Origin of the sequence: Cupriavidus gilardii (genome assembly GCF_013314895.1) — a bacterium.
GTDB classification, from domain to species: Bacteria; Pseudomonadota; Gammaproteobacteria; order Burkholderiales; family Burkholderiaceae; genus Cupriavidus; species Cupriavidus gilardii_C.
Map to the genome: position 1 here is coordinate 112,790 of NZ_JABTYE010000012.1, position 51,363 is coordinate 164,152.

Consider the following 51,363-nt stretch of genomic DNA (forward strand, 5'->3'; position numbering starts at 1 on the left):
TGTCCGGCTCCAAGCTGGTGGCGGGGCAGAGCCTGGTGCTGAACGTGCCGGTCAAGCGTGCGCGGGCCATCGCCGAGCGCGACGACGAGGTGCGGGTGATCCGCGTGTCGGGCAAGGGCGGTCGCGCCGTCAGCGCCCGCCAGCGCGTGGTGGTCGAACCGCACGGCAAGGCGGTACGGGCATCATCCCGGGCGTCGGCCAAGCCCAGCGCGAAGGCGTCCGCCGGACGCGCCAGCGTCAAGGCGAGCACGAAGGCCAGCGCTGCACCCAAGGCCAAGGCGAAGGCCAAGGCCCGCTGAAGGGCGGCACCATCGGTAACAACGGGAAAGGGCATGCCGAGGGGCGTGCCCTTTTTCTTTGGTGCGGTCGGCCCGGCCGGCCCGGCGCGTGACCTTGTGGACATTGCGGATGGCGAAGCCGGTGCCGGTGGTGGCAAACTGGCGGTCCAACGATAACCGCCGCCCCAGCGGAGGAGACAGCAATGACCACCACCCGCGCCGTGCACGCGCGCTCCCTCGTCGATCCCGACGCCTTCTGGGCCGAGCAGGCCCGCCGCATCGACTGGCAGACCCCCTGCGAGCAGGTACTCGACTACAGCCGGCCGCCGTTCGCGCGCTGGTTCGTCGGCGGCCGCACCAATCTCTGCCATAACGCGGTCGACCGGCATCTGGCCAAACGGGCCGAGCAGCCGGCACTGGTCCATGTCTCGACCGAAACCGACCAGCGCCGCAGCTACAGCTATCGCGAGCTGCACGCCGAGGTCAACCGGATGGCCGCGGTGCTGCTGGCGCTGGGGGTGCGCCAGGGCGATCGCGTGCTGATCTATATGCCGATGATCCCCGAGGCGGTGTTCGCGATGCTGGCCTGCACGCGCATCGGCGCGGTGCATTCGGTGGTGTTTGGCGGCTTTGCCTCGGTCAGCCTGGCCGCGCGCATCGACGACGCCAGACCGCGCGTGGTGGTCAGCGCGGATGCCGGCTCGCGCGGGGGCAAGGTCGTGCCCTACAAGCCGCTGCTCGACGAGGCGCTGCGGCTGGCACAGAGCCCGCCCGAGAAGGTCCTGCTGGTCGACCGCGGCCTCGCGCCGATGGAGCGTGTTCCGGGCCGCGACGAGGACTATCTGGCCTGGCGCGAACGCGTCGGCGCGACGCAGGTGCCATGCGAATGGCTCGAATCGAGCGCGCCGTCGTACATCCTCTATACGTCGGGAACCACCGGCAAGCCCAAGGGCGTGCAGCGCGACACCGGCGGCTACGCGGTCGCGCTGGCCACGTCGATGGAGTACATCTTCTGCGCCAAGCCCGGCGACACGATGTTCTGCACCTCGGACATCGGCTGGGTGGTGGGCCACAGCTATATCGTCTACGGCCCGCTGCTGGCCGGCATGACCACGCTGCTGTACGAGGGCACGCCGGTGCGGCCCGATGCCGGCATCCTGTGGCAGCTGGTCGAGCAGTATCGCGTCAACGTGATGTTCAGCGCGCCGACCGCGATCCGCGTGCTGAAGAAGCAGGATCCCGCCTGGCTGACCCGCTACGACCTGTCGAGTCTGCGCATGCTGTTCCTGGCCGGCGAGCCGCTGGACGAACCGACCGCCAGCTGGATCCAGTCGGCCATCAACAAGCCCGTGGTCGACAACTACTGGCAGACCGAGACCGGCTGGCCGATCATCGCCCTGCAGCACGGCATCGAGGCGCTGCCCGCAAAGCTGGGCTCCCCTGGGCTGCCGGTGTACGGCTACGACGTGCGCATCGTCGACGAGCAGACCGGCGCCGAATGCGCGCCCGGGCAGAAGGGCGTGGTGGCGATCGAGGGGCCGTTGCCGCCGGGCTGCATGAGCACCGTCTGGGGCGACGACGAGCGCTTCGTCAAGACCTACTGGTCCGGCTTTCCCGACAGGCAGCGCTATTCGACCTTCGACTGGGGCGTGCGCGACGAGGACGGCTATCTGTTCATCCTCGGGCGCACCGACGACGTGCTGAACGTGGCAGGCCACCGGCTTGGCACGCGCGAGATCGAGGAAAGCATTGCCTCGCATCCTGCGGTGGCCGAGGTCGCGGTGGTGGGCGTCGCCGATCCGCTGAAGGGGCAGGTCGCGCTGGCGGTCTGCATCCTGCGCGACGCCGGGCGCGCCGCCACGCCGCAGGACCGCATGGCGCTCGAAGGCGAGATCATGCAGACGGTGGACCGCCAGCTCGGCGCGGTGGCGAGGCCGGCCCGCGTGGTGTTCGTCGGCGCCTTGCCGAAGACGCGCTCCGGCAAGCTGCTGCGACGCGCGATCCAGGCGGTGGCGGAAGGGCGCGATCCCGGCGACCTGACGACCATCGAGGATCCGTCGGCGCTGGCGCAGTTCCGGGAGGCGCTGCAGGGCTGAGGAGACCGGAACGCGGCCCCGCTGCGCGCGTTCCGGCCTTCCATTGCCGGCGATCGGCCGCCACGCGGCTCGGGCTCGGCTTGCTAGCCGACGGCCGCCGGTACACCGCTGGGTACGGGCGCATCATCGGCATCGCGAATGCCGGTGATCAGCGCCCTGACGATGAACGCCGGCGTCAGCAGCAGACGGGGTGCGAGCTCGTACAGCATCCCCCGCAACTTCTCGGCCGCCGATCGGGGAATCGGCGGCGCGCCGCGGTCGCATCGCGCCAACGGCGCAACGGGACGGAGCACCTGATAACGGGCCTGCAAGGGCAGCCTTGCCACGGACCCATGGAACCGTGCGATAACGTTCGCGTGCCCCGCCTGCGCCGCCGCTGCCAAGCCGCACTCACCTTCGCTCGAGTAAGCCATCAGCAATTGCGTGCGCAGCTCGACCGGCATGTCGTTCATGACTTGAAACACGTCTTCGAGGTCGTCGGCCCGGCCCGCCTTGCAGATCTCGTGGAGCGCGCTGCCGCCTCGGGCGTTGGCCGCCCGCATCAGCGGGTAGTGCCAGTAGTCGGGCAGCGTCTTCACCAGCTCCCAGTAGCGTTTGAACAATGTTGTCCTTCCCCGGATCAGCGCGGTGTAGAGGCCGGTCGTCCCGTTGGTATGGCGTGCCAGCAGCAGCTCGGCGCGTGTGTCGTCGTCCAGGCCTTGCAGCAGCGCGCCATACTCGGTCAAGGTCTGCGGATCACCGGATTGCATCGCGAAATACAGCGCCGGCGCCTTGTAATGGTCGGTGAGGCACCGTATTCGCTTCGCATCGGGCAGCGCCTGCAGGGCTTCGACGATACGACGCATGCCGTCGATGCAATCGAAACCGATCAGAAAGCACACCACCGCGGGGGACGGAAAGGGAATATCCCCGGACACCGGCCTGGGGCCCAGCGGCGGCAGCGTGGGGCCGCATCGCAGCGACTGCATTTCGTCTACGCCGATACTCAGCATCACCGCTGTATCGCCTCGGTCGCGCCCGTACCACGCCAGCGAGGCAGGCGTCAGGAAGCGAAGCGCCTCGATGGTCTCGACGTGGGACAGCTTCTCGTACTTGATGCGGCAGTGTGTCGCGGTTTGATTGGGATCGTAGAAGCTGATGCCATATGTCACCCGCTTCTCCCCGGCCGCCTGCTTGCGCTTCAGGCCAACCGCGCAGGCATGGGTATGAAGGAGCAGGCTGATGCCCCTGACGGTTTCGCCGCGGCGCGCCATCTTCCTGAACTCCCGGGCAAATTCCTTGCCCCAATCCTCGGGGTTGACGATCCGGATCTTGCATAACCGGTGGACCGCCACGTCCACCGCGCGAGCCGCCATGCCGACGTTTGCGCGGATGCCTTCCGGGCTGCGCAGGGTTTCGTAGTCGGGCTTGAAGCGGGGCGGCGTCAACAAGGACGCCAGCCAATGACCCGCAAGGCGTCCGCAGGTGACAGGTACCTCGTCGATCGCCGCGCGCACCGCGCCATTGAGCTTCACGCCTGCATCGCCGTCGCGGCATTGGTGGCAAATCTGCTTGAGGACGTCGCGTTGCAGGCGGTGTACCGTCTCCTGGATGGCGGGCAGCTGCGGATCAGGATCCGGAGACGATGAAGAGACTGCCAGATGGCCGTTTTGCACGGCAATCTGATAGTGCCGATCCCCCAGGACTAGCAGGCCTCTACCGAATCCGCACCACGGTCCGACATGGCAGGCGCGCAGGTCCTTCAGGTCCCGACATTCCACTGCCAGCGAAATGATCGGGGGGGCGAAGAGTTGTGGCATGGACACCTCCTCCAGGTTGGGAACGGGGAAGCGTATCGGTGCGCGAGGCGAGGCGGCGCGTGCGATGGCCTGAACGGGGCTGGCAGATTGCAGAAAGCGAAAGCTTCGTATTTGAACAGTAAGTAGGATGGACGACTCAACGACGCGCCTGCCGTCATTCGGCAAGAACGCGTCCGACGATTCCCTCTCTGACTCGCCCACTCCGTCGTCCGCCATGACTTTCTTCACCGCAGGAAGGCTGTCCGGCCTTGCTCCCACGTACTTCGACGCGGTTCTGAATACCAGGCTCGGCCTTGCTCACGGCAGGAATATCCTGTCCGTCCTGCTCCATCTCCACCACCGTTTCGTCGACAACGCAGAGAAGCTGACCGTCAATCATGCGGTTCTGTCGTTCGACGATATTGCTGCCGATGCATCGCTGTCGGCCGAGGGCAAGGGAGCACTGGTTCTGGAGCGCATTGCTGCCCGATTGACCGGCACTTTGGCGTGTCATGCCGATGAGCGCGCGGCCGCGGTCTGCGCGCGCGAGGTGGCGGCGCTGCTGGGCGATCGCGCCTTCCAGGAGCTGGAAACGGAAGCCCTGGCGCAGGCAACCGGCACAGGGCCGATGGAGCCCGACACGGCGGGGCTGACGCGGCGGCACGGCACCAATATCGCGCTCGACGGCGGCAGGATATCGATCCACAAGACCACCGATTGGATGCATCGAGACCCGCTCACGCAACGGGCCGTACTGACCTCGGATATCGTGTTGTCCCTGCAGCTCGAGCGGGCCGACAACGTTGTGGCGCAGGCGGCCGGCGTCATCCGCCGCAAACTCGGAGAGCAGGGCATCGCGAATCACTATCAGCTGACCGCGGCAGTCACCGGGTGCTGTCTTTCCAGCGACGACAGCTCGGTGCAGAAGGAACTGGATACCGTTCACGCCGGTTTCTGGGACAGGGTGAAAACGCTGCTGGAGCATCTGCTGGGCGTTGCCGGTATCTGCTTCCATCCGATCAAGCCGTGGCGAAAGCTGGAACTGCTGGAAACGCGGCCACGGGCGCTCAACGAAACGCTCCAGCCGCATGGCGCCTGCGGCCAGGGACAGCGGACTTGGCTCGAGGTCGGCCAGCCGACGCCGAAAGGGATCTGGCTGCGATCGCATCGTACCGATGGGTGGGGGCAAACGAAGCCCAATGCCAGCGTCGGCGTCGAGGTGGGCCACGAGGCGGCGACGAGGCAGGACGGGCTGCAGACGGTAGATGCCGCGCTTCGCGCGCTCGAGAGGGAACGGGCGAATGCGGCCCGGCATGCCGAGGCGCCACCCCAACCCCCGCTTCGGCCCCAGGCCGAAGGGCAGGCTCAAGCCGCAGCGGAGCCGGCAGCGGAGCATGCCGAAGCTGGTGCGCCACGGGCAGCGCAGTTCGCAGAAGCAGCACCGGCAACGCAGATTGCCGGCCCTGGCGTGCCTGTCCCGGAGCTCGTCCCGGCGACCGCGTCTTCTCATGCCCAGTTGACCGACGAGGAGGCTGCTGCGCTGACGCAGAATGCCTACTTCCGGCATCTCGCCACCCTCTATGGCGACGAGGCCGCCATGGCCGCCGTCGATGGCGCCCGCCTGCGTGCCGGCGAACTGCCGACGCCGGAGGAGATCGAGCGGATGGAACGGGTGGCCAGCAGCTTCAGCGGCGTGGGCAGCGCGAAGCAGCTGGCACACGTCCTGGTGGTCGACATATGGCCCCAGAATGTGCGGCATGGCAATTACGGGCATGCGGCCGCAACGATTCGCGGCCCGCGGGTGGTCGCCGACGGACCCTCGGGTCTACAGGCATGGCCGAAGACGCATCACAGCCTCTGGCCCGCCGAGCCGCCGCTGACCCTCCTGACATCGGTGGAGTCGTTCGTATCGCGGTCTTATCGGGCGGACAAGTACAACATGGTCTCGGATCGCGCTGCTGAAGGGCTGAGCAGCGGCGCCTATGATTTGCGGCCGGCGCAGAAGCTCTACACCGTCGGCGGGCAGACGCGGGCTGCCGTCAGTGCGAACAAGGTCTATCTGCCCTTGTTCGGCCAAAACGCGCTCGACGACCGCACCGCGGCTGCGCGTCCCTGCCTGTTCGGCCTGAGCGCCCGCCGCATGCGCGACCGATGGCAAGCCACCTCCCAGGCGGAGTTCCGGCTATGGAGCATGAAGAACAACTGTGCTGGATCCGTTCTCGCCATGCTGCGCGCCGGCGGAGCGCAAATCTTCGCCAGGAAACCGACCAACTACCGCGGCGGCATGTTGCCGACGGACGCGCAAAAGTACGCCGCCCAAGTGGCATCCGAGATCGATGGCTTGAATCAAAGGGCAGACAAGCTGATCGACATCTATCGCACGGAGTACAAGGGCAACGCCGACGTGTCCCTGGAAGAGGCGTGGCAGCACTATGTCGAACGCCACAACGACAAGCTGCAATCGCTCCTCACGCGGGCGGAGGTGCACTCCGACGATCCGTTGGTCTTGATGAAGGCGGCGCGCCGGCTGCTGAAGGAACGCGATCTCGAGAGGCGGCCCGACGCGCTGGGCGTACTTTGCGGCTTGCGCAACCGGATGTGCGAACTCAGCCAGGCAGACCGCGGTGCGACGTCCGCTCCGCCGGCCCTGGGCATGCTGAGCGGGCTGGCGTAGCGCATCGGGCCTGGTGTTGCTGTCGTGGCGGACGTCCGTCGGCCACGACATCGCACTTGCACCTCGCCCCGATTCGGCCTAATATTTTAGGCATAAAATATTTCGGCTTGCAGTAATGTGGCGCTTTCGGCGACACACCCGGGCGAGGAGACATAGATGCGCGTGCTATGCATTGGCGGCGGACCGGCCGGCCTCTACTTCGGCCTGCTGATGAAGCGGCAGGATCCACGCCACGAGGTGGTGGTGGTCGAGCGCAACCGGCCGTACGACACCTTCGGTTGGGGCGTGGTGTTCTCGGACGCCACCATGGAAAACCTGCGCGAGGCCGATCCGGAGAGCGCGCGCGAGATCGACGCGGCGTTCAATCACTGGGACGACATCGACATCCATTTCCGCGGCCGCACGATCCGTTCGAGCGGGCACGGCTTCATCGGCATCGGCCGCAAGCGGCTGCTGAACATCCTGCAGGCGCGCTGCGAAGCGCTCGGCGTGCAGCTGGTGTTCGAGACCGACGTGCAGGACGACCAGGCGCTGGCGGAGAAGTATGGCGCCGACCTGGTGATCGCCTCGGACGGCGTCAACAGCCGCGTGCGCACGCGCTACGCCGAGACCTTCGCGCCGGATATCGATACGCGGCAGTGCCGTTTCGTCTGGCTCGGCACAAAAAAGCGCTTCGACGCCTTCACCTTCGCCTTTGAGCAGACCGAGCACGGCTGGTTTCAGGCGCATGCCTACCGCTTCGACGACGACACCTCCACCTTTATCGTCGAGACGCCGGAATCGGTCTGGCGCGCCGCGGGCATCGAGCAGATGGACCAGCAGCAGGGCATCGCCTACTGCGAGCGGCTGTTCGCCAGGTATCTCGATGGGCAGCCGCTGATCAGCAATGCCACCCACCTGCGCGGCTCGGCCAATTGGATCCGCTTCAACCGCGTGATCTGCAACACCTGGGTGCACTGGAACACGCTAGCCGGCGGCCGCCGCGTGCCGGTAGTGCTGATGGGCGATGCCGCCCACACCGCGCACTTCTCGATCGGCTCGGGCACCAAGCTGGCGCTGGAAGATGCGATCGATCTGGCCGGCAATCTGCAGGGCATGACGCAGCCGGGCCCCGACGCGCTGGACGAGGCGTTGCGCCGCTACGAGGCCACGCGCAGCGTCGAGGTGCTGAAGATCCAGAACGCCGCGCGCAATTCCACCGAATGGTTCGAGAACGTCGAGCGCTATGCGCGGCTGGCGCCCGAGCAGTTCGCCTATTCGCTGCTGACGCGCTCGCAGCGCATCTCGCACGAGAACCTGCGGCTGCGCGACCGCACCTATGTCGAGAGCTACGAGCGCTGGCTGGCGCGCCAGGCCGGCGTGCCAGAGGAAAGCCTGCGCGTGCATGACGGTGCGCTGCCGCCGATGTTCACGCCGTATCGCGTGCGCGGCCTGACGCTGAAGAACCGCGTGGTGGTGTCCCCGATGGCGATGTATTCGTGCGTCGACGGCGTGCCGGGGGACTTCCATCTGGTGCATCTCGGCGCCCGCGCGCAGGGCGGCGCCGGCCTGGTGATGGCGGAGATGACCTGCGTCTCGCCCGACGCGCGAATCACGCCCGGATGTCCGGGCTTGTGGAACGACGCACAACGCGACGCCTGGCGGCGGATCGTCGATTTCGTGCATGCCGGCACCGGCGTGGCCAGCGGCGCGCGTATCGGCATGCAGCTGGGCCATGCCGGCCGCAAGGGCTCGACGCAGCTCGGCTGGCAGGCGATGGACCATCCACTGCCCGACGGCAACTGGCCGTTGATCTCCGCCTCGCCGCTGCCGTATCTGCCCGGCATCTCGCAGGTGCCGCGCGCGATGACGCGCGAGGACATGGACCGCGTGCGCGACGATTTCGTGGCCGCCACCCGGCGCGCCGCCGAGGCCGGTTTCGACTGGCTGGAGCTGCACTGCGCTCACGGCTATCTGCTGTCGTCGTTCATTTCGCCGCTGACCAACCAGCGCGACGACGAATACGGCGGCCCGCTGGCCAACCGGCTGCGCTACCCGCTCGAGGTGTTCGCCGCGGTGCGCGAGGTGTGGCCATCGCAGCGGCCGATGTCGGTCCGCATTTCGGCGCACGACTGGGTCGAGGGCGGCATCACGCCCGACGACGCGGTCGAGATCGCGCGCGCCTTCAAGGCGGCCGGCGCGGATCTGATCGACTGCTCGTCGGGGCAGGTCACGCCCGAGCAGAAGCCGGTCTATGGCCGCATGTACCAGACGCCGTTCGCCGATCGCATCCGCAACGAAGCCGGCATTCCGACCATCGCGGTCGGCGCGATCTCGGAGGCCGATCATGTCGACAGCATTATTGCCGCGGGCCGCGCCGACCTGTGTGCGATCGCGCGGCCCCATCTGGCCGATCCGGCGTGGACACTGCATCAGGCCGCGAAACTGGGCTTCCGCCCGGTCGACTGGCCGGTGCAGTACCAGGCCGGCAAGCGGCAACTGGAAACCAACTTCGAACGCGCCGCGGTGCTGGCGGGGGCACGATGAGCGCCGATCGTTCGTCGTTGCCGCTGCAGGGCCGCCACGCGCTCGTCACCGGCGGGGCGCGTGGCATTGGCGCGGCGATTGCCGCCCGGCTGCTGGCCGATGGCGCCAACGTGACGCTGCTGGGCCGCGACGGCGACGCGCTGGCGCGGGCGGCGGAACGGCTCGGGCATGACCATGCCGGTGCGCAGTTGCACACGGTGCAGGCGGACGTCAGCGATGCCGACAGCGTGGCCCATGCGTTCGAGGGGGCGGCGCAGGCGCTGGGTCCGATCGGCGTGCTCGTCAACAACGCCGGCCAGGCGCACAGCGCGCCGATTGCGAAGACCGATCTGGCGCTGTGGCGCCGCATGCTGGATGTGAATCTGACCGGCACCTTCCTGTGCACGCAGGCGGCGCTGCCGCCGATGCGCGAAGCAGGCTGGGGGCGCGTGGTCAACGTCGCCAGCACCGCGGCGCTGACCGGCTACGCGTACGTGACGGCCTACTGCGCCGCCAAGCACGGCGTGCTCGGCCTGACGCGCGCGCTGGCGCTCGAACTGGCGCGCAGCGGCGTCACGGTCAATGCCGTGTGCCCCGGCTATACCGATACCGACATCGTGCGCGAGGCGGTCGCCAATATCGTCGGCAAGACCGGCCGCACCGAGGAGCAGGCGCGGGCGGAACTGGCCGGCCGCAATCCGCAGCGACGGCTGGTGGATCCCGACGAAGTGGCCGACGCGGTGGCCTGGCTGTGCCGGCCGTCGGCGAGCGCGATCACGGGTCAGGCGATCGCGGTGGCCGGCGGCGAGGTGATGGCCGGCTGAACGGGATTTCGGCGAGAACGAACCGCCAACGGCGAACCGACACATCGACACATCGACACATCGACACATCGACACATCGACACATCGACACATCGACGAGAGAACCAGATGAACGAGATCGCACTGGACATGCGCCACCACAAGCGCGGCTTCGCGGACTTCGCGCCGCGCCACTTCCTGTGGTCGGTATCCGATGACGGCAAGGTCGGCACCGTGACGCTGAACCGCCCCGAGCGCAAGAATCCGCTGACCTTCGACGCCTACGCGGAATTGCGCGATCTGTTCCGCGCGCTGGTCTACGCCAGCGACATCAAGGCGGTGGTGGTGCAGGGCGCAGGCGGCAACTTCTGCTCGGGCGGCGACGTGCACGAGATCATCGGCCCACTGACGAAGATGGCGATGCCCGAGCTGCTCGACTTCACGCGCATGACCGGCGATCTGGTCAAGGCAATGCGTGCGTGTCCGCAGCCGATCATCGCGGCGGTCGATGGCGTCTGCGCCGGCGCGGGCGCGATGATCGCGCTCGCCTCCGACATGCGGCTGGCCACCGAGTCGGCGCGCACGGCCTTCCTGTTCGTGCGGGTCGGCCTTGCCGGCGCCGACATGGGCGCCTGCACGCTGCTGCCGCGAATGATCGGGCAGGGGCGCGCCAGCGAACTGCTCTATACCGGCCGCGCGATGAGCGCGCAGGAGGGGCTGCAATGGGGCTTCTTCAACGCGCTGCACGCGCCCGAGCGGCTGGGCGACGAGGCCGCCGCGCTGGCCGCACAGCTTGCCGCGGGCCCGACCTTCGCGCATGGCGTCACCAAGAAGCTGCTGCACCAGGAATGGAACATGGGGCTCGACGAGGCCATCGAGGCCGAGGCGCAGGCCCAGGCGATCTGCATGCAGACCGGCGACTTCCGCCGCGCCTACGAGGCCTTCGTCGCCAAGGCCAAGCCGGTGTTTGAAGGCAACTGAGCGAGGGAAATCGACATGACCGGCTGGCAAGACGATCTGGCGCTGCCATTCTTCGACGATGCGCATCGCACGCTGGCGCGCGAGCTCGACGCCTGGTGCGCGCGTTCACTGTCGGCGCAGCCGCATGCGCCCGGCGCCGATGTCGACGCGGACTGCCGGGCGCTGGTGCGGCAGCTTGGCGAGGCCGGCTGGCTGCGCTACTGCGTGCCGCGCGCCTACGGCGGCGCGCTCGACCAGCTCGACTCGCGCGCGCTGTGCCTGCTGCGCGAGACGCTGGCGCGCCATGACGGGCTGGCCGACTTCGCCTTCGCGATGCAGGGGCTGGGTTCGGGCGCGATCACGCTGGCGGGCGACGAGCCGCTGCGGCAGCGCTATCTGCCGCGCGTCGCGCGGGGCGAGGCGATCGCTGCCTTCGCGCTGTCCGAGCCGGAGGCCGGCTCGGATGTCGCCGCGATGCAGTGCACGGCGACGCTGGACGGCGACCACTACGTGCTCGACGGCGTCAAGACCTGGATCTCGAACGGCGGCATCGCCGACTTCTACTGCGTGTTCGCGCGTACCGGCGAAGCACCGGGCGCGCGCGGCATCACGGCCTTCGTCGTCGATGCCGATACGCCGGGCCTGCAGATCGCCGAGCGCATCGACGTGATGGCGCCGCATCCGCTCGCGACGCTGCGCTTCGACGGCTGCCGCGTGCCCGTGGCGCAGCGGCTCGGCGAGCCGGGGCAAGGCTTCAAGCTGGCGATGATGACGCTCGACATCTTCCGCGCCTCGGTGGCGGCCGCCGCGCTGGGCTTCGGCCGCGCGGCGCTGGACGAGGCGATTGCGCGCGCCACCGCGCGATCGATGTTCGGCGGCAAGCTGGCCGACCTGCAGCTGACGCAGGCCGCGCTCGGCGAGATGGCGACCGCGCTGGACGCGGCCGCGCTGTTGACATGGCGCGCGGCGTGGCTGCGCGACACGCATGCGGGCGGTAGTCCGGGCCGCGGTCAGGGCCGCACCACGCGCGAGGCCGCAATGGCCAAGATGACCGCCACCGAGAACGCCCAGATGGTGATCGATCGCGCGGTGCAGCTGTTCGGCGGACTTGGCGTGCGCATCGGCAGCCGGGTCGAGAGCCTGTACCGGGAAATCCGGTCGCTGCGCATCTACGAGGGCGCCACCGAAGTGCAGAAGCTCATCGTCGCGCGCGAAACGCTGGCCGCGCGGCAACCGCGGTCCTGACCGCGCGCTCCACAGAACGAGCGCCGCCCATCAAGGAGACAGCCATGGCGAGCACAGCCCATATCGATACCTTCGCTCAGGACCGCCTGCCGCCGCGCGAGGCGTGGCCGGTGTTCCTGTTCAACGAGGACACGCGTTACCCCGAGCGGCTCAATGCGGCCGTCGAACTGGTCGATCGCCATGTGCGCGAAGGTCGCGGCGAACGCACCGCGATCCGCTATCCCGATACCGGCAGCGCGGGCGGCTTCGCCACCGTCAGCTATGCCGAGCTGGCCGCGCTGACCAACCGCATCGCGCGCGTGCTGACCGAGGACATGGGGCTGGTGCCCGGCAACCGCATCCTGCTGCGCGGCCCGAACAATCTGATGATGGCCGCGAGCCTGCTGGCGACGCTGAAGGCCGGCCTGATCGCGGTGCCGACCATGCCGCTGCTGCGCGCGCGCGAGCTGAAGCAGGTGATCGACCGCGCCGAGGTCGGCGCCGCGCTGTGCGACGCGCGGCTGCGCGAAGAGCTCGATGCGAACATGCGCGAAGGCGGCGAGTTTCACTGCCCGACGATGCGGCAGGTGCTGTGCTTCAACGGCAGCGGCCCGGGCTCGCTCGAAGCAGCGCTGGAAGGCAAGCCCGACGACTTCGCCGCCTGCGATACGGCCAGCGACGATATCTGCCTGATCGCCTTCACCAGCGGCACCACGGGCCAGCCCAAGGGCACCGTGCATTTCCATCGCGACGTGCTCGCAATGTGCGATCTGTTCCCGCGGCACGTATTGCGGCCGACGCCGGACGACGTGTTCTGCGGCACGCCGCCGCTGGCCTTTACCTTCGGCCTCGGCGGGCTGCTGTGCTTCCCGCTGCGGATCGGCGCCTCGACGGTGCTGGCCGAGAAGCTGACGCCGGAAACGCTGCTGGGCCTGATCCAGGACGCGCGCGCAACCATCGTCTTCACCGCGCCGACCTTCTATCGCCAGATGGCCGCGGCGGCGGGGCGCTACGACCTGTCCAGCCTGAAGAAGAGCGTGTCGGCCGGCGAGGCGCTGCCCGATGCGACGCGGCAGAGCTGGAAGGCGGCCACCGGCATCGAGATGACCGACGGTATCGGCGGCACCGAGATGATGCACATCTTCATCTCGAGCGCCGGCGACGAGGTGCGGCCCGGCGCGATCGGCAAGGTGGTGCCCGGCTATGTCGCGCGCATCGTCGACGAGAACATGCAGACGCTGCCGCCCGGCGTGCCTGGCAAGCTGGCGGTGCAGGGACCGACCGGCTGCCGCTACCTCGACGATCCGCGCCAGGCCAACTACGTGCGCGACGGCTGGAACCTGCCCGGCGATACCTTCGTGATGGACGCCGACGGCTACTACTTCTATCAGGCGCGCTCGGACGACATGATCGTCTCGGCAGGCTACAACATTGCCGGTCCCGAGGTCGAGGCCGCGCTGATGCAGCACGAGGCCGTGGCCGAATGCGGCGTCGTCGGTGCGCCCGACGACGGGCGCGGCCAGGTGGTGGCCGCCTATGTGGTGCTGCGTCCCGGCTTTGAGGGCGACGATGCGATGCGCGTGACGCTGCAGGAGCACGTCAAGCGGCAAATCGCGCCGTACAAGTATCCACGCCGCATCCACTTCGTCGACGCGCTGCCGCGCACCGAGACCGGCAAGCTGCAGCGCTTCCGGCTGCGGCAGATGGCCGAGCAAAACGGGGTTCCCACGTCATGACGGCGGCGGCGACCTTCCGCAACACGGTGCGGGTGCGCTTCAAGGATTGCGATGCCGCCGGCATCGTGTTCTTTCCGCGCTATTTCGAGATGCTGAACGATCTGGTCGAGGACTGGTTTCGCGAGGCGCTCGACTGGCCGTTCGAACGGATGCATGGCGCCGACCGCGCCGGCGTGCCGACCGCCGACCTGCAATGCCGCTTCGTCGCGCCGAGCCGGATGGGCGAGGTGCTGACGCGCGAGCTGGCGGTGACGCGGCTGGGCAGTTCGAGCTGCACGCTGCGGGTGCGTTTTCTCGGCGCGGAACACGACGGGCGGGCGGACCTGCGCGTCGAGTTCGGCCAGCGCCTGGTCTGCGTCGATACCGCGCGCATCGCGCCGCGACCCTTTCCCGCGCCGGTGCGCGAGGCGATGGCCCGCTTCCTCGACGAGGCGCCCGCCGCCGCATCGGCCGCAGCGGTCACCTCGGCCACCGCGGCCTCTACTTCTTTGAGTTCCTGACGAGTCCAAGCTATGAACGATATCGTGGCGCCCACCGCCAAATCCCCGACTACCGCGCCCACCGCCACCGCCGCGCAGCGGGGCCAGCCGATGGCCGTGCTGCAACCGCCGGACTGGGCCGCGCCGCGCGGCTATGCCAACGGCATCCTGACCGAGTTCCAGGCCGGCAGCCGGCTGATCTTCGTCGGCGGCCAGATCGGCTGGAACGGCCAATGCGCGTTCGAAACCGACGACTTCGCCGAGCAGACCGCCCAGGCGCTGCGCAATGTGGTGGCCATCCTGGAGCAGGGCGGCGCGCGGCCCGAACATATCGCCCGCATGACCTGGTATGTGAAAGACAAGGCCGAATACGTCGCCGCCTATCCGGCGATCGGCAAGCACTACCGCGAGATCATCGGCCGCCACTTCCCGGCGATGACCGCGGTCCAGGTCGCGGATCTGATCGAACCGCGTGCCCGGGTCGAGATCGAGGTCACCGCGGTGGTGCCGCCGGCTGCGTCAATGTCCTGAACGCCCGCCCACCGATGGTGGTCTCCTCTCCCGCTTGCGGCAGAGGGCGGGGAGAGGAGGCAGCGATCGCAGTGACTGCAACGTCTCGCAAATCCGCTGCTATTCCCTCTCCCCCAACCGCTTTCCCGGGGAGTAGTCCACGGGCAAACCGCAAGGGCCCGGCATACGCAAGTCCTTGAAAACTTGAGAAATTGGCCGGCGTGAGGTAGAATCCGAAAGTTTCGCTTTCAGAACCCTTCACCCTAGCGCCAACCGCATTCCACCTTCCGCCGCCCTGACCGCTGCCCTGCGGATTCGCCCCGGAGCGCCGTGCCGATCGCCGTCGACACCCCGCCTCGCCCATGCCGAATCCCGCGCAGCCCGGCCCGACCGTCCCGGCGCACCGCCGGCGCGCTCGCCGTCAGATTCGGGGCACGAGGCGTCGAGAGAGGTCGGTCACGGGGTGAATCCAGCAGGAGCCTACCCGTGTTACCGTCTTTTCCGCCCGCCATCCTTGCGCTAGCAGACGGCACGGTCTTTCGTGGCTATTCCATCGGCGCCTCCGGCCATACCATCGGCGAAGTGGTGTTCAACACCGCGCTGACCGGTTACCAGGAAATCCTCACCGACCCGAGCTATTCGCGGCAGATCGTCACGCTGACGTATCCGCATATCGGCAATGTCGGCGTCAATTCCGAGGATGTCGAAGCCACCAAAGTCCATGCCGCCGGCCTGATCATCAAGGATCTGCCGCTGCTCGCCTCGAACTTCCGCAAGCAACACACGCTGCCGCACTACCTGAAGCAGGAGAAGGTGCCCGCCATCGCCGGCATCGATACCCGCAAGCTGACCCGCATCCTGCGCGAAAAGGGCGCGCAGAACGGCTGCATCCTGGCCGGCGAGGACAATGCGCAGAAGGCCATCGACCTGGCACGCTCGTTCCCGGGCCTGGCCGGCATGGACCTGGCCAAGGTCGTGTCGGTCAAGGAGCCGTACGAGTGGAACCAGACCGAGTGGGCGCTGGAACGCGGCTACGGCAAGCTGGAAAACCCGCGCTTCCACGTGGTGGCGTTCGACTACGGCGTCAAGTTCAACATCCTGCGGATGCTGGCCCAGCGTGGCTGCCGCATCACGGTGCTGCCGGCGCAATCGACCGCCGCCGACGCGCTCGCCTACAAGCCGGACGGCATCTTCCTGGCCAACGGCCCGGGCGATCCCGAGCCGTGCGACTACGCGATCCGCGCCACGCAGGAATTCCTGCAGCGCGGCATCCCGACGTTCGGCATCTGCCTGGGCCACCAGATCATGGGCCTGGCCGTCGGTGCGAAGACCGTCAAGATGCCGACCGGCCACCACGGCGCCAACCATCCGGTCAAGGACCTGGACGACGGCCGCGTGGTGATCACCTCGCAGAACCACGGTTTCGCGGTTGACGCCGCCACGCTGCCGGCCAACGCCCGCGTGACGCACGTCTCGCTGTTCGACGGCACGCTGCAGGGCTTCGCGCTGAACGACAAGCCGGCCTTCTGCTTCCAGGGTCACCCGGAAGCGTCGCCCGGCCCGCACGACGTGGCCTATCTGTTCGACCGCTTCACGAAGCTGATGGAGGAGGCCCGCCAGTAAGGCGGACCTCGACATCGAGACCGGACGAGACCGGACCGAGACGCGGACGACGCCCCGAGACGACGACACAGGATCGCGACCATGAACGCCCTGATGCACGCTACCTTCGGCATTACCGACTTCTGGACCTACCTGCTGGGCACGATCTTCATCGTGCTGCTGCCGGGGCCGAATTCGATGTACGTGCTGTCGGTCGCCGCCCAGCGGGGCGTGCGCGCCGGCTATCGCGGCGCCTGCGGCGTGTTCCTCGGCGATGCCATCCTGATGGTGCTGTCGGCGGCCGGCGTGGCCTCGCTGCTCAAGGCCAGCCCGGGGCTGTTCTACGTGATCAAGTACATCGGCGCAGCCTATCTGGCGTGGATCGGCTTCCAGATGCTGCGCGGCGCGCTGCGCAGCTGGACCGGCAACGGCAAAGGCACGCAAGGCGCCGCGGCCGCCGCGGCGGGGCAGGTCGAGGGCGAGGGACAGGTTCAGGCGCAGGTGCAGGTCACCGACCCGACCAACCCGTTCCGCAAGGCGTTGCTGATCAGCCTGCTGAACCCCAAGGCCATCCTGTTCTTCGTCTCGTTCTTCATCCAGTTCGTCGATCCGCAGTATGCCTATCCGGTGCTGTCGTTCGCCGCGCTGGGACTGGTCTGCCAGATCTGCAGCTTCGCGTACCTGACCGCCATCATCTTCGTCGGCGCGAAGCTGGCCGAGGCCTTCCGCCGCCGGCGCAGGCTGTCGGCCGGCATGGCGAGCGGCGTGGGCGCGATGTTTATCGGCTTCGGCGCCAAGCTGGCGACGGCCACCCTGAACTGAATATTGATATCCGGCAAGGTGCGCCTGCTCGCCAGCGAGCGCGGACCGGCCGACAAAGAGAGCGTGCAATGCCAAAACGCACAGACATCCAGAGCATCCTGATCATCGGCGCGGGCCCCATCATCATCGGCCAGGCCTGCGAGTTCGACTATTCCGGCGCGCAGGCGTGCAAGGCGCTGCGCGAGGAAGGCTTCAAGGTCATCCTGGTCAATTCGAACCCGGCGACCATCATGACCGACCCGAACACCGCCGATGTGACCTACATCGAGCCCATCACGTGGGAGGTGGTCGAGCGCATCATCGCCAAGGAGCGTCCCGATGCGATCCTGCCGACCATGGGCGGCCAGACCGCGCTGAACTGCGCGCTCGACCTGCACCGCCACGGCGTGCTCGACAAGTACAAGGTCGAGCTGATCGGCGCCTCGCCCGAGGCGATCGACAAGGCCGAGGATCGCCAGAAGTTCAAGGACGCGATGACCAAGATCGGCCTCGGTTCGGCCAAGTCCGGCATCGCCCATTCGATGGAAGAAGCGCTGGCCGTGCAGTCGCAGATCGCGCGCGAGACCGACACCAGCGGCTATCCGATCGTGATCCGTCCGTCCTTCACGCTGGGCGGCACCGGCGGCGGCATCGCCTACAACCGCGAAGAGTTCGAAGAGATCTGCAAGCGCGGCCTGGACCTGTCGCCGACCCGCGAGCTGCTGATCGAGGAATCGCTGCTGGGCTGGAAAGAGTACGAGATGGAAGTGGTCCGCGACAAGAAGGACAACTGCATCATCGTCTGCTCGATCGAGAACCTGGACCCGATGGGCATCCACACCGGCGATTCGATCACCGTCGCGCCGGCGCAGACCCTGACCGACAAGGAATACCAGCTGCTGCGCAACGCCTCGCTGGCGGTGCTGCGCGAGATCGGCGTCGATACCGGCGGCTCCAACGTGCAGTTCTCGATCAATCCGAAGGACGGCCGGATGATCGTGATCGAGATGAACCCGCGCGTGTCGCGTTCGTCGGCGCTGGCGTCGAAGGCGACCGGCTTCCCGATCGCCAAGGTCGCGGCCAAGCTGGCGGTCGGCTACACGCTGGACGAGCTGAAGAACGAGATCACCGGCGGCCAGACCCCGGCGTCGTTCGAGCCGTCGATCGACTACGTGGTCACCAAGGTGCCGCGCTTTGCCTTCGAGAAATTCCCGCAGGCCGACAGCCACCTGACCACGCAGATGAAGTCGGTGGGCGAGGTGATGGCCATGGGCCGCACGTTCCAGGAGTCGTTCCAGAAGGCGCTGCGCGGCCTCGAGGTCGGCGTCGACGGGCTGGACGAGAAGTCGACCGACCGCGACGAGATCGTCGAGGAGATCGGCGAGCCGGGTCCGGACCGGATCTGGTACGTCGGCGATGCGTTCCGCCTCGGCATGTCGCTCGAGCAGGTTTACGCCGAGACCGATATCGATCCGTGGTTCCTGGCCCAGATCGAGGACATCGTCAAGACCGAGGCGCAGGTCAAGGCGCGCACGCTGGACAGCCTGTCGGCCGCCGAGCTGCGCTATCTGAAGCAGAAGGGCTTCTCCGACCGGCGCCTGGCTCGGCTGATGAAGACCGACGCCAAGGCCGTGCGCGAGGCGCGTCTGGCCCACAACGTGCGTCCGGTCTACAAGCGCGTCGATACCTGCGCGGCCGAGTTCGCCACCAACACCGCCTACATGTATTCGACCTACGAGGCCGAGCATGGCGAGTGCGAGGCCAACCCGACCGACAAGCGCAAGATCATGGTGCTGGGCGGCGGCCCGAACCGGATCGGCCAGGGCATCGAGTTCGACTACTGCTGCGTGCACGCGGCGCTCGCGCTGCGCGAGGATGGCTACGAGACCATCATGGTCAACTGCAACCCGGAGACCGTGTCGACCGACTACGACACCTCCGACCGCCTGTACTTCGAGCCGCTGACGCTCGAGGACGTGCTCGAGATCGTCGACAAGGAAAAGCCGGTCGGCGTGATCGTGCAGTACGGCGGCCAGACCCCGCTGAAGCTGGCGCTGGATCTGGAGGCCAACGGCGTGCCCATCATCGGCACCAGCCCCGACATGATCGATGCGGCCGAGGACCGCGAGCGCTTCCAGAAGCTGCTGCAGGAGCTGGGTCTGCGCCAGCCGCCGAACCGCACCGCGCGCGCCGAGGACGAGGCGCTGAAGCTTGCCGAGGAGATCGGTTATCCGCTGGTGGTGCGCCCGTCCTACGTGCTGGGCGGCCGCGCGATGGAGATCGTCCATGAGCCGCGCGACCTCGAGCGCTATATGCGCGAGGCCGTCAAGGTCTCGAACGACTCGCCGGTGCTGCTGGACCGCTTCCTCAACGATGCGATCGAGTGCGACGTCGATGCGCTGTGCGATGGCAAGCGCGTCTTCATCGGCGGCGTGATGGAACACATCGAGCAGGCGGGCGTTCACTCGGGCGATTCGGCGTGTTCGCTGCCGCCGTACTCGCTGTCTCAGGCGACCGTCGATGAACTGAAGCGCCAGACCGCCGCGATGGCCAAGGCGCTGAACGTGGTCGGCCTGATGAACGTCCAGTTCGCGATCCAGCAGAAGGACGGCCAGGACATCGTCTACGTGCTCGAAGTGAACCCGCGCGCCTCGCGCACGGTGCCGTACGTGTCCAAGGCCACCGGCCTGTCGCTGGCGAAGATCGCTGCGCGCTGCATGGCAGGCCAGTCGCTGGACGAGCAGGGCGTTGGCGCCGAGGTGGTGCCGCCGTACTACAGCGTCAAGGAAGCGGTGTTCCCGTTCAACAAGTTCCCTGGCGTCGATCCGGTGCTCGGACCCGAGATGCGTTCGACCGGCGAGGTGATGGGCGTGGGCAAGACTTTCGGCGAGGCCCTGTTCAAGAGCCAGCTGGCGGCCGGTTCGCGCCTGCCCGAACGCGGCACCGTGCTGCTGACCGTCAAGGACAGCGACAAGCCGCACGCGGTCAGCGTCGCCCGCATGCTGCACGACATGGGCTACCCGCTGGTGGCCACGCGCGGCACCGCGTCCGCGATCGAGGCGGCCGGCATTCCGGTGCGCGTCGTCAACAAGGTCAAGGACGGCCGCCCGCATATCGTCGACATGCTCAAGAACGGCGAGCTCGCGCTGGTGTTCACCACGGTGGACGAGACCCGCACCGCGATCGCCGATTCGCGCTCGATCCGGATCTCGGCGCTGGCCAACCGGGTGCCGTACTACACGACCATCGCCGGTGCCCGCGCCGCGGTCGAAGGGCTGAAGCAGATGCAGAATCTGGAGGTCTACGACCTGCAGAGCCTGCACGCGTCGCTGGCCTGATTCTGGCCCGGAGCCGGGGCGAAGTTCGGCCGCCGGGTCCGGGTGCACCGGACCCCCGCGTCCGCCGGTGTTGATGCCGGCGGACGTCTTGTCCTAAACTAACGGGAATTTCGGCGGCCCAGCCGGCCGAAACAAGCCATACAAGGCAATAAAAGGCAATACGAGGCAGTACGAGGCAACACCGGTATTGCCAAGCATTACCGAACATTCCCTGGTAGTCACCAACGAACCTAAAAGCCGCGGTTGAGCGGAGGTGTGCCGGCAAGACCGCTGCGTACATCGCCCGCTGCGCTGCGGCTCATTTTTTTGCCTGACGAAGACATGAGCACCATTCCGATTACCAAGCGCGGCGCAGAACTCCTGAAAGCGGAGCTGCAACGCCTGAAGGCTGTCGAACGTCCCGCGGTGATCAATGCCATCGCCGAGGCGCGTGCGCAGGGCGATCTGTCGGAGAACGCGGAATACGACGCCGCCAAGGAAAAGCAGGCCTTTATCGAAGGCCGCATCCAGGAAGTCGAGGCCAAGCTGTCGGCCGCGCAGATCATCGATCCGACCCAGCTCGATACCGATGGCCGCATCGTGTTCGGCGCCACCGTCGACCTGGAAGACCTGGAATCGGGCAAATCGGTCCGCTATCAGATCGTCGGCGAGGATGAAGCCGATCTGGAAAGCGGCAAGATTTCGGTCAGCTCGCCGATCGCGCGAGCGCTGATCGGCAAGTTCGAAGGCGATGTGGCGACCGTGCTGGCCCCCGGCGGCGAGCGCGAGTACGAAGTCATCACCGTCCGCTATATCTGAGGCGGCGGCGCCGTGGTCTCGCCGTCCTCCCCGCTGTCGGGCCCGGCGTCCGCCGGCCAGCCGCTGCTGCCCCATCGGCTGTTTCTGCTGTTGACCGTGATCTGGGCGGGCAGCCTCTGGACCATCGGCTATCTGGTCGCTCCCACGTTGTTCGCCGTGCTGCCGAGCCGCGAAATGGCCGGCATGCTCGCCGGCCAGCTGTTCCGCACCGAGGCCGTGCTCGGCGTGGTGATCGGCGTGCTGCAACTGGTGCTGTGCAACGTGATGATCCGGCGCGGCGCCACGCGTTACCGCGCGCTGCGCTGGCTGGTGCTCGGCATGCTGTGCTGCGTGCTGATCGGCTATTTCGGGCTGCAGCCGTTCATGGAGAGCCTGCGGCACAAGGCGCAGGCGATGGGACTGGGCGTGTCGGAGTCGCCGTTCCGGGCGCGTTTCGGCATGCTGCACGGCGTCTCGAGCGCCTTCTATCTGCTGCAGAGCGTGCTGGCGCTGGTGCTGGTCTGGCGTCTGGCCGGCCGGCCGACGGGGGCGGAGGACTGAGGGGAGAGTATTTTTTCCCCTCTCCCGCTTGCGGGAGAGGGGCGGGGGGAGAGGGTAAACGGCGGTCGTCAAGCCACCGAGAATTGAAAACCACCCCTTCTCCCCGACCCTCTCCCCCTGAGGGGGAGAGGGGGTACAGCAGTGCGGGCGGGGGAGCCGCCGCTCAGCCCAGCGACTTCTTCTTCTGGCTGGCCTGGCGAGTGCGGGCGCGCTTGACGTTGCCGCCGGCGGTCACGCGCTCGTTGCCGAGCACGCGGACCTCGTTGCGGGTCGGGCGGCCGCCCGGCTTGGCGGCGGGTTTGCGCACCGTGACGGTGCGCGGTGCTGCGCCGCGGCGAGCCGGTGCCATGCGGCCCAGGTCTTGCGGCTGGTTTTCCTTCAGCCGCGCCGGTCCGGGGCGCCAGACCACCAGCAGCTTGCCGATGTGCTGGATCGGGGCGGCGCCCAGTTCATCGCAAATGGCTTCGTAGATGGCGATGCGGGTGTCGCGCTCGTCGCCGAACACGCGGATCTTGATCAGCTCGTGGGCGGCGAGGCTGCGGTCGATTTCGGCCAGAACGGCGCGGGTCAACCCCTCGGCGCCGATCATCACGACCGGATTCAGGCCGTGGGCACGGGAGCGCAGTTCGGAGCGCTGGGCGGGATTCAATTGAAGGGCAGGCATAGTCAGGCAGGATAGGGGCGACGCCGGTAAAGGCGGCTGGAAAGGCGGCTGGAAAGGCGGCTGCAAACGCGGCCGCAAACGCGGCCGGTAGGGCCTCTTACGTCGCAAGGGCGTCGCAACGGCGCGTATTATCCGTCAAACCGTCCCGGTCTGGCGGTGAAATCACGAGAAATGGCCAAGAACAAGTTCAGGCAGTCGTGGCTGCACGACCACATCAACGATCCCTATGTCAAGCTGGCGCAGCGCGAAGGCTATCGCGCCCGGGCCGCGTACAAGCTCAAGGAGATCGACGAGCAGGACAAGCTGATCCATCCGGGCCAGGTCATCGTCGACCTCGGCGCGGCGCCGGGCAGCTGGAGCCAGTATGTCCGCAACAAGCTGGCGGCTTCGCCGCGCGCAAAAGACGGCCATATCGACGGAGCGGTGGTGGCGATCGACCTGCTGCCGATGGAGCCGGTCGCCGACGTGACCTTCATCCAGGGCGATTTCCGCGAGGAAGGGGTGTTCCGGCAACTCGAAGAGATCGTGCTGGAGGCGTCCGGCGGCAACAAGATCGACCTTGTTTTGTCCGATATGGCCCCCAATTTGTCCGGTGTGGCCTCGGCCGATGCGGCGCGCATCGAATATCTGTGCGACCTGGCGCTCGAATTCGCCCAGGCCCATTTGAAACCCGACGGCGCGTTGCTGGTAAAGTGCTTCCACGGCAGCGGTTACAGCCAGATCGTCGAAAAGTTCAAGCGTCAGTTCAAGGTGGTGGCCAAGCGCAAGCCGAAGGCCTCGCGGGACAAATCCTCCGAAACTTTCATTCTGGGGCGCCACCTGAAGTCGCCCGGCTGAAGCGGCCGGACTGCCCGGCACGGGCCTTGGCATTGCCCATGGCCCGAAGCCGGGCACCATTTGAGCCGTTGCCGGTCTGATTGTCGTCTCGCATTGGCCTACGGGCTTTCGCCCGCTAGCGCTATCGCTATCGGACCGATAGGGACGCTTTTCGCCCCCCGGGGCGGCGCTGCATTACAATGCATGCAGCTATCGTTGGCAAGGCAATCGCAAAGGAGTTCGGCCTTGAATAACAACCTGTTTCAAAAGGCGGCAATCTGGCTCGTGATCGCGCTGGTGTTGTTTACCGTCTTCAAGCAGTTCGACAAGCCCCGTGCGCAGGAAAGCGTCACCTATTCGCAGTTCATGGATGACGCCAAGAACGGCAAGGTGAGCCGCGTCGACGTACAGGGCCGAAACCTCGTGGTGACGCCCAAGGAAGGGCAGAAATACACCATCATCTCGCCGGGCGACATCTGGATGGTCGGCGACCTGATGAAATATGGCGTCCAGGTGACCGGCAAGGCCGATGACGAGCCGAATGTGCTGGTCCAGGCCCTGTATTACCTCGGGCCGACCCTGCTGATCATCGTGTTCTGGTTCTACATGATGCGGCAGATGCAGGGCGGCGGCAAAGGCGGCGCCTTCTCGTTCGGCAAGTCGCGTGCGCGCCTGATCGACGAGAACCAGAATGCGGTCACCTTCCAGGACGTCGCCGGTTGCGACGAGGCCAAGGAAGAAGTGGTCGAGCTGGTCGACTTCCTGAAGGACCCGCAGAAGTTCCAGAAGCTGGGCGGGCGCATTCCGCGCGGCGTGCTGCTGGTCGGCCCTCCGGGTACCGGCAAGACGCTGCTGGCGCGCGCCATCGCCGGCGAGGCCAAGGTGCCGTTCTTCAGCATCTCCGGTTCGGACTTCGTCGAAATGTTCGTCGGCGTGGGCGCGGCCCGCGTGCGCGACATGTTCGAGAACGCCAAGAAGCAGGCCCCCTGCATCGTGTTCATCGATGAAATCGACGCTGTCGGCCGCCATCGCGGCGCCGGCATGGGCGGCGGCAACGACGAGCGCGAGCAGACGCTGAACCAGATGCTGGTCGAGATGGACGGCTTCGAGGCCAACTCGGGCGTGATCGTGATCGCCGCGACCAACCGTGCCGACGTGCTGGACAAGGCGCTGCTGCGTCCGGGCCGCTTCGACCGCCAGGTCTTCGTCGGTCTGCCGGACATCCGCGGCCGCGAGCAGATCCTGAAGGTCCATATGCGCAAGGTGCCGATCGGCAACGATGTCGACGCGTCGGTGATCGCGCGCGGCACCCCGGGCTTCTCCGGTGCCGATCTGGCCAACCTGGTCAACGAGGCCGCGCTGTTCGCCGCCCGCCGCAACAAGCGCGTGGTCGACATGCAGGACTTCGAGGACGCGAAGGACAAGATCTATATGGGTCCGGAGCGCAAGTCCACGGTGATGCGCGAAGAGGAACGCAAGGCGACCGCGTACCACGAGTCGGGCCATGCGGTGGTGGCCAAGCTGCTGCCCAAGGCCGACCCGGTGCACAAGGTCACCATCATGCCGCGTGGCTGGGCGCTGGGCGTGACCTGGCAGCTGCCCGAGCATGACAAGTACTCGAAGTACAAGGACAACATGCTCGACGAGATCGCCATCCTGTTCGGCGGCCGCGCCGCGGAAGAGGTGTTCCTCAATGCGATGAGCACCGGGGCGTCCAACGACTTCGAGCGCGCCACCAAGATCGCGCGCGACATGGTGACCCGCTTCGGCATGAGCGACACGCTCGGCACGATGGTCTATGTCGACACCGAGCAGGAAGGCCTGTTCGGCAAGATGTCGTCCAAGTCGGTGTCCGAAGTCACGCAGCAGAAGGTCGACGGCGAGATCCGTCGCATCCTCGACGAGCAGTACGCGCTGGCCAAGCGCCTGCTGGAAGAGAATCGCGACAAGGTCGAAGCGATGACCGCCGCGCTGATGGAGTGGGAAACGATCGATGCCGACCAGGTCAACGACATCATGGCAGGCAAGCCGCCGCGTCCGCCGCGCGGCATGCCGGGCGCCAGCGGCGGCGGTACGCCGCCGTCGGGCGGCTCGCCGGTGACGCCGTCGAACGCACCGGCCGCGGCCTGATCCGCGACTGTCCGGTCAGAGCATGATGGCAGCGCTGCGCTTCGCGCGCTGAGCTTCGAAAGCCGGTGCCCCAGGGCACCGGCTTTTTTCGTCCCGACCCCTCGCCGCCGACCTCCGTTCGCGTTTCTCGTTTCCCGTTTTCCTTCCCGTTTCATTCAGGACTGCAACTTGTCGACCTCGTATTTCCAGTGCGGGCGCTACCGCTTCCCGCGCGACCGCCGCCCGCTGGTCATGGGCATCCTCAACGTGACGCCCGACTCGTTCTCCGACGGCGGCCAGCATGCGAGCCGCGACGCGGCGCTGCGCCATGCCGAACAGATGATTGCCGAGGGCGTGGACATCATCGATATCGGCGGCGAATCGAGCCGGCCGGGCTCCGCCTCGCTGCCGCTGGACCAGGAACTGGCACGCGTGCTGCCGGTGATCGAGGCGCTGCGCGACTGCGGCAAGCCGCTGTCGATCGATACCTACAAGCCCGAGACCATGCGCGCCGCGCTGGCGGCCGGCGCGGATCTCATCAATGACATCTGGGGTCTGCGCATGCCGGGCGCAATCGACGCGGTCGCTGCGGCCGAGGCGGGCGAAGCGGGCCTGTGCGTGATGCACATGCAGCGCGACCCGCAGACGATGCAGGAGGCCCCGCACTACGACGACGTGGTCGGCGAGGTCCGTGACTTCCTGCAGCAGCGAGTCGACGCGCTGCGCGCCGCCGGCGTCGACGACAGCCGCATCGTGCTCGATCCGGGCTTTGGCTTTGGCAAGACTGTCGATCATAATCTGCGCCTGCTTGGCGAATTGCCGCAGCTGGCGGTCGAAGGGCTGCCCTTGTTGGCCGGCCTGTCGCGCAAGTCGACGCTGGGGGCGATCCTCGGCGGACGGCCGCCGCAGCAGCGCGTCGCGGCCAGCATCGCCGGCGCTGTGTGCGCTGCCGAACGCGGCGCCTATATCGTGCGCGTGCACGATGTGCAGGCCTCGGTCGATGCCATGAAGACCTGGTGGGCGGTGCGCCAGCAGCGCCTCGAGCTGGAAGCCTCGGCCCGAGCGGCCGAGCCGCAGTCTCTTCCGCCGCTGCGGTAACCCCCACTCATTCAAAACACGAACAACCGGAACCCGAATCAGAACAGGGAGAACGATCGGATGACACGTAAATACTTCGGCACCGATGGCGTGCGCGGCAGGGTCGGCGAGGCGCCGATCACGCCGGACTTCGTGATGCGGCTCGGCTATGCAGCCGGCCGCGTGCTGGCGCTAGGCCAGCCGAGCACGCAGGGCAAGCCCACGGTGCTGATCGGCAAGGACACGCGGATCTCCGGCTATATGCTGGAAGCGGCGCTGGAGGCGGGCTTCACCGCGGCAGGCGTCCATGTGCTGCTGACCGGTCCGCTGCCCACGCCCGGCGTCGCCTACCTGACGCGGGCGCTGCGCCTTGCCGCCGGGGTGGTGATCTCGGCCAGCCACAACCCGTACCACGACAACGGCATCAAGTTCTTCTCGGCGACCGGCGACAAGCTGGCCGACGATGTCGAACTGGCGATCGAGGCCGAACTGGAGGCGCCGATGCACTGCGTGCCGTCCGACCAGCTGGGCCGCGCCCGCCGGATCGACGATGCGGCCGGCCGTTACATCGAGTTCTGCAAGAGCACCTTTCCGTACGACAAGGACCTGCATGGCCTGAAGCTGGTGGTCGACTGCGCGCATGGCGCCGCCTACCACATCGCCCCGCACGTGTTCCACGAGCTGGGCGCGGACGTGGTGTCGATCGGCAACCAGCCCAATGGGCGCAATATCAACGACGGCTACGGCGCCACCGCGCCCGACAAGCTGGTCGAGGCCGTCAAGGCCAACGGCGCGGACCTCGGCCTGGCCTTCGACGGCGACGCCGACCGGCTGCAGGTGGTCGACGCCGATGGCCGGCTCTACAACGGCGACGAGCTGCTGTATGCGATCGTGCAGGACCGCATCGCCTGCGGGCACAGCGTTCCCGGCGTGGTCGGCACGCTGATGACCAATATGGCGGTGGAGCTGGCGCTGCAACGCCAGGGCATCGAGTTCGTCCGTGCCAAGGTCGGGGACCGCTACGTGCTGGAGGAACTGGGCAAGCGCGGCTGGACCCTGGGCGGCGAGGGCTCGGGCCACTTGCTATGTCTGGATCGGCACTCCACCGGTGACGGCATCGTGTCGGCCCTGCAGGTGCTGGCGGCGCTGCGCCGCAGCGGCAAGACGCTGGCCCAGCTGCTCGACGGCGTGTCGCTGTTTCCGCAGACGCTGATCAATGTGCGGGTGCAGAAGGGCTTCGACTGGCAAAACCATGCCGGCCTGCAGGCTGCGCGCGCCGAGATCGAGCCGGCGCTGGCCGGGAAGGGTCGGGTACTGATCCGCGCCTCCGGCACCGAGCCGGTGGTCCGGGTGATGGTCGAGGCGGAGCAGGCAGAGACGGCCGAGCAGGCGGCCCGCAAGCTGGCGGACTCGCTGGCTTCCTGAGTATCGAGCAGGGCGCAGGTCCGTCAGCCGCCCTTCGGAAAACGCCCGGCCCGTGCCGGGCGTTTTTCTTTGCTGCCGGGGCAGGGCGGCAGCCGCTCCCCGCCGGTCTTAAATGTCACTTCAAAGAAATTTTGGCGATGTCATGGAACTGTCATAGTGGCCGCATACAGTTCGGGATGTCAAAAAACTGACATTCCCAAACCATGTTCTCTGGAGGACATATGAAGCTGGTCAAGACTGCCGTTGCGGGCATCGTTTCGATGGTGGTAGCAGGCTCCGCATTCGCGGCAGAAATTACCGGTGCAGGCGCTTCCTTTCCGGCGCCCGTCTATTCCAAGTGGGCCGATGCATACCAAAAAGCAACGGGTAACAAGGTCAACTATCAATCGATCGGGTCGTCGGGCGGCATCAAGCAGATCAACGCCAAGACGGTCGATTTCGGCGCTTCGGACGCCCCGCTGAAGGACGAGGAACTGGCCAAGCAAGGTCTGGTGCAGTTCCCGACCGTGATCGGCGGCGTGGTGCCGGTGATCAATCTGCAAGGCATCAAGCCGGGCGACCTGACCATCACCGGCGAAGTGCTGGCCGACATCTATCTGGGCAAGATCAAGAAGTGGGACGATCCGGCCATCAAGGCGCTGAATCCGAACGCCAAGCTGCCGAGCCAGGACATCCTGCCGGTGCGCCGCGCCGACGGTTCGGGCACCACCTTCATCTTCACCAACTACCTGTCGAAGGTCAGCCCCGACTGGAAGAGCACGGTCGGTGAAGGCACCACGGTCAACTGGCCGGGCGGCGGCACCGGCGGCAAGGGCAACGAGGGCGTGGCCGCCTTCGTGCAGCGTCTGAACGGCGCGATCGGCTACGTCGAGTACGCCTACGCCAAGCAGAACAAGATGACGCACGTGAAGATGAAGAACGCCGCTGGCGCGGTGGTTTCGCCGAGCGACGATGCGTTCAAGGCCGCTGCGGCCGGCGCCGACTGGAGCAAGTCGTACTACCAGATCCTGACCAACCAGCAGGGCAAGGACGCCTGGCCGATCGCCGGCGCGACCTTCATCCTGGTGCACAAGAACCAGGAAAAGCCGGCGCAAGGCGCGGAAGTGCTGAAGTTCTTCGACTGGGCCTACAAGAGCGGCGGCAACATGGCCACGGAACTGGACTACGTGCCGATGCCCGAGGCGGTCGTCAACCAGATCCGCGCGACCTGGAAGAACAGCATCAAGGACGCGTCGGGCAAGGGCCTGTACTGATCGATCTGTGGTGATCCGACGGGAGGGCGTGCCAAGCGTGCTGCGCTCTCCCCCGGTCCCCGTTCCGGCCCCTCTCCCGCAAGCGGGGGAGGGGAGCAAAACCGAGTACTCCTACCATGGCGACCACGTCCGATCTTCCCGCCGTACGCGCACCCGGCCGCACCGGTGACATCCTGTTCGGTGGCCTGACGCGCGGCGCCGCCATCGTCACCCTGATGCTGCTGGGCGGCATCATCGTCTCGCTTGCCATCAGTGCCTGGCCTTCGATCCAGGTCTTCGGCCTCAAATTCCTGTGGACGGCGGAGTGGGATCCTCCCGCCGACGTCTACGGCGCGCTGGTGCCGATCTACGGCACCGTCGTGACCTCGCTGATCGCGCTGATCATCGCGGTGCCGGTCAGCTTCGGCATCGCGTTGTTCCTGACCGAGCTGTCGCCGGCATGGCTGCGCCGCCCGCTGGGCACAGCCATCGAGCTGCTGGCCGCGGTGCCGTCGATCGTCTACGGCATGTGGGGCCTGCTGGTGTTCGCGCCGCTGTTCGGCGAGTACTTTCAGAAGCCGCTGGCCGCCACCGTGGGGCAGCTGCCGCTGATCGGGCCGCTGTTCCAGGGCGCGCCGCTGGGCATCGGCCTGCTGTGCGCCGGCGTGATCCTGGCGATCATGATCATTCCGTATATCGCCTCGGTGATGCGCGACGTGTTCGAGGTCACCCCCGTGCTGCTGAAGGAATCCGCCTACGGCGTCGGCTGCACCACCTGGGAGGTGATGTGGAACGTCGTGCTGCCCTATACCCGCGCCGGCGTGATCGGCGGCATCATGCTGGGCCTGGGCCGCGCGCTGGGCGAAACGATGGCGGTCACCTTCGTGATCGGCAACACCAATCTGCTGGACAACGCCTCGCTGTTCTCGCCGGGCAACAGCATCACGTCCGCACTGGCGAACGAGTTTGCCGAGGCCGGTCCCGGCCTGCATACCGCCGCGCTGATGGAGCTGGGTCTGATCCTGTTCTTCATCACCTTCGTCGTGCTGGCGCTGTCCAAACTGCTGCTGCTGCGCCTGTCGCGCAATGAGGGCAAGAAATGAATTCGACCAGCCAAGCGACCATGTCGACGTCGTCGATCCCGGCTGTCCATGCCGATGCCAACGAGGTGCGTGAGCGCCTGCAGGCACGGCGCAAGCGCATGAACGTCTACGCGCTGGCGGCCTCGCTGGCGGCGATGACCTTCGGCCTGTTCTGGCTCGCGTGGATCCTGTGGACCACGATCGCGCTGGGTATCGGCGGTCTGTCGATCGACCTGTTCACGCAGATGACGCCGGCACCGAACACCGCCGGCGGGGGCCTGGCCAACGCGATCTTCGGCAGCTTCGTGATGGTGGGCCTGGCGACCGTGCTGGGCACGCCGCTGGGCATCCTGGCCGGCATCTATCTGGCCGAGTACGGCCAGAAGTCGGCGCTGGCCAGCTTCATCCGCTTCATCAACGACATCCTGCTGTCGGCGCCGTCGATCGTGATCGGCCTGTTCGTCTACGCGCTGGTGGTGGCCCGGATGGGGCATTTTTCGGCCTGGGCCGGCATCTGCGCGCTGGCGCTGCTGCAGATCCCGATCGTCGTGCGCACCACCGAGAACATGCTGAACCTGGTGCCCAACGCGCTGCGCGAGGCCGCCTTCGCGCTCGGCACGCCGAAATGGAAGATGGTGCTGTCGATTACGGTCAAGGCCTCGTACGCGGGCATCATTACCGGCGTGCTGCTGGCCGTGGCCCGGATCGCCGGCGAGACCGCGCCGCTGCTGTTCACCGCGCTGTCGAACCAGTTCTGGAGCACGGACCTGAACAAGCCGATGGCCAACCTGCCGGTGACCATCTTCCGCTTCGCGATGAGCCCCTTTACCGAATGGCAGGAACTGGCTTGGGCCGGCGTGTTCCTGATCACGATCGGCGTACTGGCGCTGAACATCCTGGCGCGCGTGCTGTTCAAGAAGAGCCAGTGAGCGCAGCCCACGCCATCGGCCCAATGATCCGGCAGCAAAGCGAACCGCAAGCAGCACGCGAAACCACGAATTTACCTGCGAGACCCAGCATGACTTCGACCGTCATCGACATCCCCGACAGCGTCCGCGCGAAGATCGACGTGCGCAACCTGAACTTCTACTACGGACAGTTCCACGCGCTGAAGAACATCAACATGTCGATCCCGGACCGCAAGGTCACGGCTTTCATCGGCCCGTCGGGCTGCGGCAAATCGACCCTGCTGCGCACCCTCAACAAGATGTACGCGCTCTATCCCGAGCAGCGCGCCGAGGGCGAGATCAACATGGACGGCGAGAACCTGCTGACCAGCCGCAAGGACATCGCGCTGCTGCGCGCCAAGGTGGGCATGGTGTTCCAGAAGCCGACGCCGTTTCCGATGTCGATCTACGACAATATCGCCTTCGGCGTGCGGCTGTTCGAGAAGCTGTCGCGCTCGGAAATGGACGATCGCGTCGAGTGGGCGCTGTCCAAGGCCGCGCTGTGGAACGAGGCCAAGGACAAGCTGCACCAGTCGGGCTACAGCCTGTCCGGCGGCCAGCAGCAGCGGCTGTGCATCGCGCGCGGTATCGCGATCCGCCCCGAGGTGCTGCTGCTCGACGAGCCGTGCTCGGCGCTGGACCCGATCTCGACCGGCCGCATCGAGGAACTGATCGCCGAACTCAAGGACGAGTACACGGTGGTGATCGTGACCCATAATATGCAGCAGGCCGCGCGTTGCTCGGACTTCACCGCCTACATGTACCTGGGCGAGCTGATCGAGTTCGGCGAGACGGAGAAGATCTTCATCAAGCCGCATCGCAAGGAAACCGAGGACTACATCACCGGCCGTTTCGGCTGAGCAGCAAGGCAGCCCGTCCAAGCAACGCCCGCCGTGCCGCGCGATGCATCAGCATCCGCGGCCAGGAGAACATGATGACCGACAAGCACCTGTCGACCCAGTTCGACGCCGACCTCAACGCGATCAATACCAAGCTGCTGCAGATGGGCGGCCTGGTCGAGGCGCAGATCGATACCGCGATGAAGGCGCTGACCGACTTCGACGCCACGCTCGCCGATCTGGTCATCGAGCGCGAAAACCAGCTCAATGCGCTCGAGATCGAGATCGACGCCGACTGCGGCAATATCATCGCGCGCCGGCAGCCGACCGCGCGCGACCTGCGCCTGGTGATGGCCATCTCGAAGACCATCACCAACCTGGAGCGTGCCGGCGACGAGGCCGAGAAGATCGCCAAGCGCACCAAGCACATCATGGAAGAAACCGGCGCGCAGGGCATCAACTACGCCGAGGTCAAGCTGGCCGGCGATCTGGCGATCGCGCTGCTGCGCAAGTCGCTCGATGCCTTTGCCCGCCTCGATACGGTCGCGGCCGCGCGCATCGTCAAGGAAGACAAGGCGATCGACGACGAATTCCGCGCCTTCGTGCGCAAGCTGATCACCTACATGATGGAAGACCCGCGCACGATCTCGGTCGCGCTGGACTTCCTGTTCATCGCCAAGGCCGTCGAGCGCATCGGCGACCATGCCAAGAACATTGCGGAGTTCATCATCTATATCGTCAAGGGCACCGACGTCCGCCATACCTCGCGCGAGGACATGGAAAAGGAAGCGCTGAGCTGAACCAACCCGTCGAGCGACGCCGTGGTACCTGTCCGTTGTCTCGCTGCCCGGCGTGTACCTGCCCGTTTCGCTCGGCGTACATCGCCCGCTGTACTACGTCATCTCGCTGTTCCATCTGCCAATACCTGAACCTGCCAGAGAGCGGAGACTTCATTCATGCCTAGCAGTATTCTGGTCGTCGAAGACGAACCGGCCATCGCCGAACTGATCGCCGTCAACCTGCAGCACGCCGGGCACTATCCGATCCGTGCCTACAACGCCGAGCAGGCGCTGTCGCTGATGAGCGATGTGTTGCCCGATCTGGTCCTGCTCGACTGGATGCTGCCGGGCAAGTCGGGGGCGGTGTTCGCCAAGGAACTGCGCAACAACGAGCGCACCAAGCAGATCCCGATCATCATGCTGACCGCCCGCAGCGAGGAGCAGGACAAGGTGATGGGACTGGAGGCAGGCGCCGACGACTACGTGACCAAGCCGTTCTCGCCGAAGGAACTGCTGGCGCGCATCAAGGCGGTGTTGCGCCGGCGCGCGCCGCAGCTGACCGACGATGTGGTCGCGATCAACGGCCTGCGGCTGGACCCGGCCACGCATCGCGTCACCGGCGAGGACGAATCGGGCCCGATCAAGCTCGAACTTGGCCCGACCGAATTCCGCCTGCTGCATTTCCTGATGACCCACCCGGAGCGCGTGCACAGCCGCTCGCAGCTGCTCGATCAGGTCTGGGGCGACCACGTCTTCGTCGAGGAGCGTACCGTCGACGTCCATATCAAGCGCCTGCGCGCGGCGCTGGCCCCCGGGGGCTACAGCGCGATGATCGAAACGGTGCGCGGCAGCGGCTATCGCCTGGCCCGGTCGCCGGGGCAGTGAAGGGCCGGGCTCGCCGGGCTCGCCGCGAGACGGGCGGCCGGGGCGAGGCGGCGTCGCTTTCTTCGGTTTCGTGGCACACTGCGGCCCATTCCGCCTGCGCGGCCGGCCCTGAATTCCGCCGTCGCCGACCCCCGCCAGGCTGCCATCGCACGATCTCATGAATGTCATCTGGGCCCGATCCGCGGCCGTCCTGATCCTGCTGGCCATCGCCGCCGCGCTGCTGGCCGTCCTTGTCGGCGTCACCACCGCGCTGGCGGTGACCAGCGGCGCGCTGCTGGCGCTGCTGCTGTATTACCTGTATCAGATCAACCGGCTGTGGAAGGTGCTGGACGCGCCGGCTTACGGCGAGATTCCCAGCGCGCTCGGCCTGTGGGGCGAGGTCTATTACCGGCTGCACCGGCTGGTCAAGCGCTGGCGCATGCAGGTGCTGCAGGTCGAGCAGCAGCATACCCGCTTCATTCAGGCCATCCAGGCCTCGCCCAACGGCGTGCTGATGCTGGACGACGCCGACCAGATCGAGTGGTGCAACGCCGTGGCCGAACTGCATTTCGGCCTCAGCGCGCGGCGTGACGCACGCCAGCGCATCACGCATCTGATCCGGCGGCCGGAGTTTGTGCAGTACCTGATGTTGCAACGTTTCGACGAACCCTTGCAGATGCGCGACATGGGCGAACACAAGCAGAGCGTGCTGGCGGTGCAGGTGCTGCCCTATGGCGACAATCGCAAGCTGGTGCTGACACAGGACATCACCAAGCTCGAGAACACCGAGTCGATGCGGCGCGATTTCGTTGCCAACGTCTCGCATGAACTGAAGACGCCGCTGACCGTGCTGACGGGCTTTCTCGAGACCGTGCGCGATCTGCCGATCTCGGACGAGGATCGTCGGCGCTATGTCGACATGATGATGACGCAGGCCATGCGCATGCAGCATATCGTCGAGGACCTGCTGGCGCTGGCCAAGCTCGAAAGCGACATGCAGCCGCCAAGCCAGGATCCGGTCGATATCGGCGCGCTGGTGCACCACCTGGTGCACGACGCGCAGGGCCTGTCGCAGGGCCGGCACGAGATCACCGCCGACATCGATCGAACGGTCGGCATCCGCGGCAGCGAAACCGAGCTGCTGTCGGCATTGGGCAATCTGGTGTCGAACGCGGTGCGCTACACGCCCGAGGGCGGCCGAATCGGCATCGCCCTGTGCTACCGCGACGGCCACGCGGTGTTCTCGGTCAGCGATACGGGACTGGGCATCGCCGCCGAGCACATTCCGCGGCTGACCGAACGCTTCTATCGCATCGACCGCAGCCGTTCACGCGATACCGGCGGCACCGGCCTGGGCCTGGCCATCGTCAAGCACGTGCTGTCGCGCCACCACGCCGAGCTGCGCATCAGCAGCGAGGTAGGCAAGGGCAGCGTGTTCCGGGTGGTGTTTCCGGTCGATCGCAGCATCCACCAGCCGGGCGCGCGGCACGCGGCGTAGGATCAGCGCAGCCGTAGAGCCTCAATTTGCCCGGTGATTTGCTCCCTCTCCCCCTCAGGGGGATAGGGCTGGGGAGAGGGGGTGGTGTCAAGCAGAGGCGGTGGTGTTTGAACCACCGTTTTCCCTCTCCCCCAACCCCTCTCCCGCCAGCGGGAGAGGGGAGCAGCCGAGTCGCCAGACTTCGTCCCTCAGGCGAACATCCCTAGCAACTCCATCTGACTGACCCGCCGTTCCTTGCCCTTGCCCGTCTGCTGCACATAGCTGCCGTCCGGCTGCATCACCCAGGCCGAGCCGTTGTCGCGCAGATGCACCAGCAGCCCTTCCTGGATCACGCGCGTCTTCAGCGTCTTGTCCAGGATCGGGAAGGCGACCTCGACGCGGCGGAACAGGTTGCGGTCCATCCAGTCGGCGCTCGACAGATACAGCAACTCGGTGCCGCCGGCCAGGAAGTAATTGACGCGATGGTGTTCGAGGAAGCGGCCGACGATCGACCGCACCGTGATGTTCTCGGACAGCCCCGGCACGCCCGGGCGCAGCGCGCAAACGCCGCGAACGATCAGATCGATCTGCACGCCGGCGCGCGAGGCCTTGTACAGTTCCTCGATCACCGACGGCTCCAGCAGCGCGTTCATCTTGGCGATGATGCGCGCCGGCTTGCCGGCCCGCGCGTTGCGTGCTTCCGCGCGAATGTGCTCGACCAGATTGCTCTGCATCGTGAACGGCGACTGCCACAGATGCTTGAGCTTGATCGAGCCGGCCGTGCCGGTCAGCAGCTGGAATACGTGGTGCACGTCCTCGCACACTTCCTCGTTGGCGGTCAGCAGCCCGAAGTCGGTGTACAGCCGTGCGGTGCGCGGATGATAGTTGCCGGTGCCCAGATGGACGTAGCGGCGCAGCTTGGTCTGCTTGCTCTTCGGGCTGGCGGGCTCGCGCCGCACGATCAGCAGCATCTTGGCGTGGCACTTGTGGCCGACCACGCCGTAGATCACGTGGGCACCCGCCGATTCGAGACGCTCCGCCCAGTTGATATTGGTTTCCTCGTCGAAGCGCGCCAGCAGCTCCAGCACCACGGTCACATCCTTGCCGTTGCGCACCGCGGTCATCAGCGCTTCCATCACCAGCGAGTCGTTGCCGGTGCGATAGACGGTCTGCTTGATCGCCACCACGTCCGGATCGTTGGCCGCCAGCTGCAGCAGATCCAGCACCGAGCTGAAGCTTTCGTACGGATGGTGCAGCAGCACGTCGCGCTGGCGGATCACGTCGAACATCGGCGCGCTGCCGCTGAACGCCCTGACCGCGGCGGGAACGTGCGGCGGATACTTGAGGGCGGGGCGGTCGACCATATCGGGGATCGACATCAGCCGCACCAGGTTCACCGGACCGCTGACGCGGTACAGATCCTGTTCGCCGAGCGCGAACTCGGTCAGCAGCCGCCGCGTCAGCGCCGGCGGCGTTTCTGCCGCGACCTCCAGCCGCACCGCATCGCCGTAGTGACGCGTCGGCAGTTCGCCCTGCAGTGCCTCGCGCAGATCGGTGATCTCGTCTTCGGAGACGAACAGATCGGAATTGCGGGTCACGCGGAACTGATAGCAGCCGTCGACCTCGATCGCCGGGAACAGCTCGTGCACGAAGCCCTGCATGAACGAGGACAGCAGCACGAAGCCGTACGGATAGCCCGACAGCGACTGCGGCATCTGCACCACGCGCGGCAGCGCGCGCGGGGCCTGCACGATCGCCAGGTCGGCCTCGCGGCCGAAGGCGTCCTTGCCGGACAGCTCGACGACGAAGTTCAGGCTCTTGTTGGAAACGCGCGGAAAGGGATGGGCGGGATCGAGCGCGATCGGCGTCAGCACCGGCCCGATCTCGCGCACGAAGAAGTCGCGCGCCCAGTCGCGCTGGGCGTCGTTCCAGACCGTCGTCATGTGGAAGAACACCCCCTCGCGCTCGAGCAGGGGGAAGATCACGTCCTGCAGCATGGCATACTGCGCTGCAACGAGGCGCTGTGTCCGCTCGGTGATCGCCTGGTAGGTTTGCTGGAACGACAGGCCGTCGGGCGTCAGGCCGGACGGGTTGTCGCGCATCTGCTCCTTGAGTCCGGCCATCCGGATCTCGAAGAACTCGTCGAGATTGCTCGACACGATGCAGATGAACTTGAGGCGTTCCAGCAGCGGCACCGACGGGTCCGCTGCCTGGGCCAACACACGGGAGTTGAATTCCAGGATGCCGAGTTCGCGATTGAGCAGCGTACCGGGCGGGGTCGTCGACATAGGCATGACCTTCTTTGGGCGATGCGGCGACTTTTCCATAGAATCGTGTCAACTTGATGACAACGTGATTTTGTCATGACACCGACACGACCAGGACATATTCTTCCTGCCTCGCGCGGCCGGCGCTGAACGCGACGCCGCCGGTCCGTGTTTCCAGACTGCTATGACGATGAACAATACTCCACGCCTGCTCGCCGCCGTCGATATGGGCTCCAACAGTTTCCGGCTGATGATCGGCCGGGTGGACGAGATCCAGACCGCGACCGGTCCGGTCAGCCAGATCTTCCAGGTCGATGCGCTGCGCGAGCCGGTGCGGCTGGCCGCGGGCCTGACCGCCGACAAGTACCTGGACCAGCCGGCGCGGCGCCGCGGCGTGGAGGCGCTGCGGCGCTTCGGCGATCGCCTGCGCGAATTCTCGCCGGACCAGGTGCGGGCCGTTGCCACCAATACGCTGCGCGTGGCGAAGAACGCCTCGGAGTTTCTGATCGAGGCGGAGAACGCGCTGGGCTTCCCGATCGAGGTGATCGCCGGCCGCGAGGAGGCCCGGCTGATTTATCTGGGCGCGTCGCACGATGCGCCGGCCTGTGCCGGCAATCGCCTGGTGGTCGATATCGGCGGCGGCTCGACCGAATTCATCATCGGCCATGGCTATACCGCCAAGCTGATGGAGTCGCTGTATATCGGTTGCGTGTCGCATAGCCGGCAGTTCTTTCCCAGCGGCAATGTCGACGAGTACGCGATGAAGCAGGCCGAACTGGCTGCGCGCCGCGAGATCCAGGTGCTGGTGCGCCAGTACCGCAGCGCGGGCTGGAAGCAGGCGGTGGGCTCGTCGGGCACCGCCCGCGCGCTGGCCGAGCTGATCGAGCTGAACGGCATGAACGACAACGCGCAGGAGCACGGCATCACGCGCGAAGGACTGGAGCGGCTCAAGCGCGCGCTGATCAAGGCCGAGAACACCAATCGCGTGCGGCTGATCGGCCTGAAGCCGGACCGGATTCCGGTGCTGCCGGGCGGGCTGTCGATCATGCTCGGCGTGTTCGCGGAACTCGATGTCGACCGCATGGACGTGACCGACGGCGCGCTGCGGCTGGGCGTGCTGTACGACCTGCTCGGCCGCAGCCATCACGAGGACATGCGCACTGTCACGGTCGATCAATTCATGCGCCGCTATGGCGTCGACCGTGCCCAGGCCGCGCGCGTGCGCCACGCCGCGCAACGGCTGCTGGCGCAGTTTCCGGACCCGGCCAACGAGCGGCGCGAGGACAATCTGGCGCTGCTGGGCTGGGCCGCGAGCCTGCACGAGATCGGCATGTCGATCGCGCACAGCAGCTACCACAAGCATTCGGCCTATATCGCCACGCATGCGGACATGCCGGGCTTTTCCAAGACCGATCAGGCGCGGCTCGCCACGCTGCTGCTCGGCCATGCCGGCAAGCTGGGCAAGCTGTCCGGGCGCGGTCGCTTTCTCGATTGGCGCATGCTGTTCAGCCTGCGCCTGGCCTTCGTGCTGTGCCGGCGCCGCGCCGACGTCGAACTGCCGGAGATCAAGGTCAGCCAGCGCGCCGATGCGCTGGAAGAGGGCTTCGAGGTGCGGCTGCCCAAGGCATGGATCGAGGCCAATCCGCTGGTCGAATACAGCCTCGGCAAGGAAGCCGACGAATGGGAGCGGATCGGAATCCGCTACAAGGTGGTGTACGTCTGAGAGGCGATGCGGCGGTGTTCTCCCTCTCCCGCCTGCGGGAGAGGGCCGGGGAGAGGGCAGCGCGCCAGCGGCGCGCCGTTACCTCGTCGGCTCAGCGCTGCAACCCCAGGAAATGCCGCGCATAACGCGGATTCATGTCCCCCACGCGCAGCAGCGTAAGGAAGTCCGCCACATTGAAGTCCGGATCCCAGGCGGGCATGCCGCAGATGCGCGCGCCCAGGCGCAGATAGCCCTTGATCAGCGCCGGCGGCTCGACTTCCAGATCCTGATTCAGCTCCTCGACCGGCAACGGCAGCCGCGGAAACGCGTGGTATTCGATCGGCGCCAGATAGTTGCGCGCGAACACGCGGCTCAGGCTGGCAGCGATATGACCGCCGTCGTTGATCGGCACGCTTGCGCAGCCGAGCATCGACTCGATGCCCCAGCGCTGCAGATACTCGCCCAGGCCGCCCCACAGCGCCATGATGACGCTGCCGGTGCGGTAGTCGCGATGCACGCACGAGCGTCCCAGCTCGACCATCTTCGGCTTCAGATGCGCCAGCCGGACCAGATCGAATTCCGATTCGGCGTACAGGCAGCCGATGCGCTTGGCCTGGTGGGGCGGCAGTACGCGATAGGTGCCCACGACTTTCAGCGTGGCCAGGTCGCGCACGATCAGGTGGTCGCAGTAGGCATCGAACATGTCGATGTCGAGCTCGGGCGACGAGGTCGACAGGCGCGCGCCCATCTCCTCGGCAAACACCTTGTAGCGCAGCCGCTGCGCCTCGACTACTTCGTCCTGGTGGCGCGCCCACGCCACGCTGAGAGCAGGCGCTGCATCTTGCTGCGCAACGGATTGGCGATGAAGACGCCTCCGGCCCGAATGGCCCGCCAGGCCATTGGGCAAGGAATCGAAGAGCGGCTGGGTAGGCGTCGGGAGGTCTCGCATCAGATGTCCTTTCGATGACAACATGGCTGCGAAACAATGTAGAGGGGGCCAGTGACAGCCCCGTGAAGCGGCGATGACGGTTGCGTGACCGTGCGGCCGTGGCGAGATGAATACGCGGCGGCGGTTACCGCGCCGCGTACGGCATCCGCACCAAGGTCAAAGGAATTCGGGGTTGATGACCGCGCGCAGCACCACCTGGTCCTCGTGCTCGCGCGTGCGGGCCGTCAGCCACCAGATGCCGCTCTTGCGGATGCTCCAGCTGATCTCCGTGCCCGCCAGCAGCAGCGCCGCGAGCCGGCCGATCCAGGGCTGATGTCCGACCACGACCGTGGTGCCGGCCGCATGCGGCCAGTCGATCGCGGCCAGCACGTCGGTGACATCGCTGTCCGGCGCCAGCGCGGGCACCACCAGCGCATCCGGGCGCAATGCCGCTGCGGTTTCGCGGCTGCGCTGCGCCGGACTGCACAACAGCCGCGCATCGGGCGGCAGATGCGCGCGCAACCACGCGGCCGAGGCTTCGGCCTGCTTGCGGCCGCGGCGGGTCAGGGCACGTTGCAGGTCCGCGGCGCGGCCCATGCCGGCAACATCGGGGAGCGCTTCCGCTTCGGCGTGGCGCCACAGGATCAGGTTCATCGCTGGAGATCGGCACGGCGCGAATGCCGTGCAGTGGTCGTTCGTGTTGGAACTCCGGAGACCGTACCGGCTCCGTCCGGATCGATTCGACTGGTGTGTCGAGCCTGGGTTCGCCGGCGTCAGGCCATGCGCTCAGCGCCTATGTGCGCCGCATGACCGACGAGCCAATGCGGCGGCCAGTATGGCCCAGCCGCATGGCCCGGGCAATGCGCCGCCATGCCGGTGACAGGTCCATGACGCCAGGCGACGCGGGAGTATCGGGGGCGTCGATGACGGAGCGATGACGGTCGCGAAACGGTCAAGATCCGCGCTGAGGACGCACGAACGAACTCTGAGCAGCGAGGGTCCTGTGGGTATCGGGGGGGGGCCGCGATGAGATGGCGTCCGGGAGGATCCCCGGCAAGCCGAGCGCAGCGGAGGGCGGTATGAGGGGGGCGCGAAGGGCCGCTGTTCGCGGACACGCGAACGCCACCGCCGCGGTCATTCCAATCGGATGACCGCGTCCAAGCTGCGATTTGCTGCGGTACGGTGGTAGGCACGACGCCGCCAATGCGACGCGCAAGATCGCGTCGTCGCAGCGACGCCGAGCAGGAGCGAAACCGTTGGACCGGGCGGTCCGGTATCAGCTCTTGTGACGGAAGTTGATACGACCCTTGGTCAGGTCGTAGGGCGACATTTCCAGCGTCACGCGGTCGCCGGCCAGAATACGGATCCGGTGCTTCTGCATCTTGCCCGATGCGTAGGCCCAGATTTCCACGCCGTTTTCCAGCAGCACGCGATAGCGGTTGTCGGGCAGCGCTTCCGAAACGACGCCGCCGAATTCAATGAGTTCTTCCTTAGCCAAGCTTCCTTCCTTTGTGGCTCCATGATGGGCAGCCGGACGGCCGCCTTTGCGGATGCGCGATTATAGCATGAACGCACCTGCAGCATTTTGGGTTCCCGGCGGCCGCCTTAGTTCCCGTGTGCTAGTGAAGTGCTGGCATCGCCTCTTGCAGGCTCGGTGGGGCGCGGCGTACCTGTGCGCCGATCTCGTTTGACCGCGGCAGTGCCGACGGATACAATGCGCGGCTTCGGGGCGTAGCGCAGCCTGGTAGCGCATCTGATTTGGGATCAGAGGGTCGCATGTTCGAATCATGTCGCCCCGACCAGAACGACAAGGGTTAGCAGGCCACGGCCGGCTAACCCTTTTTCTCTTCTTTTTCTCTTCCGACCGCCCTTAGCTCAGTTGGATAGAGCACTCGCCTTCTAAGCGAGCGGTCGCACGTTCGAATCGTGCAGGGCGGGCCATTCTCCTCCGGTGCCGGTTCAGGCGCTTCCGAGGCGCATTCATTCCGGCGCCAGACTCCTTCAGGCTTTTCTCGTCGTTTTGGCTGTCGATACTGGCCGCGCCCTTGTGTTTTCCGAAGACAGCTGCCTGGCAAACGGAATCGATGCCGCTTAGACTAGCTAATGTTTAGCTAATCGACATCGGGAGACCGTGATGCTGATCGTCAACATGCACGACGCCAAAAGCCGGCTGTCCCAGCTGGTAGAGGCGGTCGAAAGCGGTTCGCAGGCCGAAGTCATCATCGCCCGCAATGGACAGCCCGCAGCCCGTATCGTCCCGATTGAACCGTTGGATATTTCGAAACGGATCGGAGGCGGCATCGCCTTCCTTGGCGGATTTCCGGCGATGAGCCAGCAGGAGTTCGACGAGAGCAATGAGGAAATCACCCGCCTGTTTACGGAGGGCGAATGATCCTGCTGCTCGATACCCAGGTGGCGATTTGGGCTGCGCAGGATAGTCCTCGCTTGTCCGGTCCGGCGCGGGGTTTGCTGATCGATCCCGGCAACGAAGTCGTTGTCAGCGCGGTCAGCCTGTGGGAGATCGCCATCAAGTTTGCCAGCGGCAAGCTTCCATTCAGTCCGGGGATGGCAATGGCGGCATTCCGGGCGAGCGGCTATCGCAGTCTCGCGATGACGGAGGCGCATGCGGGAATGGTGGCGAACTTGCCCGACGTGGAGGGCCACAAGGATCCGTTCGATCGGATGCTCGTGGCGCAGGCGCTCGCCGAGTCGATGCGGCTCGTGACGGCCGACACCAAGCTGGCGCGCTATCCGGTTGGCTGCATCGAACCGGTGTAGCCGACCGCAAGCGCAAACGAGAAGAGAGGATGAGAGACAAGCGGCGGCCGCGGGTTTGGTCCCGCGGCCGCCGTGATGACAGATGCTTACTCGCCTTCCGGCAGGCTGGCGCCCACGATATTGAAGCCGGCGTCCACGTAGGTGATCTCGCCGGTCACGCCGCTCGACAGGTCGGACAGCAGGAAGGCCGCCACGTTGCCGACTTCGTCGATCGTGACGTTACGGCGCAGCGGGGCGGCTTCTTCGAAGTGGCCGAGCAGCTTGCCGAAGCCCTTGATGCCCGAGGCCGCCAGGGTCTTGATCGGGCCGGCGGAGATGCCGTTGGCGCGGATGCCGCGCGGGCCGACCGAGGCGGCCAGGTAGCGCACGCTGGCTTCCAGCGACGCCTTGGCCAGGCCCATCGTGTTGTAGTTGGGCACCACGCGCTCGCTGCCCAGATAGGTCAGCGTCAGCAGCGAGGCCTTGTCCGACAGCAGCGGCAGCGCGGCCTTGGCGAGCGCCGGGAAGCTGTAGGCCGAGATGTCGTGGGCGACGCGGAACGCCTCGCGCGACAGGCCGTCGAGGAAGTCCCCCGCGATCGCTTCGCGCGGCGCGAAACCGATCGAATGGACCAGCCCGTCGAGCTTGTCCCAGCGCTGGCCCAGCGCGGCGAAGGTGGCGGCGATCTGCTCGTCGCTCGACACATCGCATTCGAATACCAGATCGCTGCCGAATTCCTTGGCAAAGTCCTGGATACGGTCCTTGAAGCGCTCGCCGACATAGGTGAAGGCCAGTTCCGCGCCTTCGCGCTTGCAGGCCGACGCGATGCCGTAGGCGATCGAGCGGTTCGACAGCAAGCCGGTGATCAGGATCCGCTTACCTGCCAGAAATCCCATAAGTTCTCCATGGTGGTCTTGTGATGCGCATCGGCGCCGTGTGCCGGGTTGGGGCACGCCGCTGGGCACGGTTCATGCTGCGGCTCGCCGGGCCGCTTGCCGGAACGAATGCCCGGTAGCCGCCGGCGCACCGGCTGCGGCCGCGGCCACGCCGCGTACTGGAATGTCCGGATGGCTGGAACGCCGCCGAACGAAGGTAAAATTGTCGCACAACTTGGCCCGGGCACCGACCGCGGCCGTACTGCCAAGCGTAGTTCAGGGGAGGGCATCGACCGGATGCAAAGGCAAGCAGCAGGGCCGTTTTCGGCATGGCATCGTATCCGGGCGCGGACTCGCACCGGCCTGGTCCAGATGCTGGCACGGTCCGCCGCAGCCGCCCTGCTGGCGGTGCTGTTGCCGATGGTGCCGACGACGGGATGGGCCGCGCACGGCTTCGCGCTGCACGGCGACCTGAAGTACCCAGCCGACTTCCACCACTTCGACTACGTCAATCCCGAGGCCCCTCGCGGCGGCACGCTGACGCTGGCCAATCCGGACCGGCGTACCAGTTTCGACAAGTTCAATCCGTTCACGCTGAAGGGCGTCGCGGCGCCAGGGCTCACGTCGCTGATGTTCGAGTCGCTGCTGATCGGCAGCGCCGACGAGACCGCCAGCGCCTACGGCCTGCTGGCCGAGGACGTCACGGTGGCACTCGACGAGCTGTCGGTGACCTTCCGCATCCGCCCGCAGGCGCGCTTTCACAACGGCGATCCGGTGCTGGCGAGCGACGTCAAATATTCGTTCGACATGCTGATGAGCAAGGCCTCGAGCCCAGGCTATCGCAGCATGTGCGCCGACGTGAAGTCGCTGACCGTCATCGACGAGCGCACGGTGCGCTACGACTTCAAGCAGCGCAACGGCGAGCTGCCGCTGATCGTCGGCTCTCTGCCGGTGTTCTCGCGCAAATGGACCGCCAAGGTGCCGTTCGAGAAGCTGACGTTCGAAACGCCGGTCACCAGCGGCCCCTATCTGATCGAGCGCTACGACGCGGGCCGCGGCATCGTCTACAAGCGCAACCCGAACTATTGGGGCAGGGATCTGCCGGTGCGGCGCGGCACCTTCAACTTCGACCGCGTGGTGTACCGGCTGTACAAGGACGAGACCGCGCGGCTGGAAGCCTTCAAGGCCGGCGAATTCGACGCGATCGTCGAGTACCGCTCCAAGAGCTGGGCCAAGAGTTATGTCGGCAAGCGCTTCGCCAACGGCGAGCTGATGAAGACGGAATTCCCGCACCGCAATGGCGCCGGCATGCAGGGCTTCGTGATGAACCTGCGCAAACCGCTGTTCCAGGACGTGCGCGTGCGCCAGGCGCTGATCCTCGCGCTGGACTTCGAATGGCTGAACCGCCAGCTGTTCTACGGCGCCTACAAGCGCCTCGACAGCTGGTTCTCCAACAGCGAGCTGGCCGCCAGCTCGACCTTCGACGGCCGCCCCGGCCCCGGCGAGCTGGCACTGCTCGAGCCGCTGCGCAACGAACTGCCGCCCGAGGTCTTCGGCCCGATCGTCACGCAGCCGACCACCGAGCCGCCGCGCTCGCTGCGCGACAATCTGCGCCAGGCGCGCCGGCTGCTGGCGCAGGCAGGCTGGACCTATAGCGACGGCGCGCTGCGCAATGCCAAGGGCGAGCCCTTCGTGTTCGAATTCCTCGACGACGGCGGCGCGATGAGCCGCGTGATCACGACCTATGTGCGCAATCTGGAGAAGCTCGGCATCCAGGTCCATCAGCGCACCACCGACTTCGCGCTGTACCAGAAACGGCTGGAGGACTTCGATTTCGACGTGGTGTCGATCCGCTTCCCCGACTCGCAGAGCCCGGGCAACGAGCTGCGCGACCGCTTCAACAGCGAGGCGGCGACGATGCCGGGCTCGGACAATCTGTTCGGGCTGAAATCGGCGGCGGTCGACAAGCTGGTCGACCACGTGCTGCGCGCGCAGACGCGCAAGGAACTGATCAACGCGTCGCGCGCGCTGGACCGCGTGCTGATGCACGGCTATTACGTGGTGCCCAATTGGTACAGCGCCTCGCACCGCATCGCCTACCGGCGCGAGCTGGTCTATCCGCAGCGGTTGCCGCACTACTACACGGCCGAGGGGTGGGTGCTCAGCAGCTGGTGGCGCAGCGACGTGCCCGCCGCCACCGCCCAGGCCAAGGCGGCCCCGGCCAAGGCGGCGCGCTGAGCGCGGCGACGGCCGCGACAGGCGCCAAAGGAAAACAGGAAACGGCATGCTGGCCTATCTGCTCAAGCGCGTTCTGCTGATGATCCCGACGTTGATCGGCGTCATCACGCTGACCTTCGTCGTGATCCAGTTCGTGCCCGGCGGGCCCGTCGAGCAGATGATGATGGAGCTCAAGGGCCGCGGCGGCGGCGGCGAGGCCAGCGGCGGCGGCGCCGAATACCGCGGCCGGCGCGGCGTCGACCCCGAGAAGATCAAGGAGATCCAGGCGCTGTACGGCTTCGACAAGCCGCCGCTGGAGCGCTACTGGATGATGCTCAAGCGCTTTGCGCAGTTCGATCTCGGCCAGAGCTATTTCCAGCACCGCAGCGTGTGGGAGCTGGTCAAGTCCAAGCTGCCGGTGTCGGTCAGTCTCGGGCTGTGGACCTTCTTTCTGACCTACCTGATATCGGTGCCGCTCGGCATCGCCAAGGCGATCCGCGCGGGCAGCCGTTTCGACGTGGTGACCAGCATGATCGTGCTGGTCGGCTACGCGATCCCGGGCTTCGTGCTGGGCGTGCTGCTGCTGGTGCTGTTCGGCGGCGGCACCTTCGTGCAGTGGTTTCCGCTGCGCGGCCTGACTTCGGACAACTGGGAGCAGCTGTCGCTGATGGGCAAGGTCATGGACTATCTGTGGCACCTGGTGCTGCCGATCACCGCGTCCGTGGTCGGCAGCTTTGCCGTGGTGACGATGCTGACCAAGAACGCCTTCCTGGAGGAGGTGCGCAAGCAGTATGTGCTGACCGCGCGCGCCAAGGGCCTGTCGGAGCGGCGCGTGCTGTGGAAGCATATCTTCCGCAATGCGCTGATCCCGCTGGTCACCGGTTTCCCCGCCGCCTTCATCGGCGCGTTCTTTACCGGCTCGCTGCTGATCGAGACGCTGTTCTCGCTCGACGGGCTGGGCCTGCTGTCCTATGAAGCGGTGCTGCGCCGCGACTATCCGGTCGTGCTCGGCACGCTGTACCTGTTCACGCTGATCGGCCTGGTGACCCGGCTGATCTCCGATGTCTGCTACGTGCTGGTCGACCCCCGCATCCATTTCGAGGCCATGCCGCGATGACCCCGCGTTGGCAATCCCCTTTCCGTTCCACCCCGCGGCCGCCCCGGCTGGACCGGCTGCCGTCCTCGCTGTCGCCGCGCCAGCGTGCCTGGCAGCGCTTCCGCCGCAACCGGCTCGGCTACTGGAGCCTGATCGCGTTTGTCGTGCTGTTCGTGCTCAGCATGTTCGCCGAGGTGCTGTCGAGCGACCGGCCGCTGGTGGTCAAGTACCGCGGCGAGTGGTATTTCCCGATCGTGCAGACCTATGCCGAGACCACCTTCGACGGCGACTTCCCGACGCCGACCGATTATCTCGATCCGTTCATCCGGCAGCGCATCACCAGCAACGGCAACTGGGCCATCTATCCGCCCAACCGCTATTCGTACGACACGCTGAACTATTTCGCCAAGGAGCCCAATCCCGCGCCGCCGTCATCCGAGAACTGGCTGGGCACCGACGATCGCGGCCGCGACGTGCTGGCGCGGCTGATCTACGGCTTCCGCGTCTCGGTGCTGTTCGGCCTCGCGCTGACCGTGCTCGGCGTGGTGATCGGCACCATCACCGGCGCGCTGATGGGCTTCTTCGGCGGACGCTTCGACCTGATCTCGCAGCGCGCGATGGAGATCTGGAGCTCGATGCCCGAGCTCTATCTGTTGATCATCTTCGCCTCGATCTTCGAGCCGAGCCTGGCGCTGCTGATCATCCTGCTGTCGCTGTTCGGCTGGATGGGTTTGTCGGACTACGTGCGCGCCGAGTTCTACCGCAACCGCTCGCTCGACTACGTCAAGGCGGCGCGCGCGCTGGGTCTGTCGAACGTACAGATCATGTGGCGCCATATCCTGCCCAACAGCCTGACGCCGGTGATCACGTTCCTGCCGTTCCGCATGAGCGCCGCGATCCTGGCGCTGACCAGCCTCGACTTCCTCGGCCTCGGCGTGCCGCCGACCACGCCGAGCCTGGGCGAGCTGCTGGCCCAGGGCAAGGCCAATCTCGATGCGTGGTGGATCTCGCTGTCGACCTTCGGCGTGCTGGTGGTCACGCTGCTGCTGCTTACCTTCATGGGCGATGCGCTGCGCGATGCCTTCGATACGCGGTTGGGCCTGGCCGCGCTGCGCGGCCGGGTCGAGCCGAAGTTGCCCGACCCGTCAGCGGGATCGGCCAGCGGACCGGCGGCGGACGCCGCAGCGGCGGGGCAGTCCGCCGCGGGAGCGCGGCCATGAGCGAGCTGCCCGTGACCACGCCGCCGCTGCCGGTGGCCGCGCCGCCCGATGCCGGCGATCCCGCGCTGATCCGTGTCGACCGTCTGTCGGTGACCTTCGGCGAAGGCCCGGACGCGACCCGTGCGGTGCGCGACGTCAGTTTCGCGCTGCGCCCAGGCGAGCGCTTTGCGCTGGTCGGCGAGTCCGGTTCCGGCAAGACCGTGACCGCACTGTCGATGTTGCGGCTCGTCGAGGAGGCGCACTATCAGGGCGCGATCCATTTCGAAGGGCGCGACCTGTTGCGCGTGCCCGATCGGGAGATCCGCGCGATTCGCGGCAGCGAGATCGCGATGATCTTCCAGGAGCCGATGACCGCGCTCAATCCGCTCTATACGGTGGGCAACCAGATCGTCGAGACGCTGGAACTGCACGAAGGGCTGGACAAGCGCGCCGCGCGCGAGCGCGCGATCGCGTTGCTGCAGCGAACCGGCATCGAGGAGGCCGAGCACCGCTTCGACAGCTTTCCGCACCAGCTGTCGGGCGGCCAGCGCCAGCGCGCGATGATCGCGATGGCGCTGGCCTGCCGGCCCAAACTGCTGCTGGCGGACGAGCCGACCACCGCGCTCGACGTCACCATCCGCGTGCAGATCCTCGAACTGCTGCGCGACCTGCAGGCCGAGTTCGGCATGGCGGTGATGCTGATCACCCACGACCTGAACATGGTGCGCGCGTTTGCGCAGCGCATCGGCGTGATGGAGCAGGGCATGCTGGTCGAGATCGGCGAGACCGCCGAGGTCTTCGCCAACCCGCGACATCCCTACACGCAGCGGCTGATCGACAGCCGGCCGCGGCGCGACGTCGTGCCGGTGCTGCCGCTGGCGCCGACGCTGCTGAGCGCGCGCGGCCTGGACGTCAACTACACGCGCAAGCGCCGCGGCCTGGCCGGCTGGTTCAGCCGCGACGTGGTGCGCGCCGTCAAGGAGGTCGATTTCGACCTGCGCGAGGGCGAGACGCTCGGCATCGTCGGCGAGTCCGGTTCGGGCAAGACCACGCTTGCCCATGCGGTGCTGGCCCTGCAGCGCAAGAGCGGCGGCCAGATCCAGTTCCTCGGCCGCAGCCTGGAGCAGGTCAAGCGGGCCGAGCGCGCGTCGCTGCGGGCTCGCCTGCAGGTGGTGTTCCAGGACCCGTTCGGCTCGCTGTCGCCGCGCATGACGATCGAGCAGATCGTCGGCGAGGGCCTGGCGCTGCATCAGCCGGGCCTGTCGCGCGAGGCGATGCGCGAGCGCGTGATCGAGGCGCTGCGCGAAGTCGGGCTCGATCGCACCGCTTTGGGGCGCTATCCGCACGAGTTCTCGGGCGGCCAGCGCCAGCGCATCGCCATTGCGCGCGTGTTGATCCTGAAGCCGCAGGTGGTGGTGCTCGACGAACCGACCTCGGCGCTCGACGTATCGATCCAGCAGCAGGTGCTCGCGCTGCTGTCGCAGCTGCAGCGCAAGTACAACCTCAGCTATTTGTTCATCAGCCACGATCTGGCGGTGATCCGGGCGATGGCGCACCGGGTCATCGTGATGAAGGGCGGGGAAGTAGTCGAGGCGGGCGAGACCGAAGCGGTGCTCGGTGCACCGCAGCATGCCTACACGCGCAAGCTGATGCGGGCCGCTCAGTTAGGCCTCGAACCCCGTCCGGGAGACATCGGCGGGTGGCCGGGCTAGTGTCCGCACCATGTCCGCGCTAATGTTCGGCATCCCGGTCAATCGCGAGAATTGGCGTGCAAACCCCACGCTATTGCTTTGATTACACGACGAAATCGGCCGATTTTGTAACGAACTTTGACATCGTTGGCGTGAGCTTATACCATCCCGCGAGAACTTGATGTGTGGGTGGTTTGCACGCCGCACGTCTCCTGGCGGATGCCCCAAAGCCGTGCCCCGACGCCGTTGTCCGGCTGGTCCGGCGCTTGCATCCGCCCTCGGCAGTTTTTCCACATAGTCATCTCCGATCCACACGACGATGGTCCAACGCGTCGCGTGAGGGATCGTGTGATTCGAATCACCCGAACCGGAACCAACGGGAGAACCCATGCAGCGAACGGTGCTTCATTCCCTGGCGCGTGCCGCCATCGGACTGACCCTGGCATGCGGCGCGGCCTTGTCGAATGGAGCCCTGGCTGACACGGTGTTCAAGGAGCCCGGCGCGGAGTTGAGCGTCGAGGCCCAGCAGCAGGCCGAGCCCCGAAAAGGCCTGCTGTCGTCGATGATGAATTCGACCAGCCATGTCGCCAACAAGGCGGGCGACCTGGTGATGAACGCGCTGGGCCTGATCGGTGTCCGTTATCGCTTCGGCGGCAACACGCCGGAGTCCGGCCTGGACTGCAGCGGCTTCGTCCGCTACGTCTTCAATGACACCTTCGGCTTCATGCTGCCGCGGCGCTCGGTCGAGATCAGCCGCGTCGGAACCAACGTCGCCGCGCACGAGCTGCGCCCCGGCGATCTGGTGTTCTTCAATACGATGCGCCACGCGTTCTCGCATGTGGGCATCTATATCGGCGACAACAAGTTCGTGCATGCGCCGTCGACCGGCAGCAAGATCCGCGTCGACGACATGCGCTCGGCCTACTGGGTCACGCGCTACAACGGCGCGCGCCGCATCGACGACATGCCCGAGCGCGACAATGGCGCCGCGGGCGGCATCGGTGGCATGGTCGAGACGCTCAAGCGCTTCGATCCGAACGCCAACGGACGCACGTTCTACGGCGGCTGAACGGCGACGGCGCCGCGCGCCGCCGATCGGTGCGAATCGGCGCGATCGCCATTGTCAAGTCCTGACATAGGTTGACAGTTCTTGGCCCTATTGAGCCAAGGTAAGCAACGCCCGATGGACCTCATCGGG

Annotated in this window: 41 protein-coding genes and 2 tRNA genes (1 of these 43 running past the window's edge); 36 read left to right on the forward strand and 7 right to left on the reverse strand. The window is 66.6% G+C overall.

The window, feature by feature from the left end; all coding sequences use genetic code 11:
- Both HTY53_RS13845 and HTY53_RS13850 read left to right on the forward strand, forming a co-directional pair.
- A protein-coding gene (locus HTY53_RS13845; protein ID WP_174107174.1) for a transglycosylase SLT domain-containing protein crosses the window boundary here: on the forward strand, positions 1 to 299 show its end. Its footprint begins 1,387 nt before the window's first position; only the last 299 of its 1,686 coding nucleotides appear in the window; its start codon lies beyond the left edge, outside the window; its stop codon occupies positions 297 to 299.
- Positions 300 to 481: 182 nt separating this feature from the next.
- Entirely contained in the window at positions 482 to 2,374 is a 1,893-nt protein-coding gene (locus HTY53_RS13850) for a propionate--CoA ligase (protein ID WP_174107176.1), read from the forward strand.
- An 83-nt stretch (positions 2,375 to 2,457) separates the two neighbouring features.
- Here the strand turns inward: HTY53_RS13850 and HTY53_RS13855 are convergent, their stop codons facing one another.
- On the reverse strand, positions 2,458 to 4,173 hold the full coding sequence (locus HTY53_RS13855; RefSeq protein ID WP_174107178.1) for a ShET2/EspL2 family type III secretion system effector toxin: 1,716 nt from the start codon (positions 4,171 to 4,173) through the stop codon (positions 2,458 to 2,460).
- Between the two features lie 127 nt (positions 4,174 to 4,300).
- On the opposite strand from HTY53_RS13855, the gene HTY53_RS13860 reads away from it, so the two are divergent.
- From HTY53_RS13860 to HTY53_RS13920, 13 genes are all read left to right on the forward strand, one after another.
- Positions 4,301 to 6,826 (forward strand): hypothetical protein, encoded by a 2,526-nt coding sequence (locus tag HTY53_RS13860; RefSeq protein ID WP_174107180.1) that lies wholly within the window; start codon positions 4,301 to 4,303, stop codon positions 6,824 to 6,826.
- A 156-nt stretch (positions 6,827 to 6,982) separates the two neighbouring features.
- Complete coding sequence (locus tag HTY53_RS13865) at positions 6,983 to 9,352, forward strand: bifunctional salicylyl-CoA 5-hydroxylase/oxidoreductase (RefSeq protein WP_174107182.1); 2,370 nt, start codon at positions 6,983 to 6,985, stop codon at positions 9,350 to 9,352.
- Positions 9,349 to 10,155 carry an SDR family NAD(P)-dependent oxidoreductase gene (locus HTY53_RS13870; RefSeq protein WP_174107184.1) on the forward strand — a complete coding sequence of 269 codons (807 nt, stop codon included), beginning with the start codon at positions 9,349 to 9,351 and terminating at the stop codon, positions 10,153 to 10,155. Before HTY53_RS13865 ends, HTY53_RS13870 begins: the two co-directional genes overlap by 4 nt.
- A 108-nt stretch (positions 10,156 to 10,263) precedes the next feature.
- On the forward strand, positions 10,264 to 11,115 hold the full coding sequence (locus tag HTY53_RS13875; protein ID WP_174107186.1) for an enoyl-CoA hydratase family protein: 852 nt from the start codon (positions 10,264 to 10,266) through the stop codon (positions 11,113 to 11,115).
- A gap of 15 nt (positions 11,116 to 11,130) precedes the next feature.
- Positions 11,131 to 12,339 (forward strand): acyl-CoA dehydrogenase family protein, encoded by a 1,209-nt coding sequence (locus HTY53_RS13880; RefSeq protein ID WP_174107188.1) that lies wholly within the window; start codon positions 11,131 to 11,133, stop codon positions 12,337 to 12,339.
- A 44-nt stretch (positions 12,340 to 12,383) separates the two neighbouring features.
- The gene (locus HTY53_RS13885; RefSeq protein WP_174107190.1) at positions 12,384 to 14,054 is read left to right on the forward strand and encodes an AMP-binding protein; all 1,671 of its coding nucleotides are present in this window, start codon (positions 12,384 to 12,386) and stop codon (positions 14,052 to 14,054) included.
- Positions 14,051 to 14,554 (forward strand): acyl-CoA thioesterase, encoded by a 504-nt coding sequence (locus HTY53_RS13890; protein ID WP_174107192.1) that lies wholly within the window; start codon positions 14,051 to 14,053, stop codon positions 14,552 to 14,554. Before HTY53_RS13885 ends, HTY53_RS13890 begins: the two co-directional genes overlap by 4 nt.
- Before the next feature lie 90 nt (positions 14,555 to 14,644).
- A complete protein-coding gene (locus tag HTY53_RS13895; protein ID WP_174107228.1) occupies positions 14,645 to 15,064 on the forward strand; it encodes a RidA family protein in 420 nt (139 codons plus the stop codon).
- A 465-nt stretch (positions 15,065 to 15,529) separates the two neighbouring features.
- Complete coding sequence (carA, locus tag HTY53_RS13900) at positions 15,530 to 16,666, forward strand: glutamine-hydrolyzing carbamoyl-phosphate synthase small subunit (protein WP_064576072.1); 1,137 nt, start codon at positions 15,530 to 15,532, stop codon at positions 16,664 to 16,666.
- An 81-nt stretch (positions 16,667 to 16,747) separates the two neighbouring features.
- Positions 16,748 to 17,467 carry a leucine efflux protein LeuE gene (gene leuE / locus HTY53_RS13905; RefSeq protein WP_174107193.1) on the forward strand — a complete coding sequence of 240 codons (720 nt, stop codon included), beginning with the start codon at positions 16,748 to 16,750 and terminating at the stop codon, positions 17,465 to 17,467.
- A gap of 68 nt (positions 17,468 to 17,535) precedes the next feature.
- Positions 17,536 to 20,784 (forward strand): carbamoyl-phosphate synthase large subunit, encoded by a 3,249-nt coding sequence (carB, locus tag HTY53_RS13910; RefSeq protein WP_174107195.1) that lies wholly within the window; start codon positions 17,536 to 17,538, stop codon positions 20,782 to 20,784.
- Between the two features lie 321 nt (positions 20,785 to 21,105).
- The gene (gene greA / locus HTY53_RS13915; RefSeq protein ID WP_174107197.1) at positions 21,106 to 21,582 is read left to right on the forward strand and encodes a transcription elongation factor GreA; all 477 of its coding nucleotides are present in this window, start codon (positions 21,106 to 21,108) and stop codon (positions 21,580 to 21,582) included.
- A gap of 66 nt (positions 21,583 to 21,648) precedes the next feature.
- Positions 21,649 to 22,122, forward strand: a complete 474-nt coding sequence (locus HTY53_RS13920; protein ID WP_174107229.1) for a DUF4149 domain-containing protein — start codon at positions 21,649 to 21,651, stop codon at positions 22,120 to 22,122.
- Between the two features lie 163 nt (positions 22,123 to 22,285).
- On the opposite strand, the gene HTY53_RS13925 is transcribed toward HTY53_RS13920, so the two are convergent.
- A complete protein-coding gene (locus HTY53_RS13925) occupies positions 22,286 to 22,786 on the reverse strand; it encodes a YhbY family RNA-binding protein (protein WP_174107198.1) in 501 nt (166 codons plus the stop codon).
- A 171-nt stretch (positions 22,787 to 22,957) separates the two neighbouring features.
- Between HTY53_RS13925 and HTY53_RS13930 the strand changes: the two genes are divergently transcribed.
- The 11 genes from HTY53_RS13930 (at position 22,958) to phoR (ending at position 35,454) form a co-directional block, all read left to right on the forward strand.
- A complete protein-coding gene (locus HTY53_RS13930; RefSeq protein WP_174107230.1) occupies positions 22,958 to 23,623 on the forward strand; it encodes an RlmE family RNA methyltransferase in 666 nt (221 codons plus the stop codon).
- Between the two features lie 225 nt (positions 23,624 to 23,848).
- Positions 23,849 to 25,732 carry an ATP-dependent zinc metalloprotease FtsH gene (gene ftsH, locus HTY53_RS13935; protein ID WP_006576612.1) on the forward strand — a complete coding sequence of 628 codons (1,884 nt, stop codon included), beginning with the start codon at positions 23,849 to 23,851 and terminating at the stop codon, positions 25,730 to 25,732.
- Between the two features lie 168 nt (positions 25,733 to 25,900).
- The gene (gene folP / locus HTY53_RS13940) at positions 25,901 to 26,809 is read left to right on the forward strand and encodes a dihydropteroate synthase (protein ID WP_174107199.1); all 909 of its coding nucleotides are present in this window, start codon (positions 25,901 to 25,903) and stop codon (positions 26,807 to 26,809) included.
- A gap of 60 nt (positions 26,810 to 26,869) precedes the next feature.
- A complete protein-coding gene (gene glmM, locus HTY53_RS13945; protein WP_174107200.1) occupies positions 26,870 to 28,213 on the forward strand; it encodes a phosphoglucosamine mutase in 1,344 nt (447 codons plus the stop codon).
- Positions 28,214 to 28,434: 221 nt separating this feature from the next.
- On the forward strand, positions 28,435 to 29,466 hold the full coding sequence (gene pstS, locus HTY53_RS13950) for a phosphate ABC transporter substrate-binding protein PstS (protein WP_174107201.1): 1,032 nt from the start codon (positions 28,435 to 28,437) through the stop codon (positions 29,464 to 29,466).
- Positions 29,467 to 29,582: 116 nt separating this feature from the next.
- Complete coding sequence (gene pstC, locus HTY53_RS13955) at positions 29,583 to 30,548, forward strand: phosphate ABC transporter permease PstC (RefSeq protein WP_174107202.1); 966 nt, start codon at positions 29,583 to 29,585, stop codon at positions 30,546 to 30,548.
- Complete coding sequence (pstA, locus tag HTY53_RS13960) at positions 30,545 to 31,456, forward strand: phosphate ABC transporter permease PstA (protein WP_174107203.1); 912 nt, start codon at positions 30,545 to 30,547, stop codon at positions 31,454 to 31,456. Before pstC ends, pstA begins: the two co-directional genes overlap by 4 nt.
- An 89-nt stretch (positions 31,457 to 31,545) precedes the next feature.
- Positions 31,546 to 32,334 (forward strand): phosphate ABC transporter ATP-binding protein PstB, encoded by a 789-nt coding sequence (pstB, locus tag HTY53_RS13965; RefSeq protein ID WP_006576607.1) that lies wholly within the window; start codon positions 31,546 to 31,548, stop codon positions 32,332 to 32,334.
- Positions 32,335 to 32,408: 74 nt separating this feature from the next.
- Entirely contained in the window at positions 32,409 to 33,113 is a 705-nt protein-coding gene (gene phoU, locus HTY53_RS13970) for a phosphate signaling complex protein PhoU (RefSeq protein ID WP_174107204.1), read from the forward strand.
- A 156-nt stretch (positions 33,114 to 33,269) separates the two neighbouring features.
- Entirely contained in the window at positions 33,270 to 33,977 is a 708-nt protein-coding gene (gene phoB, locus HTY53_RS13975; RefSeq protein ID WP_149319839.1) for a phosphate regulon transcriptional regulator PhoB, read from the forward strand.
- A 157-nt stretch (positions 33,978 to 34,134) separates the two neighbouring features.
- On the forward strand, positions 34,135 to 35,454 hold the full coding sequence (gene phoR, locus HTY53_RS13980; RefSeq protein WP_174107205.1) for a phosphate regulon sensor histidine kinase PhoR: 1,320 nt from the start codon (positions 34,135 to 34,137) through the stop codon (positions 35,452 to 35,454).
- 188 nt (positions 35,455 to 35,642) lie between these two features.
- Here phoR and ppk1 read toward each other — a convergent pair whose 3' ends face one another.
- A complete protein-coding gene (ppk1, locus tag HTY53_RS13985; RefSeq protein WP_174107206.1) occupies positions 35,643 to 37,760 on the reverse strand; it encodes a polyphosphate kinase 1 in 2,118 nt (705 codons plus the stop codon).
- Between the two features lie 130 nt (positions 37,761 to 37,890).
- Between ppk1 and ppx the strand changes: the two genes are divergently transcribed.
- On the forward strand, positions 37,891 to 39,423 hold the full coding sequence (gene ppx / locus HTY53_RS13990) for an exopolyphosphatase (RefSeq protein WP_174107207.1): 1,533 nt from the start codon (positions 37,891 to 37,893) through the stop codon (positions 39,421 to 39,423).
- 91 nt (positions 39,424 to 39,514) lie between these two features.
- Here the strand turns inward: ppx and HTY53_RS13995 are convergent, their stop codons facing one another.
- The 3 genes from HTY53_RS13995 to infA form a co-directional block, all read right to left on the reverse strand.
- Entirely contained in the window at positions 39,515 to 40,351 is an 837-nt protein-coding gene (locus tag HTY53_RS13995) for a GNAT family N-acetyltransferase (protein ID WP_174107208.1), read from the reverse strand.
- Between the two features lie 156 nt (positions 40,352 to 40,507).
- Positions 40,508 to 40,984 carry a SixA phosphatase family protein gene (locus HTY53_RS14000; RefSeq protein WP_174107209.1) on the reverse strand — a complete coding sequence of 159 codons (477 nt, stop codon included), beginning with the start codon at positions 40,982 to 40,984 and terminating at the stop codon, positions 40,508 to 40,510.
- Between the two features lie 622 nt (positions 40,985 to 41,606).
- Complete coding sequence (gene infA, locus HTY53_RS14005; protein WP_006578938.1) at positions 41,607 to 41,828, reverse strand: translation initiation factor IF-1; 222 nt, start codon at positions 41,826 to 41,828, stop codon at positions 41,607 to 41,609.
- Between the two features lie 227 nt (positions 41,829 to 42,055).
- Here infA and HTY53_RS14010 point away from each other — a divergent pair.
- The 4 genes from HTY53_RS14010 to HTY53_RS14025 all read left to right on the forward strand — a co-directional run bounded on the left by HTY53_RS14010 (position 42,056) and on the right by HTY53_RS14025 (position 43,108).
- Positions 42,056 to 42,132 (forward strand) — tRNA-Pro (locus HTY53_RS14010).
- Positions 42,133 to 42,194: 62 nt separating this feature from the next.
- Positions 42,195 to 42,271: transfer RNA gene (locus HTY53_RS14015), tRNA-Arg, on the forward strand.
- A 193-nt stretch (positions 42,272 to 42,464) separates the two neighbouring features.
- A complete protein-coding gene (locus HTY53_RS14020; protein WP_174107210.1) occupies positions 42,465 to 42,722 on the forward strand; it encodes a type II toxin-antitoxin system Phd/YefM family antitoxin in 258 nt (85 codons plus the stop codon).
- Positions 42,719 to 43,108, forward strand: coding sequence for a type II toxin-antitoxin system VapC family toxin (locus tag HTY53_RS14025; RefSeq protein ID WP_174107211.1), 390 nt, complete (start codon positions 42,719 to 42,721; stop codon positions 43,106 to 43,108). Before HTY53_RS14020 ends, HTY53_RS14025 begins: the two co-directional genes overlap by 4 nt.
- 86 nt (positions 43,109 to 43,194) lie before the next feature.
- On the opposite strand, the gene fabI is transcribed toward HTY53_RS14025, so the two are convergent.
- On the reverse strand, positions 43,195 to 43,983 hold the full coding sequence (fabI, locus tag HTY53_RS14030) for an enoyl-ACP reductase FabI (RefSeq protein ID WP_174107212.1): 789 nt from the start codon (positions 43,981 to 43,983) through the stop codon (positions 43,195 to 43,197).
- A gap of 399 nt (positions 43,984 to 44,382) precedes the next feature.
- Between fabI and HTY53_RS14035 the strand changes: the two genes are divergently transcribed.
- The 5 genes from HTY53_RS14035 to HTY53_RS14055 all read left to right on the forward strand — a co-directional run bounded on the left by HTY53_RS14035 (position 44,383) and on the right by HTY53_RS14055 (position 51,234).
- Positions 44,383 to 46,200, forward strand: a complete 1,818-nt coding sequence (locus HTY53_RS14035) for an extracellular solute-binding protein (protein WP_254599955.1) — start codon at positions 44,383 to 44,385, stop codon at positions 46,198 to 46,200.
- A 46-nt stretch (positions 46,201 to 46,246) separates the two neighbouring features.
- A complete protein-coding gene (locus tag HTY53_RS14040; protein ID WP_149319846.1) occupies positions 46,247 to 47,296 on the forward strand; it encodes a microcin C ABC transporter permease YejB in 1,050 nt (349 codons plus the stop codon).
- Positions 47,293 to 48,495, forward strand: coding sequence for an ABC transporter permease (locus HTY53_RS14045; protein ID WP_174107214.1), 1,203 nt, complete (start codon positions 47,293 to 47,295; stop codon positions 48,493 to 48,495). Before HTY53_RS14040 ends, HTY53_RS14045 begins: the two co-directional genes overlap by 4 nt.
- Entirely contained in the window at positions 48,492 to 50,186 is a 1,695-nt protein-coding gene (locus HTY53_RS14050) for an ABC transporter ATP-binding protein (RefSeq protein ID WP_174107215.1), read from the forward strand. The genes HTY53_RS14045 and HTY53_RS14050 overlap by 4 nt, the downstream gene beginning before the upstream one ends.
- Before the next feature lie 367 nt (positions 50,187 to 50,553).
- Positions 50,554 to 51,234, forward strand: coding sequence for a C40 family peptidase (locus tag HTY53_RS14055; RefSeq protein WP_174107216.1), 681 nt, complete (start codon positions 50,554 to 50,556; stop codon positions 51,232 to 51,234).
- Positions 51,235 to 51,363: the final 129 nt, after the last annotated feature.

Excerpts from the sequence above, each read along its gene's own strand:
- HTY53_RS13860 (WP_174107180.1), top strand. The coding sequence starts at position 4,301 with ATGGACGACTCAACGACGCGCCTGCCGTCATTCGGCAAGAACGCGTCC.
- HTY53_RS13880 (WP_174107188.1), top strand. The coding sequence starts at position 11,131 with ATGACCGGCTGGCAAGACGATCTGGCGCTGCCATTCTTCGACGATGCG.
- HTY53_RS14025 (WP_174107211.1), top strand. The coding sequence starts at position 42,719 with ATGATCCTGCTGCTCGATACCCAGGTGGCGATTTGGGCTGCGCAGGAT.
- phoU (WP_174107204.1), top strand. The coding sequence starts at position 32,409 with ATGACCGACAAGCACCTGTCGACCCAGTTCGACGCCGACCTCAACGCG.
- HTY53_RS13850 (WP_174107176.1), top strand. The coding sequence starts at position 482 with ATGACCACCACCCGCGCCGTGCACGCGCGCTCCCTCGTCGATCCCGAC.
- HTY53_RS14000 (WP_174107209.1), bottom strand. The coding sequence starts at position 40,984 with ATGAACCTGATCCTGTGGCGCCACGCCGAAGCGGAAGCGCTCCCCGAT.
- HTY53_RS13855 (WP_174107178.1), bottom strand. The coding sequence starts at position 4,173 with ATGCCACAACTCTTCGCCCCCCCGATCATTTCGCTGGCAGTGGAATGT.
- HTY53_RS13865 (WP_174107182.1), top strand. The coding sequence starts at position 6,983 with ATGCGCGTGCTATGCATTGGCGGCGGACCGGCCGGCCTCTACTTCGGC.
- pstC (WP_174107202.1), top strand. The coding sequence starts at position 29,583 with ATGGCGACCACGTCCGATCTTCCCGCCGTACGCGCACCCGGCCGCACC.
- greA (WP_174107197.1), top strand. The coding sequence starts at position 21,106 with ATGAGCACCATTCCGATTACCAAGCGCGGCGCAGAACTCCTGAAAGCG.
- HTY53_RS14040 (WP_149319846.1), top strand. The coding sequence starts at position 46,247 with ATGCTGGCCTATCTGCTCAAGCGCGTTCTGCTGATGATCCCGACGTTG.
- glmM (WP_174107200.1), top strand. The coding sequence starts at position 26,870 with ATGACACGTAAATACTTCGGCACCGATGGCGTGCGCGGCAGGGTCGGC.
- ppk1 (WP_174107206.1), bottom strand. The coding sequence starts at position 37,760 with ATGGAAAAGTCGCCGCATCGCCCAAAGAAGGTCATGCCTATGTCGACG.
- HTY53_RS13890 (WP_174107192.1), top strand. The coding sequence starts at position 14,051 with ATGACGGCGGCGGCGACCTTCCGCAACACGGTGCGGGTGCGCTTCAAG.
- HTY53_RS13895 (WP_174107228.1), top strand. The coding sequence starts at position 14,645 with ATGGCCGTGCTGCAACCGCCGGACTGGGCCGCGCCGCGCGGCTATGCC.
- HTY53_RS13885 (WP_174107190.1), top strand. The coding sequence starts at position 12,384 with ATGGCGAGCACAGCCCATATCGATACCTTCGCTCAGGACCGCCTGCCG.
- HTY53_RS13925 (WP_174107198.1), bottom strand. The coding sequence starts at position 22,786 with ATGCCTGCCCTTCAATTGAATCCCGCCCAGCGCTCCGAACTGCGCTCC.
- phoR (WP_174107205.1), top strand. The coding sequence starts at position 34,135 with ATGAATGTCATCTGGGCCCGATCCGCGGCCGTCCTGATCCTGCTGGCC.
- pstB (WP_006576607.1), top strand. The coding sequence starts at position 31,546 with ATGACTTCGACCGTCATCGACATCCCCGACAGCGTCCGCGCGAAGATC.
- phoB (WP_149319839.1), top strand. The coding sequence starts at position 33,270 with ATGCCTAGCAGTATTCTGGTCGTCGAAGACGAACCGGCCATCGCCGAA.
- HTY53_RS14050 (WP_174107215.1), top strand. The coding sequence starts at position 48,492 with ATGAGCGAGCTGCCCGTGACCACGCCGCCGCTGCCGGTGGCCGCGCCG.
- pstS (WP_174107201.1), top strand. The coding sequence starts at position 28,435 with ATGAAGCTGGTCAAGACTGCCGTTGCGGGCATCGTTTCGATGGTGGTA.
- carB (WP_174107195.1), top strand. The coding sequence starts at position 17,536 with ATGCCAAAACGCACAGACATCCAGAGCATCCTGATCATCGGCGCGGGC.
- HTY53_RS14020 (WP_174107210.1), top strand. The coding sequence starts at position 42,465 with ATGCTGATCGTCAACATGCACGACGCCAAAAGCCGGCTGTCCCAGCTG.
- leuE (WP_174107193.1), top strand. The coding sequence starts at position 16,748 with ATGAACGCCCTGATGCACGCTACCTTCGGCATTACCGACTTCTGGACC.
- HTY53_RS13870 (WP_174107184.1), top strand. The coding sequence starts at position 9,349 with ATGAGCGCCGATCGTTCGTCGTTGCCGCTGCAGGGCCGCCACGCGCTC.
- HTY53_RS13995 (WP_174107208.1), bottom strand. The coding sequence starts at position 40,351 with ATGCGAGACCTCCCGACGCCTACCCAGCCGCTCTTCGATTCCTTGCCC.
- HTY53_RS14055 (WP_174107216.1), top strand. The coding sequence starts at position 50,554 with ATGCAGCGAACGGTGCTTCATTCCCTGGCGCGTGCCGCCATCGGACTG.
- pstA (WP_174107203.1), top strand. The coding sequence starts at position 30,545 with ATGAATTCGACCAGCCAAGCGACCATGTCGACGTCGTCGATCCCGGCT.
- HTY53_RS14035 (WP_254599955.1), top strand. The coding sequence starts at position 44,383 with ATGGTGCCGACGACGGGATGGGCCGCGCACGGCTTCGCGCTGCACGGC.
- ppx (WP_174107207.1), top strand. The coding sequence starts at position 37,891 with ATGAACAATACTCCACGCCTGCTCGCCGCCGTCGATATGGGCTCCAAC.
- HTY53_RS13875 (WP_174107186.1), top strand. The coding sequence starts at position 10,264 with ATGAACGAGATCGCACTGGACATGCGCCACCACAAGCGCGGCTTCGCG.
- fabI (WP_174107212.1), bottom strand. The coding sequence starts at position 43,983 with ATGGGATTTCTGGCAGGTAAGCGGATCCTGATCACCGGCTTGCTGTCG.
- HTY53_RS13930 (WP_174107230.1), top strand. The coding sequence starts at position 22,958 with ATGGCCAAGAACAAGTTCAGGCAGTCGTGGCTGCACGACCACATCAAC.
- HTY53_RS14045 (WP_174107214.1), top strand. The coding sequence starts at position 47,293 with ATGACCCCGCGTTGGCAATCCCCTTTCCGTTCCACCCCGCGGCCGCCC.